The 57,671-nt window shown below is 48.2% G+C and carries 41 protein-coding genes (1 of these 41 running past the window's edge); 24 read left to right on the top strand and 17 right to left on the bottom strand.

Features of this window, described 5'->3' with window-relative positions:
• From B0181_RS05265 to B0181_RS05255, 3 genes are all read right to left on the bottom strand, one after another.
• Window positions 1-581: the 5' portion of an ABC transporter permease gene (locus B0181_RS05265; RefSeq protein ID WP_078276465.1), read on the bottom strand. The gene continues 247 nt to the left of window position 1, outside the view; 581 of the gene's 828 nt are visible here — the first part of the coding sequence; its start codon is at window positions 579-581; its stop codon lies off the left edge, out of view.
• On the bottom strand, window positions 536-1,249 hold the full coding sequence (locus tag B0181_RS05260; RefSeq protein WP_078276464.1) for an ABC transporter ATP-binding protein: 714 nt from the start codon (window positions 1,247-1,249) through the stop codon (window positions 536-538). Before B0181_RS05260 ends, B0181_RS05265 begins: the two co-directional genes overlap by 46 nt.
• 184 nt (window positions 1,250-1,433) lie before the next feature.
• Entirely contained in the window at window positions 1,434-1,871 is a 438-nt protein-coding gene (locus tag B0181_RS05255; protein ID WP_078276463.1) for a hotdog domain-containing protein, read from the bottom strand.
• 197 nt (window positions 1,872-2,068) lie between these two features.
• Between B0181_RS05255 and xthA the strand changes: the two genes are divergently transcribed.
• The 5 genes from xthA (at window position 2,069) to B0181_RS05230 (ending at window position 7,292) form a co-directional block, all read left to right on the top strand.
• Window positions 2,069-2,887: an exodeoxyribonuclease III gene (xthA, locus tag B0181_RS05250; protein ID WP_078276462.1), complete on the top strand. Its 819-nt coding sequence runs from the start codon at window positions 2,069-2,071 to the stop codon at window positions 2,885-2,887.
• A gap of 176 nt (window positions 2,888-3,063) precedes the next feature.
• Complete coding sequence (gene argJ, locus B0181_RS05245; RefSeq protein WP_078276461.1) at window positions 3,064-4,275, top strand: bifunctional glutamate N-acetyltransferase/amino-acid acetyltransferase ArgJ; 1,212 nt, start codon at window positions 3,064-3,066, stop codon at window positions 4,273-4,275.
• 29 nt (window positions 4,276-4,304) lie between these two features.
• Window positions 4,305-4,487, top strand: coding sequence for an NF038104 family lipoprotein (locus tag B0181_RS05240; protein ID WP_078276460.1), 183 nt, complete (start codon window positions 4,305-4,307; stop codon window positions 4,485-4,487).
• A 419-nt stretch (window positions 4,488-4,906) separates the two neighbouring features.
• Window positions 4,907-6,580, top strand: coding sequence for a malate dehydrogenase (quinone) (mqo, locus tag B0181_RS05235; protein WP_078276459.1), 1,674 nt, complete (start codon window positions 4,907-4,909; stop codon window positions 6,578-6,580).
• A gap of 316 nt (window positions 6,581-6,896) precedes the next feature.
• Window positions 6,897-7,292, top strand: coding sequence for a hypothetical protein (locus B0181_RS05230; protein WP_078276458.1), 396 nt, complete (start codon window positions 6,897-6,899; stop codon window positions 7,290-7,292).
• Between the two features lie 6 nt (window positions 7,293-7,298).
• On the opposite strand, the gene B0181_RS05225 is transcribed toward B0181_RS05230, so the two are convergent.
• Window positions 7,299-8,720 carry an L-serine ammonia-lyase gene (locus B0181_RS05225; protein ID WP_078276457.1) on the bottom strand — a complete coding sequence of 474 codons (1,422 nt, stop codon included), beginning with the start codon at window positions 8,718-8,720 and terminating at the stop codon, window positions 7,299-7,301.
• A 397-nt stretch (window positions 8,721-9,117) separates the two neighbouring features.
• Window positions 9,118-10,173 carry a WG repeat-containing protein gene (locus B0181_RS05220; protein WP_078276456.1) on the bottom strand — a complete coding sequence of 352 codons (1,056 nt, stop codon included), beginning with the start codon at window positions 10,171-10,173 and terminating at the stop codon, window positions 9,118-9,120.
• Between the two features lie 371 nt (window positions 10,174-10,544).
• Here B0181_RS05220 and B0181_RS05215 point away from each other — a divergent pair, with 371 nt between their 5' ends.
• The 10 genes from B0181_RS05215 to mfd all read left to right on the top strand — a co-directional run bounded on the left by B0181_RS05215 (window position 10,545) and on the right by mfd (window position 25,418).
• Entirely contained in the window at window positions 10,545-10,748 is a 204-nt protein-coding gene (locus B0181_RS05215) for a (2Fe-2S)-binding protein (protein WP_078276455.1), read from the top strand.
• Window positions 10,749-11,250: 502 nt separating this feature from the next.
• Entirely contained in the window at window positions 11,251-11,745 is a 495-nt protein-coding gene (gene bfr, locus B0181_RS05205) for a bacterioferritin (RefSeq protein WP_078276453.1), read from the top strand.
• Window positions 11,746-11,798: 53 nt separating this feature from the next.
• Window positions 11,799-12,272: a bacterioferritin gene (bfr, locus tag B0181_RS05200; RefSeq protein ID WP_078276452.1), complete on the top strand. Its 474-nt coding sequence runs from the start codon at window positions 11,799-11,801 to the stop codon at window positions 12,270-12,272.
• A gap of 557 nt (window positions 12,273-12,829) precedes the next feature.
• Window positions 12,830-15,571: a pyruvate dehydrogenase (acetyl-transferring), homodimeric type gene (aceE, locus tag B0181_RS05195; protein WP_078276451.1), complete on the top strand. Its 2,742-nt coding sequence runs from the start codon at window positions 12,830-12,832 to the stop codon at window positions 15,569-15,571.
• Between the two features lie 20 nt (window positions 15,572-15,591).
• Complete coding sequence (locus B0181_RS05190) at window positions 15,592-17,538, top strand: 2-oxo acid dehydrogenase subunit E2 (protein WP_078276450.1); 1,947 nt, start codon at window positions 15,592-15,594, stop codon at window positions 17,536-17,538.
• A gap of 181 nt (window positions 17,539-17,719) precedes the next feature.
• Complete coding sequence (locus tag B0181_RS05185) at window positions 17,720-18,235, top strand: hypothetical protein (protein ID WP_078276449.1); 516 nt, start codon at window positions 17,720-17,722, stop codon at window positions 18,233-18,235.
• A 219-nt stretch (window positions 18,236-18,454) separates the two neighbouring features.
• Window positions 18,455-19,258 (top strand): glutathione-dependent disulfide-bond oxidoreductase, encoded by an 804-nt coding sequence (gene yghU / locus B0181_RS05180; RefSeq protein ID WP_078276448.1) that lies wholly within the window; start codon window positions 18,455-18,457, stop codon window positions 19,256-19,258.
• A 228-nt stretch (window positions 19,259-19,486) separates the two neighbouring features.
• Window positions 19,487-20,635, top strand: a complete 1,149-nt coding sequence (locus tag B0181_RS05175) for a D-alanyl-D-alanine carboxypeptidase family protein (RefSeq protein ID WP_242620169.1) — start codon at window positions 19,487-19,489, stop codon at window positions 20,633-20,635.
• A 341-nt stretch (window positions 20,636-20,976) separates the two neighbouring features.
• Window positions 20,977-21,657 (top strand): thiamine phosphate synthase, encoded by a 681-nt coding sequence (locus B0181_RS05170; protein ID WP_078276447.1) that lies wholly within the window; start codon window positions 20,977-20,979, stop codon window positions 21,655-21,657.
• 146 nt (window positions 21,658-21,803) lie between these two features.
• The gene (mfd, locus tag B0181_RS05165; protein WP_078276446.1) at window positions 21,804-25,418 is read left to right on the top strand and encodes a transcription-repair coupling factor; all 3,615 of its coding nucleotides are present in this window, start codon (window positions 21,804-21,806) and stop codon (window positions 25,416-25,418) included.
• A gap of 116 nt (window positions 25,419-25,534) precedes the next feature.
• Here mfd and B0181_RS12370 read toward each other — a convergent pair whose 3' ends face one another.
• The 5 genes from B0181_RS12370 to rluB all read right to left on the bottom strand — a co-directional run bounded on the left by B0181_RS12370 (window position 25,535) and on the right by rluB (window position 29,973).
• Entirely contained in the window at window positions 25,535-26,221 is a 687-nt protein-coding gene (locus tag B0181_RS12370) for a L,D-transpeptidase (protein ID WP_242620170.1), read from the bottom strand.
• Window positions 26,222-26,234: 13 nt separating this feature from the next.
• Complete coding sequence (locus B0181_RS12365; RefSeq protein ID WP_242620171.1) at window positions 26,235-26,675, bottom strand: peptidoglycan-binding domain-containing protein; 441 nt, start codon at window positions 26,673-26,675, stop codon at window positions 26,235-26,237.
• Between the two features lie 206 nt (window positions 26,676-26,881).
• Window positions 26,882-27,568, bottom strand: a complete 687-nt coding sequence (locus tag B0181_RS05155) for an SIMPL domain-containing protein (protein WP_078276445.1) — start codon at window positions 27,566-27,568, stop codon at window positions 26,882-26,884.
• 251 nt (window positions 27,569-27,819) lie between these two features.
• A complete protein-coding gene (argF, locus tag B0181_RS05150) occupies window positions 27,820-28,737 on the bottom strand; it encodes an ornithine carbamoyltransferase (RefSeq protein ID WP_078276444.1) in 918 nt (305 codons plus the stop codon).
• Between the two features lie 270 nt (window positions 28,738-29,007).
• Window positions 29,008-29,973, bottom strand: a complete 966-nt coding sequence (gene rluB, locus B0181_RS05145) for a 23S rRNA pseudouridine(2605) synthase RluB (RefSeq protein WP_078276443.1) — start codon at window positions 29,971-29,973, stop codon at window positions 29,008-29,010.
• 246 nt (window positions 29,974-30,219) lie between these two features.
• Between rluB and B0181_RS05140 the strand changes: the two genes are divergently transcribed.
• Entirely contained in the window at window positions 30,220-30,972 is a 753-nt protein-coding gene (locus B0181_RS05140) for a hypothetical protein (RefSeq protein WP_078276442.1), read from the top strand.
• A gap of 62 nt (window positions 30,973-31,034) precedes the next feature.
• Here the strand turns inward: B0181_RS05140 and scpB are convergent, their stop codons facing one another.
• The 6 genes from scpB to dnaE form a co-directional block, all read right to left on the bottom strand.
• Window positions 31,035-31,601: an SMC-Scp complex subunit ScpB gene (gene scpB, locus B0181_RS05135; RefSeq protein ID WP_242620173.1), complete on the bottom strand. Its 567-nt coding sequence runs from the start codon at window positions 31,599-31,601 to the stop codon at window positions 31,035-31,037.
• 188 nt (window positions 31,602-31,789) lie between these two features.
• Complete coding sequence (locus tag B0181_RS05130) at window positions 31,790-32,725, bottom strand: segregation and condensation protein A (protein ID WP_078276440.1); 936 nt, start codon at window positions 32,723-32,725, stop codon at window positions 31,790-31,792.
• A gap of 5 nt (window positions 32,726-32,730) precedes the next feature.
• Window positions 32,731-33,816, bottom strand: coding sequence for a tryptophan--tRNA ligase (trpS, locus tag B0181_RS05125; protein WP_078276439.1), 1,086 nt, complete (start codon window positions 33,814-33,816; stop codon window positions 32,731-32,733).
• A gap of 91 nt (window positions 33,817-33,907) precedes the next feature.
• Window positions 33,908-34,756: a serine O-acetyltransferase gene (gene cysE / locus B0181_RS05120; RefSeq protein ID WP_115338196.1), complete on the bottom strand. Its 849-nt coding sequence runs from the start codon at window positions 34,754-34,756 to the stop codon at window positions 33,908-33,910.
• Between the two features lie 255 nt (window positions 34,757-35,011).
• Window positions 35,012-35,905: an RNA methyltransferase gene (locus B0181_RS05115; RefSeq protein ID WP_078276437.1), complete on the bottom strand. Its 894-nt coding sequence runs from the start codon at window positions 35,903-35,905 to the stop codon at window positions 35,012-35,014.
• A 45-nt stretch (window positions 35,906-35,950) separates the two neighbouring features.
• Complete coding sequence (gene dnaE / locus B0181_RS05110) at window positions 35,951-39,646, bottom strand: DNA polymerase III subunit alpha (protein ID WP_078276436.1); 3,696 nt, start codon at window positions 39,644-39,646, stop codon at window positions 35,951-35,953.
• A gap of 368 nt (window positions 39,647-40,014) precedes the next feature.
• Between dnaE and B0181_RS05105 the strand changes: the two genes are divergently transcribed.
• From B0181_RS05105 to recD, 3 genes are all read left to right on the top strand, one after another.
• Window positions 40,015-44,457: an exodeoxyribonuclease V subunit gamma gene (locus B0181_RS05105; RefSeq protein ID WP_078276435.1), complete on the top strand. Its 4,443-nt coding sequence runs from the start codon at window positions 40,015-40,017 to the stop codon at window positions 44,455-44,457.
• 81 nt (window positions 44,458-44,538) lie between these two features.
• Window positions 44,539-48,765: a UvrD-helicase domain-containing protein gene (locus tag B0181_RS05100; protein ID WP_078276434.1), complete on the top strand. Its 4,227-nt coding sequence runs from the start codon at window positions 44,539-44,541 to the stop codon at window positions 48,763-48,765.
• Between the two features lie 77 nt (window positions 48,766-48,842).
• Entirely contained in the window at window positions 48,843-50,993 is a 2,151-nt protein-coding gene (recD, locus tag B0181_RS05095; RefSeq protein WP_078276433.1) for an exodeoxyribonuclease V subunit alpha, read from the top strand.
• Between the two features lie 321 nt (window positions 50,994-51,314).
• Here the strand turns inward: recD and B0181_RS05090 are convergent, their stop codons facing one another.
• Window positions 51,315-52,415 carry a sulfate ABC transporter substrate-binding protein gene (locus B0181_RS05090; RefSeq protein WP_078276432.1) on the bottom strand — a complete coding sequence of 367 codons (1,101 nt, stop codon included), beginning with the start codon at window positions 52,413-52,415 and terminating at the stop codon, window positions 51,315-51,317.
• 394 nt (window positions 52,416-52,809) lie between these two features.
• Here B0181_RS05090 and B0181_RS05080 point away from each other — a divergent pair, with 394 nt between their 5' ends.
• From B0181_RS05080 to B0181_RS05060, 5 genes are all read left to right on the top strand, one after another.
• On the top strand, window positions 52,810-53,478 hold the full coding sequence (locus B0181_RS05080) for an alpha/beta hydrolase (protein WP_078276430.1): 669 nt from the start codon (window positions 52,810-52,812) through the stop codon (window positions 53,476-53,478).
• A 121-nt stretch (window positions 53,479-53,599) separates the two neighbouring features.
• Complete coding sequence (zapE, locus tag B0181_RS05075; RefSeq protein WP_078276429.1) at window positions 53,600-54,697, top strand: cell division protein ZapE; 1,098 nt, start codon at window positions 53,600-53,602, stop codon at window positions 54,695-54,697.
• 238 nt (window positions 54,698-54,935) lie between these two features.
• On the top strand, window positions 54,936-55,505 hold the full coding sequence (locus B0181_RS05070; protein WP_078276428.1) for a nitroreductase family protein: 570 nt from the start codon (window positions 54,936-54,938) through the stop codon (window positions 55,503-55,505).
• Window positions 55,506-55,785: 280 nt separating this feature from the next.
• Complete coding sequence (locus tag B0181_RS05065; RefSeq protein WP_078276427.1) at window positions 55,786-57,150, top strand: NAD(P)H-dependent glycerol-3-phosphate dehydrogenase; 1,365 nt, start codon at window positions 55,786-55,788, stop codon at window positions 57,148-57,150.
• 126 nt (window positions 57,151-57,276) lie between these two features.
• A partial coding sequence (locus tag B0181_RS05060; RefSeq protein ID WP_143821569.1) for an IS1595 family transposase occupies window positions 57,277-57,671 on the top strand: 395 nt, incomplete at its 3' end.

The following is a 57,671-nucleotide window of genomic DNA, read 5'->3' as shown; positions in this document are numbered from 1 at the left end:
ACGATGGCGTTTTTGATGAAGGCGTGCGTGGCTTCAAAAGGCGTGGCGGACAGCGACAACTTAGCGATGACGAACGATTTTTTGTCGTGAATGTCGTTGATAAGGTTATTGGTGGTGAGTGAAATTGCCGTCAAAGAATTGCCTAAAATCAAGCCCAAAATAGGAATGATGTACTGCGGACGATACCAAGGCGTGATTTTTAAAATCAGCGTCATGGCAAGCAGCGTAATCACGCCTGTCGCCACCGACAAAGATGCGATGGTGTCAAATAACAAGCCATGATAAGGTCTTTTAACGCGGTGCTTGGCGGCAAAAGCGGCAATCAGCGTCATGATGGATAAAATTGTCAGCACTTGCCAAGCGCTTTCTCTGGCGAACACCCACGCCAAAATCAAGCCAATTAAACTTAACTGAACGATGGTGCGCACGCCTGCAATGATGAGCGTCTTGGCAAGCCCAAGTCTTAATTTTACCGAAATCACAATGGTGATGACAAGCAGCAAGCTCGCCAAAAGCACATCTAAAAACGATAACATCATGCGCCATCTCCCTTCGTCATTTGCCCATCTGCCATCACCCATTCTTGTTCGTTTAGGCGTCCAATTTGCTCAGGCGTATGCGTAATCCAAATGAACGCTGCGCCTTTGTCCGCATTTTGGGTGTGCCAGTCCAGCACCATTTGCGTTAAAACTTCTCGTGTTTGTGGGTCAAGTGCGGCTGTCGGTTCGTCCAGCAGTAAAACGCTGGGGTTAAGCTGTAATGTGCGTAAAAAATTGACGATTTGCTTTTCGCCGCCTGACAGCGTATCGGCAGACGTGTGCAAAAATTCTGGCGACTTGCCAAAACCTGCAAGTTTATCCTTATGCCAATCCATATTCAGTGTGCGTGCCTTATGATGGCGAAAGGTAAAAGGCAGCGCCAAATTATCCAAAACCGTGCCATCAATCATCGCAGGGCTTTGGGTGAGCAGTGCCACTTGCGCACGGTACTTCGCTGGCATAATTTGCTCGATTGGTGTGTCGTTATAAGAAATTTGCCCGCTATCAAGTGCCAACAAATCCGCCAAAGCTGACAGCAGCAGCGACTTGCCAGAACCAGAGCGTCCTGTGAGTGCGATTTTATCATTCGCCAAAAGTTTGCCAGACACGCCTTTTAACAGCAGTTTTTCGTCTGCGGTGAAGCGTAAGTTATTGAAAGTTAAGTGGTTAAATTGATGAAGGCGTGCTTTGTCTGCCTGCCGATCACGCATGATGATACCCTGATTGCTTAAAATTTGCGATAAATGTGATGTTTGAATTTAAAAATTTGGGTTGTTTTAAAAATTTGATTGTTTTAAAAAAAATATGGCGATGTGGTTTTTGTCGTGCGCCTGCCAAGCCGTCAGGTTTAACAAGCTCATCACGAACAATTTTGACAAACCCACCACAAAAACGTTACTCAACAGCCTTTAAAAACGCAGCAGGCAGTCGCTGTGGACGAATGCCAGTTGGTGTATTGCACACGCAAGCCAGCGTAATCACACCCACGCTTGCGACCTTGCCAGCGTGATAATCGGCTTCGTTTTGATAAATGTGCTGCGTTAAAATCAAACTTGCTGATTTTTTCACCATGTTTTCAATGCTCACCACGAGCAAATCGTCTACCAGCAGCGGCAATTTGTACGACAAATCGGCATGACTGACCACAAAATGCACACGTCCGCCATGCGCCGCCGTACCGTCATCGTCAAAAAAGTAGCCATCAAAACCTAAAGACGTCAGCCAATCACGGCGGCAATTTTCAAAAAAGGTGAGATGATTGGCGTGATAGACGATACCGCCTGCGTCCGTGTGGTTGATATAAACTTTATAACGTGTGCTAAAAATTGACATAAGATTTCCCCTAAATTGCTTAATTTGTGCGCTTGGGTTATTGTAGCAAAAAATCAGGTGCAATTTGGCAATAAATTTGTCAAAAAATTTGCCAAAAAAGACGGTAAAATTCCCTAAGCTGGCGTAAAATTTGCTACAATAGGCGGTTTTATCAATCTTTATTCCTATTTAATTTGCAAAATACCTTTGGAAAAATTATGACTACGTTTGTCAGCTTTAACATCAATGGGCTACGCGCTCGTCCACACCAACTCCAAGCCGTCAAAGACATCATCGCACCTAATGTGATGGGCTTACAAGAAACCAAAGTGCATGACGAAGCCTTTCCTTTGCAGATGGTAGAAGAGCTTGGCTATCATGTGGAATTTTTTGGGCAAAAGTCGCATTATGGTGTGGCGTTGCTGTCATTGACTGCGCCGATTTTTGTGCAAAAGGGTTTTCCTGATGATGACGAAGACGCACAAAGACGCTTTATCCATGCGCGCTATGAGTTGGACGGACAAGAAATTGACGTGCTAAACGGCTATTTTCCACAAGGCGAAAACCGCAGCCACGAGACCAAATTTCCCGCCAAGGCGAAGTATTATGCTGATTTGACGGCTTATATTTTAAAGCTCAAAGCTGAAAATCGCAGCCTTGTGCTGATGGGCGATATGAATATTGCGCCTAATGATTTGGACGTGGGGATTGGCGATGTCAATGCCAAGCGCTGGCTTGCCAAGGGGACTTGCTCGTTTTTGCCAGAAGAGCGTGAGTGGTATCAGACGCTGCTTGACACCGAACTTTTGGACACTTATCGTGCCTTGCACCCACAAGGCGATACGCTAAGCTGGTTTGATTATCGTTCGCGTGGTTTTGAAGATTCACCAAAGCGTGGGCTTAGAATTGACCACATTTTATGCACGCCAGATTTGGCAAAAAATGTGCGCTCAGCTGGCGTAAATTATGACATTCGTAGTATGGAAAAGCCGTCTGACCACGCACCGATTTGGGCAAGTTTTGATTTGAAGGCGTGATTTTGGTTTTGGGTTTACCAAGTGTTCACGGTTTGACAAACTCACCGCGAACGGTTTTAGAGTATTTGCCACGAACGGTTTCTGCGAACGGTTTTTAAACAGCGTACCGTTTGAATGCCATTTCTTAAGCCATTTATTTATAGCTTAGCTGATGATTGATAAAAAAGGAGTGAAAAATGCCTGTTGGAAACGTAAACTTAGTGCCGCTTTTGCCCATCGCTGGCGTGAAAATTGGCATTACCGAAGCCTGCGTGCGCTATCAAAACCGCAAAGATTTGACCGTCTTTGCCATTGACGAAGGGGCGAGTACTGCTGTGGTTACGACCCAAAACCAGTTTGCCGCCGCGCCTGTGCAGCTGGTGCGAGAGTTCATTGCCCAAAGTGCGCCACGCTATTTGCTGATTAACACAGGCAACGCCAACGCCGCCACAGGTCAAGACGGCAAAGACAGAGCGTATGCCACTTGTCAGGCGTTGGCACAAAAAACAGGTGCGAACGCCAGCGAAATTTTGCCGTATTCTACAGGTGTGATTGGCGAGACTTTGCCAAGCGAGCGTATCATCGCAGGGCTTGATGACGCACTTGCTAATTTGCAAGCAGATAACTGGCTGGCGGCAGCGCACAGCATCATGACCACCGACACCACGCCAAAAGGCCACAGCGTGCAAGTGGTGCAAGATGGCACGGCTTATACGGTAACAGGCATTTCTAAAGGCGCAGGCATGATTCGCCCAAATATGGCGACGATGCTTGGCTTTGTGGCGACAGATGCGAAAATTGAAAAAACGCTGCTGCAAGAAATCCTAGCTGACATCACCAACCAAACCTTCAACCGCATCACCGTAGATGGCGATACGTCCACCAACGACTGCTGCACGCTCATCGCTACTGGCAAAGTGGGTGATACGCTGACACGCGAGCATCCGCATTTTGCGGCGGTGTATGACGCCATCAAAGAAGTCATGCTAAAAATCGCCCAGCTGATTGTGCGTGATGGCGAAGGGGCGAGCAAATTCATCACCGTAAAAGTAACAGGCGGTAAAACCACAGACGACTGCGCTAAAGTTGCCTATGCCGTGGCGCACTCACCACTTGTCAAAACGGCATTTTTTGCGTCCGACCCAAACTGGGGGCGCATTTTGGCGGCGGTGGGCTATGCTGGCGTGGAAATGGCGCAATCCACCGTCAATGTGTCGCTTGATGAAGTGCAGATTTGCCAAGCGGGCGGACTTGCGGACGGTTATACCGAAGAGCGCGGCGCACAAGTGATGAAAAAAGACGAAATCACGGTGCATATTGATTTGGGGCAAGGGCAAGCCAGCGATACGGTTTATACTTGCGATTTGTCTTATGAGTACGTCAAGATCAACGCAGATTATCGGTCTTGATGAATAATGTTAATTAAATGGGAGTTATTATGAAACATCTTACGCTGATTTTGGCGCTTGTTTTTGGGGCGTCTGCGCTGTCTGGCTGCGTGCATAAAGTGGTAACTGTGCCTGCCAAAGTCGCTTATAAAACTACCAAAGGCGTGGTAAAAGGCACGGCAGCGGTTGCCAAGGCGGTCATTCCGGGCGACAGCAAAAAAGACGACGACTAAAAACCATAATTAAAAACAGCGATTAAAAAGACAGCGATTAAAAATAATGACCGCTGGCTTGGCTTGCAAGACAAATTTCCCAAAACGCTTGCAAGCTTTGCGTTTTTTTATTTTGCTCGATCTAATCTAAGTTTTGTTTAATCTGGATTTAATTTAAAATTCATGCAAAGACATGATTAAATTGTGAGAATTTGTGTCAATGTAGCCTTTTGGTAACGATATTGTTACAATCGGCATAATTGCGCAAACTTGCTTTATAATAGGCGCACTAAAGGACTTGGTTTTGGTTTGGTGAGTGTCATCATGGCAAGCACGAAACGAAAAGCAAGTCTTTTTGTTTTGCAAGTCATTCACGGCGCTGTCCGTTTGGCGTAAAACTTCACCGATTTTATTTTTATTATTTTATCAATGTAACTTTTATGAAAAAATTTCTCATCACGCTGGGCATTTTGCTTGCCATCATTTTGGCAGTGCTGATTGCCTATTTGTATCGTCCAGTTGCCACAAAACCTGTGCAAGCCGATGGTGAGCCTGTGGATATGGTGCTGATTGGCGGTGGTATCATGTCGGCAACGCTTGGCACTTATTTGGCGGAACTTGAGCCGACTTGGAAAATCCAAATGTACGAACGCTTGGATAAAGTTGCCCAAGAAAGCTCGTTCGCCTTTCATAATGCAGGCACGGGGCATTCAGGCTTTATGGAAATGAACTACACTGCTGAGCAGCCAGACGGCAGCATTGCCATTGAGCGTGCCGAACGCACAGCATCGCAATTTGAAGTTTCCAAGCAGTTTTGGTCGCATCAAGTGAAAGTTGGCGCGCTTGGCGATCCGAAAAGTTTTACCAATCCTGTGCCGCACATCGCTTTTGTGTGGGGTGATAGCGTAGATTTTCTAAAACGCCGCCACGCTGCGATGATTACTTCACCGCTGTTTAGCGACATGGTGTACACCGAAGATCAAAGCGAGATTGCCAAGTGGGCGCCTTTGACCATGCAAGGCCGTGATCCAAATCAAAAAGTTGCTGCCACACGCATGGATCTTGGCACGGACATGAACTATGGCGCAATCACCACGCAGCTGGTGGAGCATTTGACCAAGCAGCCGAATTTTGAGCTGGCTTTGCAATCAGAAGTAACGGGCATCAGCCGTAACAAAGATGGCACTTGGACAGTGAGCGTGAAAAATCTTGGTAATGGCATTGAAACACACACCAAAACCAAGCGTGTGTTCATCGGTGCTGGCGGTGCGGCGATTAAACTGCTGCAAATGACAGGCTTGCCAGAGAGTAAATATTACGCAGGCTTCCCTGTGGGCGGGCTGTTTTTGATTACCGATAAGCCAGAAATCGTAGAGCAGCACACCGCCAAAGTGTACGGCCGTGCTGAACTTGGTGCGCCGCCGATGAGCGTGCCGCACATTGACACTCGCTATGTAAACGGTAAAAAATATGTGCTGTTTGGGCCATTTGCCACTTATTCTAATAAGTTTTTGAAAAATGGCTCACAAACCGATTTGTTGGCTTCTGCCACCAAAGACAACGCCTTGCCAATGGCGGCAGTGGGCTTGGAAAACTTGGATTTGGTGAAATATTTGGTGAGCCAAGTGGTGCTGTCTGATGAAGACAAGCTGGCTGAGCTGCGCAAATATTATCCAGATGCCAAGTGGGAAGATTGGACAGAAGACCAAGGCGGTCAGCGTGTGCAAATCATCAAAAAATTGCCAAACGAGCCTGCCAAGTTGCAATTTGGTACTGAAATTTTCGTTTCTGAAGACGCTTCAGTGAGTGCGCTTTTGGGTGCTTCTCCGGGGGCTTCTACATCGCCAAACATGATGCTGGAGCTTTTGAACAAAGCCTTCCCAGAAGAAGTGGCTGGCAAATGGAATGCGCAAATCTTGCAAATCATTCCATCATTTGGTCAGGATTTGAGCAAAGATGCGGCATTGCTTGACCGTGTGCGCACCGAAACCAGCCGTACGCTTGGTTTGGTGTACACACCAAAAAATGGCGCTGCCAATGCACAGCCTGCCAACAAGCAAGAAGCAGCACAAGAAACCGCTGAGCAAGAAGCTGCGCTAAAACCAGCAGCCTAGCGAGATAATGCGAAGGTTTAAAACCAAAAATAAAGGGTGAGTCATCGCCCTTTATTTTTATCTGTCGTTTGTGTAATATTCTGTTTTGAGCCTATAAAACCGTTATGGTTTGATAAGCTTGCCATGAACGGCTTTTGATGGGTTTATCAAGAATGGTTTTGATAAATTTGCCACAAATGGTTTTAATAAACCGAACTTAAATGGTTTTGGTAAACTCGCCAAGAATAGTTTTGATAAGTTTACCAAGAACAGTTTGCTTATTTATCATGTCTTCAAACGTCCGACAAATTTTAAAACTCTAAAAACAAATTGATTTATGAATAATGACAAACACAGCCACAACAAAAACCATCACAGCCAGCGCAGGGCAAGTTTTCATCGTTTGCTAAACTGGCTGCTGATGGCAGTTGCGATTTTATTGGGCGGGTATTTGTGGATTTTTGCGTGGGGCGTGGGCTATTTGCTGGCGGCAGCGATGATTGGCGTGTTGGCGTTGGCTTGGAAATGGCTTGAACGTACAAAACGCACGATAAAAACGAGTACAAACACACCGCACCGTCAAACATCATTCCACCAAACAGTGCGCCAAGCGGTGCTGAGCGTGTTGTTATTGGTTTTGCTGATTGTTGAAGTTATCGCCTTGCAGGATTTGCAAGCGCACAAAGACGCACACGACACAGGCGAAAGCTGGGCGCAATATGGGGCGTTGTAGACTTTATCAGCACTGACTAAAGCCAACCACCACGCCCACGCTGGCGGTCGGAATGCGGTTATCGGCATAAACTGCCAAGCCGCCACGCGCGGTTTCTTTGTATTTATCCATCATGTCTTTGCCAGTTTCTTTCATGGTGAGAATCGCCTTATCCAGCGACACATGATGCGAGCCATCGCCACGCAAAGCAAGACGCGCGGCATTGATGGCTTTTACCGCTGCCATGGCGTTGCGCTCAATGCACGGCACTTGCACAAGTCCTGCAATCGGATCGCAGGTCAAGCCCAAATTATGCTCAAGCCCAATCTCAGCGGCATTTAGGCACTGCGCCACCGAACCGCCCAAAACGTGCGCAAGTCCAGCCGCTGCCATCGCACAAGCCGAGCCAACTTCACCTTGGCAGCCGACTTCCGCACCAGAAATGGACGCATTTTGCTTAATCAATGCGCCCACTGCGCCTGCCACCAGCAAAAATTCACGCACGCCTTGATAGCTAAAACTTGGGATAAAGCCACGATAATAATGCAGCACCGCAGGAATGATGCCTGCTGCGCCATTGGTCGGTGCAGTAACCACTTTACCGCCAGCGGCATTTTCTTCGTTCACTGCCAAGGCGTACAAATCCACCCAATCCATCGCCAAAAGTCCACCATCGGACGATTTGCCGTATTCTTTGGAGAGTGAGTCGTATAAGGCTTTGGCGCGGCGTTTGACGTTCAGCCCACCGGGGAGAATGCCGTCTTTTTTGCAGCCTTCGGCAACGCACGCTTGCATGACGTCCCAAATTTCATTGAGATAATCACGCACTTCATCTTCGCTGCGAATGGCGGTTTCATTGAGCTGCATGATTTCGGCAATGCTCATGGATTTGGCTTCGCACAATGCCGCAAGCTCAGAAGCCAGCGTAAAAGGATAAGGAAAGGGCGAGCTGTTTTCATCTTCGCTCAAAGGATTGCCTGCACGGATTTCTTGGCTGTCCACCACAAAGCCGCCGCCGATGGAATAGTAGGTTTCAGTGATTTTTTCGCCATCATTCATCAGCGCTTGCAGACTCATGCCGTTTGGGTGGTGTGGCAAGGTGATGTCGTCATACCACACGATGTCTCTGTCGTAAATGAACGCAATGCTGTGTGTGCTGCCAAGCGTCAGGCGTTGATTGTCCAGCACGTCCGCCAAATACTGCTCGGTTTTTGTGCTGTCAATGGTGCGCGGCTGATGTCCAAGCAAGCCTAAAATCACCGCGCTATCAGTGGCGTGGCCTTTGCCTGTGGACGATAGCGAGCCGTATAAATCCACGCGCACTTGGCGCACATCAGTCAGACGCTCGCCCAGCAGCGACAAAAAGCGTGCAGCCGCCACCATCGGGCCTACGGTGTGTGAGCTTGATGGGCCAATGCCAATTTTAAATAAATCAAAAACGCTAATCATAGGTATCCTTGTAGGTTTTATTTTTCCTGCCGATGGCTTGGGGTGTCAAATTTGTGCCGAGTAATCTGTCTATACAATTTAATTGTGCGCACACAAGAATTTGCTTGTACGGTTAATGCTTGCACAATTTGAGCGTATTTTAGCACAATTTCATGCTAAGTTTGCCATATTTAAAAGGTTAAAAAATTTTTATGGTGTTGGCGTTGTGCGTTTGGTAAGTTGGGTTTGGCTTGTTAATTTAAGTTGATAAAGTTGGCAAAATCAGTTGGAAAACTTAATAAGCCAACTTTTCTATAAGTTTACTTTTGCAAGTTTATCAGTCAATTTTTACAAAAATCATCTTACTGACATTGAATTTACTTTGTCATTGCATTGTACGGATAAATCAACCCAATCATTAACACGGCACATTTACGCCACGCAAATCCACACAAAGCCTGCCTTGATTAAAATTGCCAATCCATGCCTTGCCATCACGAAAAACCAGTGGCTGCCATGCGCCGCCTTCGCTTGTGTCATCATTGACGACAAAGCCGTCTTTATGAAAACGAAAATCAATCACCACATCGCCAGCTGCATCGATAAATCCCCAGTGATTGTCTAGGCGCACCGCCGCCACGCCTTGTGAATAGGGCTTGACTTCATCAAAAACATACTGAATCATCGGTACGCCCCTGCTATCCACAAAGCCCCATTTGCCGTTTTGCTGATTTGGTAGCAGTGTAAAATTGACGGACGCTTGGCTTGCTGTGTTATAGGCTTGCCAAGCCTGCTGCCAACTGGCGTCTGACGTGGGCGGTGTGTAAGTTGGTTGTGGCGTTGCGGTATTTTGCCAAGTGGGCGTACTTTGTGCGGTTTGTGGCGCAGCTTCAGGTGTCAGCCTGCCTTGTGCGTTGGCATAAAAGGTGCGGCCGTTTTTGATGACGCGCGCCTTGCCACCTTGATAATCGTCAATTTGGCTGATGGTAGGGTCAAACGCCACGATGGTTTTGCCTGCGGTGTCAATCACGCCCCACACGCCACGTCTACGCACGACGATGCGCTTTTCGCTCACGCCACGCGCCCAGCTGCCACCGCCCAAGGTATCATAACGAAAATCAATGACGGTTTTGCCTTTGGTGTTGATGTAGCCAAGTTTGCCGTTTTTGACGACTGGCAATAAACCGCCACGATACTGGCTGCCAAGCGCTTGCTCATAAGCGAATAGGTCGGTGAGTTTGTTGCCAGCACGGTTTAGTAATGCCACAGGCGCACCGCCATCTTTGACCGCCAAAAACGTGCCTGCGGTGGCTGTGCAGCTGACGTTTTTGTAGTGGCTTTTTGGCGGTGTGCAGGCGTGTGCAGGCGTGGCAAATAGGGCGCTTGCCAAAAAGATTGCCAACGACAGCAAGGTAAAATCACGATAAGAAGCAAATTTTTTGTGGGTCAATGCGTCAATCATTAGGCTTATCATAAAAGGTTGAAAACGTAAAAATCATCAGCGTGCATGACGGCAGGCTTTGGCGGATTTGGGCAAATTTTAAAAGTTTTTTGGTTATGATAGTGAATTTTTGTCGGTTTTTCAAATATTGGTTGGGTGTTTGCTGCGATGATGAATAAAGCGGTAGGGTGAAACTGATTTGATGATTGGTTTGCTGAATGATAAAGATTGAAAAAATTTACAAAAACTATTGCAAATAAGAATAATTATTGTTACTATATGCCCATAAATTAGCGAATGATTTGCATTTACGAGCATTTGAGCGAATTTTCAGCAAGTCTGACGCTGTATAAGCCTTTATCAATCTTTGGCAAGAAGCCAATCATAACCAAGCAGGTGAAATCATGTACGTTTGTATTTGCCACGATGTGAAAGACAGCCAAATCAAAACCGCCATGAATCAAGGCGTGGACACCATGGACGCATTGCAGGACGCGCTGCTTGTGGGGACGTGCTGCGGCTGCTGCGTGCCGATGGTGCAAGATTTGCTTGACGAGCATCACGATGGCGTAGGCGAATATCTGGCGGTAGATGCGATGGCAGGCTAGTTTGCTAATATTGCCAAAACTTTGCTGATATTGCTAATTTCTTACAAATTTGAAAGGCGATTGGTTAATCACGCGCCAAAAAGTTGTTATTTTTGACAATTTTTTGGCGTTTTGTTTTATCAATCAATAATCATTTTCAAATCAGTTTTGCCAAATAACAATCATTCGCACCAATGAGTGTAAAGCAGTTGTGCTTGCAGAGAAGTTTATAATAATTTTCTCTTTTAAAATCAATGAGTTGATAAATTGATTGGCGATGCAAGATAAAAGTGCGAAAATTGCCGCTTGGCAAATTCTCGTTTTGCTCAAATTGATAGCGGTTCTTAGTTTGCAAGTCGTTCGCAGTTCGTATTTTATACAATTTTATGGCTTGTGCGGCGAGAAGCTGTGATAAAATAGCCATCAATTAAATAGGGCGTGTCAGTTTCTACACTTGTTTTTTGCACTTGTGAGACTTGCGCAACGACTCTAATCACCACTTAACTTAAAAACGGAGCGTATGATGAAATCATCTCAAAAAGTCATTGATTATCTAAATTTCCTACTGGCAGGCGAGCTTGGTGCGCGCGATCAGTATTTTATCCATTCGCAAATGTACGCCGAGTGGGAGCTTGGCAAGCTGCACGACCGCATTTATCATGAAATGGAAGATGAGACCTTGCACGCGCGCCTAATCATCAATCGCATCATCATGCTGGGCGGCACACCAAATATGCAGGTGGGCGAGCTGAACATCGGTACAGACGTGCCAAGCATGCTAAAATCTGACCTTGATTTGGAATACAGCGTGCAAGAACACCTAAAAGAAGGCATTGCGCTGTGCGAAGCTGAGCGTGATTATGTAACGCGCGATATGCTGGTGCGTCAGCTTGAAGACACCGAGCAAGACCACGCGCATTGGCTAGAAAAACAGCTGCGTTTGATTGAGTTGATGGGTCTAAATAACTACCTACAAAGCCAAACTGCCGAGCCAAACATGGTGGCATCAGCGCACTAAAATTGACGTAAATTTAATTTAGTAACACAATTTGTAACGCAAAGGAGCAACAAATGAAAGGGGATAAAGAAGTCATTCGTGCGCTAAATTCAGTGCTGGCACAGTCTTTGATTGCCATCAATCAGTATTTTTTGCACGCGCGCATTGTCAAAAATTGGGGCGTGGAAGCGCTTAATGACGCATTATACAAGCAATCTATCTGTGAAATGAAATGGTCGGATGAGTTGATTGAGCGCATTTTGCTGCTTGAAGGTTTGCCGAACTTACAAGAGCTTGGCAAACTTCTGATTGGCGAGAGCGTAGAAGAGATTTTGGCGTGCGATTTGCGCTTAGAAAAACGCAAGCATGACGTGCTGGTGGAAGCCATCGCTTTGTGCGAAGCCAAGCGTGATTTTGTGTCGCGTGAGCTTTTGACACGCCTAAAAGATGGCAACGAAGAGCATGAAGATTGGCTTGAAACCCAGCAAGAGCAAATCGAGCGCATGGGCTTGCCAAATTATATTCAGCAGCTGTCGGTGGAAGAGTAGTTGCTGTATAAAGAGTAGCGCTGCATAAAAACAAAACCACTCATCAGTGTGCGCTTAGCGTGTGTTGATGGGTGGTTTTTGTTTGCTTTATGTTTAGGTGGGCTTTTGTGATTGCGCTGAATATTTAAAAACTTAAGATGTTTCAAGGTTTGGCAAAACCTAAAAAATCCTCCAACCTTTAACCCTTTTGGGGGATTGGTATTGGCGGGGATTGTGTTAAACTTGGTGTGCAAATTTGGCGGTTTGTGGGCGCTTGTGGTATGGGCGCACCCTAAAATCTGTGATAATTTATTCTTGATATTGATGATGATTTTTTAAAATATCTTTTTGATTTTAAAAGACTATTTATTAAAAAAATATTCATAATTTTATCATTTTCTAAATCACTAGGTATTTAGCGCCAAAGCGTTTATAATAAGCCCAAAAGTGTATCACAAGAGATTTGTTACATTTTCATCAGATTGCCACAATGTTGGCATATACTGAGCGCACCAGCGTGCATTATGCTGGCAGCGGCAGATTTTGTTCATTCTAACAACGCAAACGTAGGACAACTTATGACGACCTATTATCAAGATCCTGATCACGTCGAGACCCAAGAGTGGCTTGACGCATTTGCTTCGGTCATCAAAAATGCCGACAAAGAGCGCGCGCAATTTTTGCTAAAAGCGCTGTATAACATGGCGGTGCAAGAAGGCTTGCCGTTCAACCGCCTAGACACCGCTTATATCAACACCATTCCTGCTGAAGACGAGCCGACTTATCCGGGCGATTTGCACATGGAGCGCAAAATCCGTGCATTGGTGCGTTATAATGCCATGGCGATGGTTGCGCGTGCCAATGATAATGACGATGAGTTGGGCGGCCACTTGGCGACTTTCGCATCATCAGCAACGCTGTACGAAACGGGCTTTAACCACTTTTGGCGCGCACCAGACGAAAACTTTGGCGGCGACATGATTTATTATCAAGGTCATGGCGCTCCGGGTATGTACGCGCGTTCGTTCCTAGAAGGTCGTTTGTCTGAAGAGCAGCTGACCAATTTCCGCCGTGAGATTGGCGGTAAAGGCTTGTCAAGCTATCCGCACCCATATTTGATGCCAGATTATTGGCAATTCCCAACCGTTTCTATGGGCTTGGGGCCAATCACTTCTATTTACCAAGCGCATATCCAAAAATACCTAACCAACCGCAAACTTATCAAAGACGAAAATCGTAAGATTTGGGCATTCCTAGGCGATGGTGAGACGGACGAGCCAGAAAGCTTGGGTGCAATCAGCTTGGCTGGCCGTGAGAAGCTGGACAATCTGATTTGGGTGATTAACTGTAACTTGCAGCGCTTGGACGGCCCTGTGCGTGGTAACGGCAAAATCATTCAAGAAATGGAATCGGTATTCCGTGGTGCTGGCTGGCGTGTGATTAAGGTGATTTGGGGCGACCATTGGGACAGCCTCCTTGCCAAAGACCACACTGGCGCACTTAAAAAACGTATGGAAGAAGTGGTGGACGGTGAATACCAACTTTACACCGCGCGTGATGGCGCATTCGTGCGTAAAGAATTCTTTGGTAAATATCCTGAACTTGCCGAAATGGTGAAGGATATGTCTGATGAAGAATTGATGCACCTAAACCGTGGCGGCCACGATCCGAAGAAAGTTTATGCTGCTTATGCAGAAGCGATGAAAACCAAAGGTCAGCCAACGGTTATCCTAGTGAAAACCGTGAAAGGCTATGGCTTGTCTAGTCAAATCCAAGCGGTGAACAAAGCGCACCAATTGAAAAAAATGAACGCAGAAGGCTTGCAATACTTCCGTGATCGTTTTGATTTGCCATTGTCTGACGAAGACCTAAAAACTTTGCCATTCTACCGTCCATCAGAAGATTCGGCAGAATACAAGTACCTAATGGGTCGCCGCCAAGCGCTTGGTGGACACTTGCCAGCTCGCCGCAGTGGTCATATTCCACTAAATATTCCTGAGCTGTCAATCTTTGATCAAGTGCTACAAGGCTCAAAAGGCAAAGAGCAATCTACCACAATGGTATTTGTGCGCTTACTGTCAGCACTTTTGAAAAACAAAGACTTGCAAAAATACGTTGTGCCAATCGTTCCTGACGAAGCGCGTACCTTTGGTCTTGAAGGTATGTTCCGCCAGTTGGGCATTTACTCAGCCGCAGGTCAAAACTATGTGGCAGAAGACGCAGAAGCCTTGATGGGCTATAAAGAAGCCACTGACGGTCATATGCTAGAAGAAGGCATCAACGAAGCGGGCGCAATGAGTGCGTGGATTGCTTTGGCAACCAGCTACTCAACCAACGCCTTGCCAATGATTCCGATGTACATCTACTACTCAATGTTCGGCTTCCAGCGCATTGGCGACTTGGCATGGCTTGCTGGCGATATGCAAGCGCAAGGCTTCTTGTTTGGCGCAACCGCAGGCCGCACCACACTAAACGGCGAAGGCTTGCAGCACCAAGACGGCCACAGCCATATCCTATTTGGCACCGTACCAAACTGCGTAACTTATGACCCATGCTTCGGCTATGAATTGGCGGTCATCATGCATGACGGTATGCGCCGTATGTATGGCGAAGGCGAGCGTGTGTACTACTACATCACCTTGATGAACGAAAACTACGACCAACCTGCAATGCCAGCTGGTGTAGAAGAGGGCATCAAGCGCGGTATGTACCTGCTAGAAGACAACGGCTCAAGCCAAGTACAGCTGCTGGGTTCGGGCGTAATCTTGCGTGAAGTACAAAAAGCAGCACGCATTTTGGCAGACGACTACGGCATCAAGGCAAACGTATGGAGTGTAACCAGCTTCAACGAGCTGACTCGTGATGGCATGGCGTGCGACGACTACAACCGCCTACACCCAACAGACGAAGCTAAGACTCCGTGGGTAACCGAGCAGTTGGCAGGTCATGAAGGTATCGTGGTTGCAGCAACTGACTATATGCGCAACTATTCAGAGCAAATCCGTGGCTGGCTACCAGCTGGTCGTGCGTACACTACGCTAGGTACTGATGGCTTTGGTCGCTCAGACACGCGCCAAAACCTACGCAGCTTCTTCCATGTGGACGCAGCGCATATCGTGATTGCTACCTTGAAAAAACTTGCCGACCAAGGCGAAGTGGCACTAAGCGTGGTAGAAGAAGCGATTGGTAAATTGGGCGTGGACGCAAGCCAAGCACCAGCGTGGCAGCCACAACCACACTTTGACCACTTCCCAGATGCACCGCCTGCATCGGTAAGCACCGATCCAAAACCAGTGCCAGAATTGATTGACGAAGACTAACCCAAATTTAGGAGAAAATCATGGAAATTAAAGCCCCAGATTTGGGTGTAGACAGTGCCGAAGTTGCTGAAATTTTGGTGAAAGTTGGCGATACCGTCAGCGAAAACGACAACATCGTGCTGGTAGAGTCAGACAAAGCATCTGTAGAAATTCCTGCTGGCGCAAGTGGCGTGGTGAGCGCGATTTTGGTAAACGTGGGCGATCAAGTCAGTGAAGGCAGTGCGCTAATCAGCATTGACAGCGCCGCACCTGCCGCTGCACCAGCCCAAGAAGAAGTAAAACCTGCCGAAACTGCTGCGCCAGTTGCCCAAGAAGCAAGCCCTGCACCAGCGGTAGCAGCAGGCGCAAGCCAAACCCACGCCTTGCCTGATTTGGGCGTGGACAGCGCAACCGTTGCCGAAATCATGGTAAATGTGGGCGATACGGTAGAAAAAGATCAGCCGCTGCTTTTGGTGGAGTCTGATAAGGCTTCGGTGGAAGTGCCTGCGCCAGTGGCAGGTAAAGTTGAAAAGCTTCTTGTTAATGCTGGCGACAGCGTGGCAAACGGTCAGGACTTTATTGTGATTGCTGGCGATGAATCTGCCGCGCCAGCACCAGCTGCGCCACAATCAGCACCGCAAGCTCAAGCAGAAACTCAGCCACAAGCGCAAGCTGCTGCACCGGCACAAGCAGGCGGTAGCCAAACTTATAACCTGCCTGATTTGGGTGTGGACAGCGCAGAAGTTGCCGAAGTGATGGTAAACGTGGGCGATGAGGTAACTGAAGGTCAGTCGCTACTTTTGGTGGAATCAGACAAAGCGTCTGTAGAAGTGCCAGCACCTGCCACAGGCAAGGTTGAAAAAGTCTTGCTAAAAGCTGGCGACAGCGTGGCAAACGGTCAAGCGTTCATTGTGATTGCTTCTGCATCTGCTGCACCAGCACCACAAGCTGCGCCAAAAGCAGAAACGCCAGCAAGCCCAGCGCCAGCCGCACAGCCAGCTGCCAAGCCTAGCGCACCAGCACCTGCCACTGCTAAACTGCCAGAAGCGGAAGTGAATAAGCGTGCCAAAGACGCTCATGCAGGTCCTGCAGTGCGCAAATTGGCGCGTGAGCTTGGCGTGGACATCAGCCGTGTAACAGGTACTGCAGCGCACGGACGTATCCTAAAAGAAGATTTGTTCGGCTATGTGAAGTCGGTGATGACAAATATTGACAAGCCTGCTGCTGCGCCAATTGCCGCTGCTGCACGCTCTGGTTTGCCGCCGCTGCCTGATATGTCAAACAAAGAAATTTGGGGTGAGATTGAAGTTCAAGACTTGACACGCCTACAAAAAGTGTCAATTCCACAGTTGAACTTGAATACTTATTTGCCACAAGTTACGCAGTTTGATTTGGCAGACATTACCGACACCGAAAATCTGCGTGGCGAGCTAAAAGGCGAGTTTAAGGCGCAGGGCATTGGTCTGACGATTTTAGCATTCATCGTAAAAGCGGTGGCGTATGCCTTGACGCAGCACCCGAAGTTCAACAGCCATCTGTCAGACGACAACACGCAAATCATCGTACGCAAGTCGGTGAATATGGGTATTGCCGTGGCGACTGAAGAAGGCTTGATTGTGCCAGTGATTCGCAATGCGCAAGACAAAGGCATTAAGCAGCTTGCCATTGAAATTGGCGAACTTGCCAAAAAAGCACGCGATAAGAAGCTGGCTGCTAAAGACTTGCAAGGTGCGTCTTTCACCATTTCAAGTCAAGGCAACATGGGCGGCACTTACTTTACGCCGCTGGTCAACCACCCACAAGTGGCGATTTTGGGCATTTCAGAATCTACCTTCCAGCCACGCTGGAACGGCAAAGAATTTGAGCCATGCTTGATGTTGCCATTGTCGTTGTCTTATGACCATCGTGTGATTAACGGTGCGGACGCTGCGGTGTTCACACGTTATATCGCCAAGTTGCTTGCTGACCCACGCAAAATCTTGCTATGATTTAATCGTGAGTTTTTACAACAAAAATAAACAAAAAAGGTGGTGCATGCCGCCTTTTTTGTTGCTATTATGGTTTGGATAACTGTGTGGTTTATTCTAAGGCTTTGTAAGTTTTAAAATCTTTTATATATCAAAAACGAAAGCTCAAGAAAACTCTTAAACATGCTTTTGGAGATAAAATATGCGCAAATTTTTACTGGCTGCCCCTATACTGCTTCTGGCAAATGCCGCTACCGCCAATTACGCTTTTAATAATACTGACGTGGTTGGTTCATGGGAATGCGACAGCACCAAGCGTTATTTGGACAACGGCATCGTCATTGAAGCAAAGGCATTTTACGATCTGACAGCAGATGGCGATACGGCATTTCAAAGCGTGGGCAAGTTCTTCCATAACGGCACTTTGGCGGCCACCCACCAAACTACTGGACATGCTAAATGGCAGCTTGATGATGGTTTTTTGTATTTTCCTATGCCGACCATCACCTCTTATGAAGTATTTAATCACACCATCAATCAAAGTATTAAAGACACCAATGCATTGCTGTCTTATCAGCATTCTTATGCCAACACAATGGCAAATGATAAGCGCGCCATCGTCTTTTTGGATAAAAACCATTTTCGCTACGCCAAGCGTTTGACCACCGACATTAACTCAGACGTTCATGAAAACGAACATCTTTGCACACGTCTTTAAATGAATAAGGTGAGCAAAGCAAAGCTTAACTGGTTAATTTCATTTACAAAAACTTGGGTGGTTTGGATTAAAAATAAAGATTTGTCTGCATAGGTTTTTGTCTTGCCGTCTTTAATGTTTGCCAGCACAGCCGTTTTAAATGCAATTTAATGCAGATAATTTGTTAATGACAAATTGCCATTGAAAATTTAAAAAACACCAAAAATCAAGGGGAATAAAATGAGTTACACGCCACCAGCCGTTTGGAATTATGCCGACATTCAAGCCAAAATGGGCGGCAAATTTGGCAGCACCAATCGCCCAACGGCAGGCGCACGCCACGAGCAAACCTTGCCAAAAGGCGATAAACCATACCAACTTTACAGCCTAAATACACCAAACGGTGTCAAGGTGAACATCATTCTTGAAGAGCTTAGAGCGCTTGGTTTACTTGACTTTGATGCGTTTAAAATTGACATCTTAGCAGGCGATCAGTTCGGCTCTGATTTTGTGGCAATCAATCCCAACTCAAAAATCCCTGCGCTTGTGGATTATAGTAATGATACGCCTGTATCAGTTTTTGAAAGTGGGGCGATTTTGCTGTATTTGGCGCAAAAATACGGCAAATTCATGCCAAGCGCGCCAGCCGAGCAAGCGAGCGTGTATTCGTGGCTGATGTGGCAGATGGGTTCTGTGCCGTTTTTGGGCGGTGGTTTTGGGCATTTTTATGCCTATGCGCCAGAGCCGATTGAATACGCCATCAACCGCTATGCCATGGAAACCAAACGCCAGCTGGACGTGCTAAATCAGCATTTGGCAACGCATGAATACATGGCGGGCGAGTATGGCGTGGCGGACATGGCGATTTACCCTTGGTATGGCTGGCTGGTGCTTGGCAAGCTGTATGTGAGCGAAAACTATAACGCCGCTCAATTTCTAAGCGTGCAAGATTACCCAAACGTGATTCGCTGGGCGCAGCAAATCGCCAAGCGTGAAGCGGTGCAAGCGGCTGAAAAATTGCAATTACAGGTAATTAACGGCTAAAATCCATCGTTTATCAGTGATTTATCGCAGCTTTTGTGCTATAATATACTCACTTGGTGAAGCAAAAGTCATCAAAACATCATTATAAATTTATCCATAAAACAGCCCGTGTATTTTAAGTTTCGCTTGCCAATCTGAGCGAGATGACAGGGTTGTCTTGGGTAAAGCAAATAAATCGATGCTTTTGCAAACTTATGACTGGTGGCACAGCCGCCTTCGGAGATTTTTATGAAACAAACCAAATTGACTCAGCGCGTATCTTTGTGCGCAGCGATGGCTGCAACTTTGATGAGCACGTCTGCGCACGCATTTATGGTGGATAAAAGCCAGCAAAGAACCATTACCGTGCGCCAAGCACCGCAGCCAGCACCACAAGTGCAGCCAGCTGTCGTGCATGTGCAGCAGACCACTCAGCAATTTGGTGCGTATGCGCCACAATCAGAGCCTTTTCAGCCTGTATCTTACGAAGCGCCAACGCCACCTGCCAGCACCACAATCACTCAAACTAAGAGCATTGTTCCCGCCAGCCAAGTAAACACAACCACAACCACCACTCCATCAAATTTCGCCACGCAAAGTGCGTATGTGCGCAATGCCAACGAGTTTGATCGCTTGGCGGTAACCACCAATTCATCAGCGGTGGCAGTGGTGGATTTGCAAACGGGCAATCTGATTTACGAAAAAAACATTGACGCACAGCGCTCCATCGCTTCGGTGAGTAAAGTGATGACGGCAATGGTCATCATGGATGCTGAGCTTGATATGCGTGAAGAAATCACCATCATTCCATCGGATTTGGTGGGCGCAAAACGTGCCAGCACCAATTTGCGCGCTGGCGACCGCTTGAGCCGCTCTGAATTTACGCTGATGATGCTGATGAAATCAGAAAACCCTGCGGCTAAGGCGTTGGCGCGTACTTATCCGGGTGGCTATGATGCTTTCATTGCTGCCATGAATGAAAAAGCACGCAGCCTAGGCATGTACCAAACGTCTTTTGCAGATTCATCAGGACTTGACCCGCGCAACGTCTCATCTGCCAGCGATTTGATTAAGATGATGCGTGCGGTAAACAGCAATCCACGCTATCAAACCGTGCGTAATTTCTCAACTGCGCCGAGCTACGATTTTTACGTTACCAATTACAACACAGGCGATCGCACCTTGAAAATGGCAAACACCAGCCGTTTGGTGCGTGCAGGCGGTCATCCGATTGGCGTGTCAAAAACAGGCTACATCCGAGAAGCAGGCTACTGCGTGGTGATGGAAACGCACGTCAATAACCGTCCTGCCATCGTGGTACTGCTGGGTGCAAGCGCATCAAACAACCGTTGGGCAGACGCTGAAAATATCCTAACTCAGCTGGCTTATCGCAACTGATAACCGATATGAAAGCTGTAAACGCAAAAACCGCCTATTTTATTGGGCGGTTTTGTTTTTGGCGGCGACTTTTACTTTTAATGACAGCTTTGGTGATGGCTGATGGTAGATTTGGGTAAAAATTTCAGTCGTGATTGAGTGGTTTATTTGGGCAAGGCGGCATGGGTTGGCATTTTGGCAGATTGGCGATATAATGCAAGCTGTGTTTGGCTTGGCTAAACTTGACTTGGTTGAGCTTGGAGCGATTAAACTTCGCTCAATCAATCATCAAGCCTAATCAAGCAATCAAACCGTCAATCAAGCAACACTTAAATCCCTAAGCCAAAACCAGCAAAACCGCCATGACAAACCCAACCACCAAAACCACCGCAGCAAAAATCAGCGCACCAAAATTATACCTGCTTACCAATGACGATGAAATCAGCACTTTGCTGGATAAATTGGAGCGTGCGCTGGATACGGGCGTGGTGTCAGTGCTGCAAATTCGCCGTAAAAGTACCTTGCAGCAGTACGATTTGGCGACAGTATACCAAGAAGCTGAACTGCTTGTCAGTCTTGCCAGTGAATACGGCGTGGACGTGGTGATGAACGATGATTTGGAGCTGGCGTCGCATTTTAGCACAGGGCTGCATTTGGGACAGCGTGATGGCAGCGTGCGTGTGGCGCGCGAGATTTTGGGCGACGACGTCATCATTGGGCGTACTTGCCACTCTGATATGGCGCTGTTTAAAGAAGCCAAGCGTGAAGGCGCAACTTATGGCGCGATGGGGACGATGTTTGCGTCCATCACCAAACCCAAAGCCACCATCGTACCGACCGCCACCATCAAAAAGACGATTGATGTGAATTTTCCGCTGTGTTTGATTGGTGGTATCACGCTGGATAATGTCGGTTATATTCGTGATGAGCTGGCGGACGTGCCGATTGAATACATTGCCGTAACTGCCGACATCATGAGCCACAGCAGCGATACCATTGCCGCCAAATGCCGTGCGTGGCGCAGTAAATTGTCAGCGTGGTAACTATAACAATTTGCCAGCTTGCTGATTTGTCGGTTTATAGATTTTAACAAATACCACTTGATGATTTCTCACAATTTTTCGTACTTATTTTGTAAATACATTGTCATTTTAAAATACATACAAATAATAAATACCAAACATACCGCATGAACATTTCTATCACTGCACCAAAACAAAAACCCAACCACATCACCACCTTTGCACCTGTGCATGGACTTGGCAAATCCTTTTGGCTTGCCAATTATGCCAAGCAAAATCCTGATACGCTCTTGCTTGTCATCACCGCCGATCAAAATGAGCTGAATCAGCTGGACACTGAGCTTGATTTTTTTGGTGTGTCGGCGCGCGTGTTTGCCGATTATGAAACGCTGGTGTATGACAAGCTGTCGGTACATCAAGACATCATTTCTGAGCGCATTAGCTTGCTGAGCGATATGCCAAACAGCGGCGTGCTTTTGGTGAGTGTGCAGACGCTGATGCAGCGTGTGGTGCCGCCTGCGTTTTTGCTGGGGCGGCATTTTGATTTGGCGGTGGGCGCAACTTTTGACATTGAAGCCACACGCCAACGACTGACCAAAGCAGGCTATAAATCTGCCGAAAACGTCTTTGAGCCGGGTGAATTTGCCGTGCGTGGCAGCGTGGTGGATATTTTTGCGATGGGGCAGGCGTTGCCGTTTCGTATTGATTTGTTTGACGATGAGATTGAAAGCATTAAGTTTTTCAATCCAGAAACGCAGCGCACGCTTGCTGATGAAGACTTGGACACGCTAAAAAAAGACGCTTTGGCTGGCAAAAATACTTTGCTGCTAAGCCAACTGCCAAAGAAAGCAAAGGTGAGCAAATTTAGTATTTTGCCCGCCCAAGAATTTGCGCTGGACGAAGCTAAAGAGCTGTTTCGCCAAAATTTTGCAAGGCTGTTTCCCAATGCGTCTGCACGCAAATTTGAGCTGTACAACGATGTGATGTCAGGTATTGTGCCAGCAGGGATAGAGTATTATACGCCGCTGTTTTTTGAGTTTGATGAATGGCTTGCGACTGGTTCTTTGTTCGCATATTTGCCGACAAATACGCTGGTGGTTTGTGATGATAAGTTGGCAGAATTTCACCAAGAATTTTGGTCGCAAGTGGTGGCACGCTTTGACAATCGTAATCACGACAAAGATTCGCCCATCGTACCGCCTGATTATTTGTACTTGCCAAGCAACGAATTTTTTCAGCAGCTAAAACCGTATCCGCGCGCAAGTTTTATCAAGCAAGATGGTGCGGCTTGCGATGAGCTAGCCAAAACAGAGCAAGCCAAAACATTGCCTGCACTCAATGCCAAAAGCCACACACCGCCTGCGCTACCCATCAATCATAACAAGCCAGAGCCGCTGGAAGCATTGCTTAATTTTATCCAAAAAAGTGGCGCACCTGTGCTTTTGGTGGCGGAGACGGCAGGGCGGCGCGAGATTATACTTGAGCTGCTCAAGGGTAAAATTGACGTGGCGCTGGTGGCAAATTTTGCTGAATTTTATGAACAATCATCAGAATTCACACAAGATAAAATCGCCCTAACCATCGCACCAATTGAGCGTGGTTTGCACTTGACGAGCGATGATGGGCAAAATCTGTGCGTGATTAGCGAAACGCAAATTTTTGGCAGACAAGTCTTACAAACACGTCGCCGCCGACAATCCAGCGTGTCGCAGACGTTTTTGGTCAAATCTGTAACCGAGCTGACCGAAGGCAGTCTAGTGGTGCATATTGAGCATGGCATTGGGCGTTATTGCGGGCTGGTGGTGCTGGACGTGGGCGATGGCGAGCAGGAATTTATCCATCTGACTTATGCCGATGACGCCAGCATTTATGTACCGATTACCAATCTTGCGCTGATTGGGCGCTACAGCGGTACGGACAGCGAAGCGGTGCAGCTGTCTAAAATCGGCAGCGGCAAGTGGGATAAAGCCAAGCAAAAAACGCTGACGCAGATTTATGATGTGGCGGCAGAATTGCTCAACGTGCAAGCCAGACGTAACGCCAAGCAGGGCATCAGCTTTACGGTGGAGACGGCAAATTATGAACTGTTCGCCAGTCAGTTTGCCTTTGAAGAAACCATCGACCAAGCGCTTGCCATTGAAAGCGTGCTGAATGATATGAAGCAAAATAAACCGATGGATCGGCTGATTTGTGGCGATGTGGGCTTTGGCAAGACCGAAGTCGCCATGCGTGCGGCTTTTGTGGCGGTGCAAGCAGGCTATCAAGTGGCGGTGCTGGTGCCGACCACGCTGCTGGCTGGGCAGCACGAAGATAGCTTTAGAAGCCGTTTTGCTGATTGGCCGGTGCGCATTGAGAGCTTGTCAAGATTTGCCAGTAAAAAGGCGCAAGATGGCGTGCTGGCGGATTTGGCGGACGGCAAGGTGGACATCGTCATCGGTACGCATAAATTACTACAAAATGACGTGAAATTTAAGCAGCTGGGGCTGATGATTATTGACGAAGAGCACCGCTTTGGCGTGCGCCACAAAGAAAAAATCAAAGCCATGCAATCAGATGTGGACAGCTTATCCATGACCGCCACGCCTATTCCACGCACGCTGAATATGGCGCTGTCTGGTATGCAGGACATTTCTATCATTGCCACGCCGCCAGCACGCCGCCTTGCGATTAAAACCTTTGTTGCGCCAAAGTCGGACGAAATCATCAAAGAAGCGATTTTGCGTGAGATTTTGCGTGGTGGACAGGTGTACTTTTTGCACAATGACGTGGCAAGCATTGAAGCGATGGCGCAAACCTTGCAAGAGCTGGTGGTAGAAGCGCGCGTGGGCGTGGCGCATGGGCAAATGCACGAGCGTGAGCTGTCGGCGGTGATGAGTGATTTTTACCACAAAAAAACCAACGTACTGATTGCCAGCACCATCATTGAGACAGGCATTGACGTGCCAAATGCCAACACCATCATCATCAATCGTGCGGATAAATTCGGCCTAGCGCAGCTGCATCAGTTGCGTGGGCGAGTGGGGCGCAGCCATCATCAGGCGTACTGTTATCTTTTGGTGCCGTCCATCAAGGGCTTGACGGCAGACGCCAAAAAACGCCTTGACGCCATCACCCGTGCCAACACTCTAGGCGCAGGATTTATGCTTGCCAGCGAAGATTTGGAAATTCGTGGTGCAGGCGAAATCTTGGGCAAGGAACAGTCAGGCAATATGCAGACCATCGGTTTTGGGCTGTATATGGATATGCTGACGCGTGCGACCAAAGCGATTAAGGCGGGTAAAACGCCAAGTCTTACCACGCCACTTGATTTGGTGAGCGACATCAATATCCATGCGTCTGCCTTGATTCCCAATGACTATCTGGGCGATGTGGCGGAGCGTTTGCTGTTTTATAAGCGCATCAGCACCGCAGAAGATGTGCCAGAATTAAACGACATTCGCACTGAGATGATTGACCGCTTTGGTGCGCTGCCAGCCGCCACGCAAAACCTATTTAGCGTGCATCGCCTGCGTATCAAGGCGCACACACTTGGCATTACCAAGATTGACGCAGCGGCGCACGGCATCAGCTTTGAATTTAAACCAGACACGCCTGTGGACGGCATGGCAATCATTCGCCTGATTCAAAGCGGCGATGACAAGCACGGCAGTTATCGCATGAATGGCGCAACAGGGCTAAAATTCATCAGCAAGGCAGAGATGGACGTGCAAGCGCGCCTTGATAAGTGCAGTGAATTGCTGCATTATTTTGGTAATAGCGTTAATAACACAAAAGCGGAGTGATGGGTTATCACCGCTTTGTTAAGCAATAAAACATTTCAAAAAAACACCCCAAAAGCTAAGCCTTTGGGGTGTTTTATCAATCACAATCGTGAAATGCCAATCAGCGGATTTTCCACTCAGCGAATTTCTACGGTTGCGCCATTTTTGATGTTAGCGTGAACTTCCAGAACGTCCCAGTTGGTCAGGCGAATACAGCCAAGCGACTGCTGACGACTGATGCCTTCAGGCACAGGCGAGCCGTGAATGCCGTAGCTTGGCTTGTTTAGCCCAATCCACACCACGCCCACAGGGCTGTTTGGGCCGGGTGGTAAGAAATAATGTTTTTGATTTTCTTCGCCACGGTTCACCGTAGCTTTATAAGTCGGCATTTTTACGTTATTGATGACTTTAAATTTACCGCTTGGCGTGGCGGTGGCAATGCTGCCGATGGTGGTTGGGTAGGTTGCCACCAGCTTATCGCCATTATAAGCGTATAAGATTTTGTCGTTTTTATCGGCAATCACACGCGTGATTTGCTCTTTGAGCGGCTCGCCAGTGTTAATCACCGTGATGGTTTCGCCTGCGACAAAGCGTTTATTTGGATTAAGTTTTTTGATGTACGCCACACTCATATGAAAGCGCTCGCCCAGCATTTCTTCCACGCTTTCATAGCTGAGTGCTTTTAATTTGGAGCGTTCTGCCGCGCCACTTGGCAACGCCTTAAATGGGCCTTTGACATCGTCTTGGGTCAGCGTATAAGACACCAGCACAGGCTGATTGGCAGGGATATTTTTGATAAGCTCCGCCCAAGTGGCTTCGTTCATTTTACCTGTTTCTTCAAGCCCACGAATGCGCTGGAAATTGATGAGTGCTTTGGAAATTGATGAGTGCTTTTTTGCTGTTCATGCCCCAGCCGCCATCAATCGGGCCGGGCGATGCGTGATTCCAATCCAAAAGTGCTTGCAATTTCACCGTCATGGCGGTATTGACTTTCATATTTGGCGACCACTGCGCTTCATTGACGGCTTTGGCGTACTCCGATAAATTCAGCGTGGTGTGGCGTTTGCCGTCTTTTTCAATGCTGTTGATTGCGCTGGTGTCGGCGGCTGTCTCTGGCACAACCACTTCACCGCCCACAATATCGCCATCGGTTTGCAAAACGTCTTGCGCCGCGTCTGCGATGTCGTCTTGGGCGGCGGCTGGCACGGCAAAAATCGCCAGCAAGGCAGCAGCAAGTGCGGTTTTACGAGTTTTGGTGATTAGGTGAAAAGCGTTCATAAAACTACCGTTTATCATTGTCTAATTCTAAAATCTAATTTTAAAAATTATTGATTTTATCAAGTGAATCAATCTAAGCGCTCACTTTACCGCCAAAACACCGATTTGTCAAAACTTATTCACACGATGTACGTTTGACTTGCAGTGCGTTTGACTTGCAGTGCGTTTGACGGCAAATTGACGGTAATAAGCAGTCAGTAGGGCAATCAGCGCACCAATTCAATCGTGCCGTTGGCAGAATAGCTCAGCTTGCTGCTGCCTGCTTCCATGTTTTGCGCTTCAATGCCGCCACTTGCATCACGCAGCTTGGCAGAGTACATCATCGGCGCAACGCTGTAGCGGTTGCTGTTTAGCTGCACATTGACGATTTTGTAGTTTTGTGCGCCAAAAGAGTGGCTAATGGCAAGCGCATCGCTTTGAAAACGTTTGGCGGCTTCATGCGCCAGCTGTTTTTGGGCGGTGGCACGCGTGGCTTCAGACACGCCAAAGTTTAGGTTTTCTGTAACCATCAAGGCTTGCAAATCCGCCATCAGCTGACTGGCAGCGCTGAAATCTTGGCTTTTTAACTCAAGCGATGCACTGCCTGTAAAGCCAACAATTTTCGTGCTGCTGTTATCCGCATAGCGTAGATAAGTGCTTTGGCGGCCTGTGCTGACTTGCACATCTGGGTATTTTTTGGCGATTTTTAGCGCTTCGTTGATGGTGCGATTGAGAATTTTAGCGATGTCTTGGGCGTTGTCCGCTTGGGCGGTTTTCACCAAAGTGGCGCGCATTTCATCATTGGCAACTTCTTGGCTCACTTCGCTTTCAAAGCTGATACGGTCATATTCGGCAAAGGCAGGCGTGGCAAGGCTTAGGGCGGCAGCGGCTGCTAGGGCGTGTTTGATGTTCATAATTTTTCCTTTTTAATGATTTGTTATGTGTTGTCGTGGCGGTGCGCTGTATTTGCCGTGCTTGACAACATGGCGCATATTGCCATTCGCACTTATTATAAAACATTCATTTGTGAATGTGTGTATCGGCTTTGTAAGACGTTGCTTGCGCTTTGGTGTGGCAAGTTTTAAAGTGATACAGTCATAAAAACAGCCCAAAAAACAGCCCAATCAAGCGTCATGCCAGATTGGGCTGCATTTGAAAATGTGGATTACAGTTTGATTTTGTCTTTTAATAAAAACTCCATCAAAGCCTTTTGGGCGTGCAAGCGGTTTTCGGCTTCGTCCCACACCACCGAACGTGGGTCGTCCAGCAAATCTTCGCTGATTTCTTCGCCGCGGTGCGCAGGCAAGCAGTGCATGAACAGCACGTCTTCTTGCGCCAAATCCAAAAGCTCGGCATTCACTTGATAATCGGCAAAGTCTTTTTCACGCTTGGCTTGCTCGGCTTCTTGCCCCATGCTTGCCCACACGTCCGTTACCACCAAATGCGCGCCTTTTACCGCTTGTTTTGGGTCATCAACTAAGCGTGTGCAATGGGCGTATTTTGCCAAAAGCTCGGCATTTGGCTTATAGCCATCAGGCGCAGCAACCACCAAATTAAAGCCAAACTGGTGCGCAGCAATCATGTACGAATGGCACATATTATTGCCATCGCCCACCCATACCACAGTTTTGCCTTCGATGCTGCCACGATGCTCATAAAAGGTCTGCATATCCGCCAAAAGCTGGCAAGGGTGAAAGTCGTCCGTCAAAGCATTGATGACTGGCACGCTGGAATATTTGGCAAAAGTCTCCACTTTGGCGTGCGAAAAGGTGCGAATCATCACGATGTCGGTCATGCTGCTGATGACACGCGCGCTGTCTTCAATCGGCTCGCCACGTCCAAGCTGTGTATCGTTTGGCGACAAAAACAGCGCTTGACCGCCGAACTGTCCCATGCCCGTTTCAAAAGACACACGGGTGCGAGTGCTGGATTTTTCAAAAATCATGGCAAGCGTGCGCCCCACAAATGGACGGTAAATTTCGCCACGTCGCTGCATGGCTTTTAGTTCGCAAGCACGGCGAATCAAAGACTGCAATTCGTCTTTGCTTAAATCCATCAGAGTAAGAAAGTGGCGTACGCTCATAATTTAATCCAAAAAATAGGTTTTAATGCTGGTTGGGCTAAATTTATCTGGCGGTTTCGTCAGAAAAACCTTGATTATAGCACCGCTTTTGTCTCTTGCCTAGTGAATAAACGGGCTTTATTGCAAAAATGCTTGAAAGTTTGTTGAAATTGTCAATTAGCAACCGATGAAGCCGTCAATCGTGAGTACATGGCGAATTTAAAAAACCAAACCACAGCACGCCAGTTTGACGCACTGTGGATAGTATCAGCAATTCATACAGGGCAAAAATTATACAGGATAAAACTTCGCTGTTTTTAGCTTATTAGACTTAGCGTGGCTGCGTTTGTCGTTGCGTTCGTTTGTGCCTTTTCCAGCTCGGCTTTGGCGTGCGGCTTTTAGCGGCTTTTTATGAATGCGAGATTGCTTTTCTTTGGCGGCATTGGTAAGCCCTGTACCGACACGCTGACGCAAGCCCACGCTTTCAACGAGCTTGCCGATGTCTTTGGCATCCAGCTCAATAAAGCGGCCAGTGCGCAGCTCTTTTGGCAAAATCACCGTGCCATAGCGTGTGCGAATCAGACGTGAGACTTTGAGTTCTTGGGATTCAAACATACGGCGCACTTCACGCTTGCGGCCTTCTTTGATGGTAACGTGATACCATTTATTCACGCCTGCACCGCCACCTTCTTTGATGTCGTCAAACTTGGCAGTGCCGTCTTCTAACTCAACGCCTGTGGTCAGATTTTGGGCGATTTCTGGGGTAACTTCGCCAAGCACACGCACGGCATATTCACGCACCACTTCGCTTGATGGGTGCATCAGACGGTGCGCAAGCTCGCCATCGTTGGTGAATAGCAGCAGCCCAGATGAGTTGATGTCTAAGCGGCCAACCATCACCCAGCGATCGCCCGTCAGCTTCGGCAAGCGGTCAAACACCGTAGGGCGACCTTCAGGGTCAGAAGCTGAGCAGATTTCGCCTTCTGGTTTATAATAGCACAGCACACGGCGGCGCGTATCACGCTCGGCTTTTAGGCGTACCAAGCGTCCGTCAATGCGGATTTCATCACGGTGATTGGCACGGTCGCCAAGGCTTGCGATGGCACCATTGATGGAGACACGTCCTGCTTTAATGACTTCTTCAAGCTGGCGGCGTGAGCCAAGTCCTGCTCTGGCAAGCAGTTTTTGTAGTTTATCGCCTTCTGGCTGGCTTGATGGGGCGGATTGTTCGGTCAAATCGGTGAGATGTTCGGTCATGATAAGTCCTGTCTGCTGGGAAATTGACATTTCACAATGTTAAAAACCGATAATTATAGCACACAATGCAGCACAAAGCGATAAAAAAGTGTGGGGTGTTTAAGGGGTTTTGGTTTGGTGGTTTATTGCTAATTAGAAAAAACGCAAAACTATTGAATATCGCTGGGCTTTTTTGTAGAATGATTGTTGTTTTATTGTAACTTTATTTAACCAAATAAGATTTAACTAAATAAACAGGTGACGAAAATGAAAAAATTATGTTTGGCGGCGATGGCATCGTCTTTATTGGTGGCAGGCTGTGCCAGTATGGAGCAAATGGGCAAGGAATTTTCGCAAGTTGTCAAACAAGAAATCGCCAAGGGTCTACAGACTTATACTTATTCAACCAATCAAAACACCAGCGATGCGGTGGATTTTACAGAATATGTTAATTGCTATGTGATAGACACCAAGGAGTGTGATTATGACTATAATCCTAATGATTCTTACAGAACAAACATGCTGAAGCTCATGACACCAGCGCAAAGGGCAAGTATTGTGAGAGTGGAAGAACGGCAAGAGGACGACCCTTCAGAGACTGACGGTGGCTTTCACATGTTGACTCTTCATCTAAAAAATGCCACCGCTTATGGCGTGCCAATTGAAATGATTGAATTTGTTGATCAGCAAGTGTCCTACGGTGAGATCATCTTCTCTCGCGAAGCGGATATGTACAAGGTAAGCCGTCAATTTCCTTCAGTGATTAAGGACTTTACTGAAGAAGATCCTTCTTATGACCGTGATATTAGGTTGGTTGTTGATGATGAGTGTGATGATGGGTATTACTACTCACTTGACGCTTACACAGCCCCTACAGACTGTCGCAAGGCTGTGGAAAGAGAACCGCTGCGTGACCGAGCAGGCAAAAAACTACCAGCCCTCAATTCTCTCAATTCGCTTTTTCACGTAATTATTTTTAACCTAGACAAGAAGTCTTTGACGAGAACAGCTACTATCTAATAGCTCGCACACTCCTCTGCGCTTCACATTTAAAACCCTTGCTTTGGCTTAATCGCTAAATTTCACCCCAACGGCTTAAGCTGCTCAAGGTCGGGCAGCTCAGGCAGTTCTTCTAAGCTGGATAAGCCAAACGCGTCCAAAAATGCAGGCGTGGTATGCAGCAGCGCAGGCTTGCCGATGGTGTCTTTATGACCTTTTTCCATAATCCAGCCCTTATCAAACAGCTGGCGCAAGATATTGCTAGACACCGTTACGCCGCGCACTTGCTCGATGTCTGCGCGCGTTACAGGCTGCTTATAAGCAATCACGCTGAGCGTCTCAAGCAGGGCTTGGCTTAGGCTTTCTAGGCGTTCAGGGAAAATTTGCTGAATCAGCCGTGAGTAGCTGTCTTTGATTTGCAGGCGGTAGCCGCTGGCGGTCTTGCCAAGGGTCAGCACGCTACTGCTTAGGCGTTCTTGCAGGATAATCAGCGCCATTTGCAGCTCATCACTGCTCATAGAAAGGTGCTTTTTTAGGTCTTGGTCGGTCAGTGGTGTTTCGCTGGCGTGCAGCAGCACTTCAATGTAGCGGCTCAAGGCTTCTGCCGTGGCGTGCGAATCCAGCAGGGCTTGACGCTCATCTTCGCTGATGGTGAGCGTGCTTTCGCTGATGTTTGCGCCAAGCGTTTCATTGTCAGCACTGCCGATGGTTTTGCTGGCGATGTGGCTTACGGTTTCGTTGATAGTTTCATTACTGGTTTGATTGCTAGAGTTGTTAGCAGCTTCGTGGGTTGTTGCCATGATGGTTTTTGTCGGTTGGGTTGTGCGGTTTGGTAAATTTAGTGCAGCCAGTGTAATTTTTGGCTTGCCATGTCATAGCCTGCGTGATTGGTGGTGGGCAGCTGGTTTTTGTTGTGCGTGCGATTTGGGTTTTGTAAGGCGTAATGCTCGCTGCTTTCATCGTCAAAATCCGCACTTGGATCGTCATCAAATCCCACCAAGCCACGCTTGATCAGCTCCAGCACTGCCACAAAACTCACCACCACGCCAAGTTTGCCTTGCGATTTATCCAAAAGCTCGGCAAAAGTCGCCACGCCTTTTTGGGAAAGCTCACGGCTGATTTTGGCAATGCGCTCAGGCAGCGGCACATGGTCAATGTTCACCGTGTGCATTTGATAATCTGGCTTGATTTGCATGGTAACTAGGCTGTTCACCAAAATTTCTGGCGAGTATTTGGGTAGCTCAGCACGCATGGCTTCCACGCTTGGCAAGCTGGTAAACGCCAAAAACACATCACGCTCAAGGCGAATCAGCTTGTCGAGTCTATGGGCAGCTTCTTTGATTTGGGCGTACTCTTCCAGCCTGCGAATCAGCTTGGCTTTTGGGCTGATTTCTTCATTATCCAGCGGTGAATGTGGCAACAGCAGCTCACTTTTAATGGCAATCAAAGTGCTTGCCATCAGCAAATAATCGCCCGCCAGCTCAAAGTACGCTTCGTCCAAATCGCCAATGTAGCGCAAATATTGCTCGGTGATGGGTAAAATTGCCGTCTCGGTCAAATCAAAATTATTCTTTTTTACCAAATACAGCAAAAAATCCAGCGGCCCTGCAAATTGCTCCAGCCAAATGGCAAAAGCCTGCGGCGGAATGTATAAGTCATCAGGCAGGCTTTCGACAGGCGTATCAAAAATGCGCACGCCTGTATCAGACGCAGGCGAAAAAGCGGCTGCGTCTGTGGTTGGTGCGTCTGATGGTTTAGTGGCGGTATTTGGCATACAGATTATTTTAGCTTGGCAAGCGGCTTAATACCCACAGCGCGGCGCACTTTATCCAACTGCTTGGCGGCAGTGCGGCGTGCTTTATTTGCGCCAAATTGCAAGATTTCTTCTAGCTCTTTTGAGTTATTCATCAGCTCAAAATAGCGTGCGCGCATTGGGGCGATTTCACGGTTGATTTGCTCAAATAAAATCTCTTTGGCTTCACCCCAGCCGATGCCTGCACGATAACGCTCGGCAAGGGCAGTGATTTCTTCAGGCGTAGCAAAGGCTTTATAAATCTCAAAAATCGTGCAATCGTCAGGGTTTTTCGGCTCTTCTGGCGCTTGGCTGTTGGTAACGATTTGCATGATGGCTTTGCGCAGAGCTTTTTCAGGGTCCACGCGCGGATTGCCATCGCCAAACAGCGGAATGGTGTTGCCGTAGCTTTTGCTCATTTTACGGCCGTCAAGCCCTGTCAAAAGCGGCATATTTTCATCAACCACCGCATTTGGCGTGGCAAATAGTGGCTTGTATTTAAAATTGAACGTGCCTGCGATGTCGCGTGCCATCTCAATGTGCTGCACTTGGTCTTTACCCACAGGGACGTGCGTGGCGTTAAACATCAAAATGTCTGCCGCCATTAGCACAGGATAGCTGAACAATCCCATGCTGATGCCGTGGTCTGGGTCGGTGTCTTCTTTGGCAGTGTTCAAATCCACCGCTGCTTTATAGGCGTGGGCGCGGTTCATCAGACCCTTGGCGCACGAGCAGCTGAGCACCCATGATAATTCTGGAATTTCGCTGATGTCTGATTGACGATAAAAAGTTACCGCTTGTGGGTCAAGTCCGCACGCCAGCCAAGTGGCGGCAATCGCACGCGTGGAGCGGTGTACTTCGTCAGGGTCAAAGCATTTAATCAACGCATGAAAATCCGCCAAAAAGAAAAACGCATCGCCAGTGCCTGCTTGAATAGCAGCATTGGCGGCGGCGATGGCAGGGCGAATTGAGCCAACATAATTGCCCAAATGCGGAATGCCTGTGGTGGTAATACCTGTCAAAATGCGTTGTTTTTCAGCGGCTTGCGCTTGTGTGGTTTGAGTGTCGGTCATGGCTGGGTTTTTTCCGTAAAAATGGTTTAAATTTGATGAGTAAACTAATTATTGATGAATGAAAGCTAAAAACTTGAGTAAACTTGCGCAATTAAGATTTTAGCAAATCCAAATCGTCCTTACATAAAGGCGGCAGTTCTTTTTTACAAAAATCTGGGTCAAGTTTGCAAATCGCCGCTTGCAAGGTGTCAATGCGCTCATCTTGTTTTTGAATGTGCGCAAGCAGGGCGGCAATGCTGGTCGCCACTGGGTCTTGGCTGTTTGGGTTTAGTCCGTAGGCGTTAAAACTTGTGTCATTGGGCGAATCTAGGCGAATGCTGCTGTCAGGCTCGCTGGCTTTGACGGGCGTTTCGCGCAAGTTTTCGCCAGCTTTGTCGTCTGTTTCGGTGTTTTTTGATTTTTTGTCAATCATGCGTGCAGCGCTGCCCACCATGGTGGCATGATCTGGCACAGGCTTGACCACCACAGCGTTTGAGCCGACTTTGGCATAATCGCCCACTGTAAAGCCGCCCAAGATTTTCGCGCCTGCGCCAATCACCACGCCATCGCCTAAGGTTGGGTGGCGTTTTGCACCTTTTTCCCAAGACACGCCGCCTAAGGTTACGCCGTGATACAAAGTAACATCATCGCCAATTTCCGCCGTCTCGCCAATCACCACGCCCATACCGTGATCAATGAACAGACGCTTGCCGATTTTGGCGGCAGGGTGAATTTCAATGCCTGTCGCCACACGGCTGACGTGCGATAAAGCGCGCGCTAAAAATTTTTGGTCGGCATTCCACAGACGGTGCGCCCCGCGGTGCAAAATGCGTGCATGAACGCCCGGGTAGGCAATCAGCACTTCAGCCTTGGAGCGGGCGGCAGGGTCGCGCTCTAGCACCGCATCAAGGTCGTCATTGATGGCGGCGGCAAGGTTTTTAAGCGTGGCGATGACAGACATAATGCTATCCTTAAAGGTCTTTGCTGTTGGGTTGTGGGTTTGCTGATTATTTTGGTTGATTAAGTTTATAAGTTTTTAATCATCAGTAAAGTAAGTTAGCTTGGCGCAGTACTGAGCCGCTCAAGCTGCAGATTGACAAAAATCAACCCATAAATCGCCTATTGTACCACACCGTGATGAATTTGGCTTGCTTTGCGTGTGTGATTTGGCGGTTTGTGCGTGCGTTGTAAGTTAAACGTAAATACATTGTAATGATTAGTCCAAACGCTGACTCACCTTGGCAAGCACCGAACGCAGCAGCGCAAATTCACGCTGATCAAGCTGCACACGGTCGGCAAGGCGTGCCAAACGCTCAGGCAAATAACGCAATTCACCATCGTGCGCCAAGCCCAATTTCACCATCGCATCAATCCACGCCTGCTCAAGGCTTCTTTGCTGGGCTTTGGTGATGGCAGGGCTGTCCCACTGGCTGCGTGTGATAAGCGCAATGCTATGCTCGTCCGCTGGCTCGGTATTTGGCAGGGCTTTGTGGGCGCACTCGTCAAATTTGGCATAGATGGCGGAGGCGATGACTTGCACGGCAGCAGCGACGTTTAGCACAGGATAGGTGGGATTGGCTGGGATTTGGATGTGATGGCTTGCCAATGCCAACTCTTCGTTGGTTAATCCACGGTCTTCTCGCCCAAATAAAATGGCAATGCGTGGCGGCTTGTTTGGCGTTTCATTGTTTAATGTTGCGCTCAATGTTGCGTCATCTGGCGTTTCGCTGCTTTCGCTGTTTTTACGACTGTCATGCGATTTTAAAAACTGCGCCATCATGGCGGCAGCAGCGTTTTGGCTGATGACAGGTTTTGGCAGATGGCGGCTGCGTGCGCTGGCGGCAAACACAAGCGCACAATCGCCAATCGCTTCATCAATGCTATCCACAATGCGCAAATTATTAAGCACGTTTGTACCGCCTGCAGCATTGGCGGTGGCGGTGTCGTCCACTGGCAAGCGTGGCGATACCACCACCAAATCACTAAGTCCCATGGTGTGCATGGCGCGTGCCGCTGAGCCGATGTTGGCAGGCAAGGTGGTATTGACCATCACAATGCGAATGCGTGATAGCCATGCGGTTAGGGTGTGATTTGATAAAGCGTGTGTCATTTTTTTGGGTTTGTTTTAAAAGTTACACTTAATTTAAAATGCGAATTATTTAAAATTCAAATTTTCTGCTGGCACAAGGCTTTTGAGTTTGCGCACCACGTCATTGCTGGGGTATGCACGAAAACGCTCATTGACACGCAGCCGCGCAATGCCGCATTCATCGTACACATACAGTGCCACAGGCAGGCAGCCGTCTTGGATTTTGGCAGGCGTGGGCGCAGCGATTTCACTGTCATAATCGGCATAAAATCCTTCGGCTTCCAACTCTGCGTCATCGTCAGCGCTTAGATTGACTTCATTGGGGTCAGGCGGCATTTGCTCTTTTAATAGCGCCATCAGCTCTGGCAAAATGGCGGTGTCGGCGGCGTGAATTTTTAGATTGATGGCGGATAAGTGCTTGAGGCGCGCTTGCACAAGGCTTGTCGCGTCTTGTAATCTGGCAAAAATTCGCCCATCGTTTTCACGCACCGACAGCTTGGCGACGATGATGGTGTCTTTGTTTTTGTCCATTTTTACCACGTTTTGTAGGCGTGCGAATTTATCGCCAAAGCAGCTGACTTCTAGGCGGCGCGTGCCATCGTCCAGAGTGATGGCGATGCGGTTGCCAAAGTTTGCGATGTCAATAATCAGCCCTGCAACTTTGGCGTATTTATTAAACCCTGTGTCTGATAAATCCGCAAGCGTGGCAACGTTTGTGTACTTTTTGAGCTCGTCTCGGTATTCGTCAATGGGGTGTCCAGTCAGATACAGTCCCAGCGTTTCTTTTTCGCCACGCAGCCGCTCTTCATCGCTCCAGATGATGTTTGGCAAAGGCGGCGCAACCGACAAGCCATCGTCCACTTCGCCAAATAAATCAAACGTACCAGCCAGCGCATTTTGGCGGTTTTGCTCGGCAGCTTGCATGGCGCTTGGGAATTGCTCCCACAAGCCGCCACGGATTTGATGGCTAAGATTGGCTTCTTCAGTGATGAGCGCAGGCTGCAGCTCTTCTGCCAAAATATCAAAGCAGCCAGCACGAATCAAGGCTTCCAGCGCACGCTTGCCGACTTTTTTGATGTCTACACGGTTGCAAAAATCGTACAAATCCTTAAAGCGGCCGTCTTTTCTGGCATTGACGATGCTTGCCACCGCTTCTTCGCCCACGCCTTTGACCGCGCCAAGTCCGTACACGACAGTGGTGCTGTCTTTGACGACAAAATGCCATTTGCTGTGGTTAATACTTGGCGGAATGACGGTCAAACCAAAGTTATTTTCGCAGTCAGCAATCAAACCTACGATGGTGTCGGTGTCGTCCATCTCCGAAGTCAGTACCGCTGCCATAAATTCAGCAGGGTAGTAATGCTTTAAATAAGCGGTCTGATAAGCCAGCACGCCATAAGCTGCCGAGTGCGATTTGTTAAAGCCATAGCCTGCAAACTTTTCCATCAAATCAAACACGCCTGTGGCAATGTCTGGGTCAATGTTCAAGCCCTTTGCGCCTTCAGCGAAAATGGAGCGCTGCTTTGCCATTTCTTCAGGTTTTTTCTTACCCATGGCACGGCGCAGCATATCGGCACCGCCAAGACTATAGCCTGCCATGGATTGACTGATTTGCATGACTTGCTCTTGGTAGACAATCACGCCATAAGTATTTTCCAAAATCGGCTCAAGATAAGGGTGGTCGTACACCACTTCTTGAATGCCGTGCTTACGGTCAATGTAGTCTGTTACCATGCCCGTCTCTAAAGGGCCGGGGCGATACAGCGCGCACATCGCAATCACGTCTTCAATGTTTGACGGCTTAAGCTGCTTTAGGTATTTTTTCATGCCTGAGCTTTCTAGCTGGAATACAGCAGTGGTATTTCCTGCTTGTAGCACGGCTTGATAGACGTTCATGTCATCAAGCGGCAAGGCTTCAAGGTCAATCGGCTCTTGCCCAAGGCGGCTGCGTGTTTCGTTGATGTTGTTAATCGCCGCTTGAATGACGGTTAGGTTTCGAAGACCCAAAAAGTCAAATTTCACCAAGCCAACCGCTTCCACGTCATCTTTATCAAACTGGCTGACAGGGTGTCCTTCGTCATCACAGTACACTGCACTAAAATCGCTGATGCGATTTGGCGCAATCAACACGCCACCTGCGTGCTTACCCACGTTACGCGTGATGCCTTCTAGCTTTTCTGCCATTTCCCAAATTTCCACCGCCGCATCGTGGTCAAAGGCGTTTTCATCGGTGAGTAGGGTTTTTAGTTGTGGCTCTTCTTCCACCGCTTCTGCCAGCGAAATGCCGGGGGTTTTTGGAATCAGCTTGGAAATTTTATCCGCCAAGCCGTAAGATTTGCCTTGTACACGCGCCACGTCTCGCACCACCGCACGCGCCGCCATCGTACCAAAGGTGATGATTTGCGATACCGCCTTGCGTCCGTAAGTTTGCGCCACATAATCAATGACACGGTCTCGCCCATCAATACAAAAGTCAATATCAAAGTCAGGCATGGACACACGCTCTGGATTCAAAAAGCGCTCAAACAGTAAATCATAATGCAAAGGGTCAAGGTCGGTGATGTTTAGCGCATACGCCACAAGCGAACCTGCGCCTGAGCCACGCCCCGGCCCCACAGGCACGCCATTGGCTTTTGCCCAGCGGATAAAGTCCATCACGATAAGAAAATAACCCGGAAAACCCATTTTTAGGATAATGCCCAGCTCGTATTCTAAGCGCTCATCATAAGGCTTACGAACCTTGGCCCAATCATCGCCACGCTCAGCAGCAGGGTAGAGTTTATCAAGGCGGCGGTTTAAGCCTTCAGCGGCGGTGCGGCGAAAGAAACTTTCAATGGTGTCGCCTTCTGGAATGGGAAAATCAGGCAAAACGTTAATGCCAAGCGTGAGCGTAACATTACAGCGTGAAGCCAAAAGATTTGTATTTTCAATGACTTGAGGAATGTCGGCAAACAGCTCGCTCATCTCATCTTGGGATTTGAAATATTGCGATTCGCTGTACAGACGTGGGCGATCTGGGTCGGCAAGCACATAACCGCCAGCAATGCACACGCGTGCTTCATGCGCATCAAAATCGCTGCTTGAATCGTCCACGTCCTTGCCGCCAGTGTCAGAAAGCTCTGGCACAGGATTCATAAAACGCACGTCATTATGCGCCACCACAGGCACGCCCGCTTTACTGCCTTGAATGACGGCTTGGGTGTTAAAATCGTTGTCCGCGTCTTTGGTGCGGCGAATGGCTAGGTATAGGCGGTCGCCAAAGACGGCTTTCCACGCTGCCAAAATCGGCTGCGCTTGCTCTGGGTGGTTGCCTTGTAGACTTTCTGCAACTTCTGAGCGGTGGGTTAAAATCGCAATCAAGCCGTCATTGCGCTCTTTTAAAGCAGCCTTCGTAATAATGGGCGTATGCACCAGCACCGAGCCGTTTTCACCCATCGGGCGGTCGGTATAAGCGTCCGACAGCAGGCGCAAAAGGTTTTTGTAGCCGTCATTATTCATGGCGTACAAAATCACCGTATGCCCATTATCTTCAGCATCACGGTCAATGGCTTCCCCAATGGTTACTTCCGAGCCCAAGATCGGCTTAATGCCTGCGCCCACGCACGCTTTATAAAACTTGACCGCGCCAAACATATTGTTCAAATCCGCCAGCCCAAGCGCCGTCTGCCCGTCAGCCGCTGCCGCCTTGACAAGCTCTTTAATGCGTACGATGGAATCAACGATGGCGTATTCACTGCGTACGCCAAGATGGGTAAATGCCATGATGTTGGTTTTCTTTGTTTAAAGGTTGCTTAAAATTAAAAAAGTTGCTGAAATTTAATGTTTTGGCGTTTTAAAAAAGCAAGTCAATGCTTGGCTAATGCTTGCTTAAACTTAATACTTAACTTAAAACAAGCCATTTATCAAGCGCAAACCGCCACACACCGCCAAATAAATGGGCAAATTATACCACAAATACACCTTAAAATAACCAGAAAAAACCACGCAAACGGTTGCAAAAACTTAGCCAAAATTGTACAGTACAGCAAAATCCAGCGCACTTTAAACGCACCGCCCAGCCGTTCGTCATTTGAGCGTTTTATTGACAAATCTTTACCCAAGCCAAGAAGTTTAACTTAAGAATTGCCGCCATGTTCCATATCATTCAATCTAATAATACCGATGTTTTGGTTGAGCGTCTGCTCGCTTTTTATCGCAAGGATTGGGCGCACGATGGCGAGCAAAATACAGGCTTTGCCAATATTTTTTCGCCTTTTGTGGTGATTGTGCCGTCTATGGTTTTGGGCGATTGGCTGACAAAAACGGTCGCCAGCAAAGAAAAAATCAGCACGCTGTTCACATCGCAATTTTGGGGGCAGTATCAGTGGCAAATGATTAAAAAAGTGCTGGATTTGGATGCACAATTTCACGCCAATTCGCCCAAATACGACCCCGCACACGCCCCTGATGGCACGCTGGAAGTGCCAGAAGTTGCCATGCTGTCTGCGTCTGTCATGCGCTGGCGAATTTTTGGGCATTTGGCGCAAGTGCTGTCATTGGGCGCAAACGCCAATTTTGAAGCAAGTAAGCAAGCGCTGGCGGAAATTTTGGCGGACGACACGCACAAGCTGCACTTGCTGATTAAGCCACTGTACGACAAAGCCAGCGACAGCGTACCAGAACATCGGCTGTGGCAGGCGTGCGATGAGCTGGCGCGCGTGTATGTGCGCTATCTCACCCAAAGACCCGAGTGGCTGCAAGCGTGGACGACTGGCGCGCCACTGCCTATGAGCGTGGAGGCGATGATTGCCCAAAAGGATAAATTCACCGATGATTTTGCGCCCAGCGATGAACACGCCACGCCTGAATGGCTGGTGGGGCATTATGTGGCGTTAGAAACGCTGCTGCGCCACCTTTGGCAGACGCTGTTTGCCGATGCTTATGAATACCGTGAAGCGCTTGAGCATAGATTTTGGCAAGTGCTGGAAGGTGGGCGTGGTAAAGACTTGCAACACGCTGCGCTGCAAGCCCTACCAAAGAGCATTCATCTTTTTACCGTGCAGCAAATTCCCACGGTGGAGCTGATGTTTTTAAAGCGGCTGTCTTTACAGCTGGACGTGCATTTGTACCATTTTAATCCATCAAAGCTGTTTTGGGCGGATATCGTGGATAAACGCTGGCTGATGACGCAGCAAATCATTCGCCCTGAAAGCGTGTATTTAAAAGACGCTGGGCATACGCTGCTGTCTCGCTTGGGTAAAGAATCCAGAGAGACGTTCGCCATGCTGGCTGATATGTCTGGCGGTGCGTATTATTATGAAGAAGAGCTTAACAATTCTGAGCAGGAAGATTCTTTGCAAAATGGTTCTGCGCAGAGCAACTCTACGCAAAATACTGACGCCATTGCTGATTTAATCACCAAATGGCAGGTAGAGTGGCAAGACCATTTCATCAAGCACAATACGCACACCAATCATTCGCTCTTACAGCAAATCAAAGACGACATTTTAATGCTGCAAGAAGGCAGAGCAAGTGCTACCATCAATGCTCAGATTTTTGATGAGTTAAAGCACAAAACTCGCCCAAAAACGCCTTTGTCGTTGGACACCAATCGCACACGCTTGCCAAGTCTTGCCATTCATGCTTGCCACAGCCTAAAACGCCAGCTGGAATTGGCAAGGCGTATGATTGCACGCTACTTAAACGAAACGCCTGAGCGTCATTTATCAGACGTAGTGGTGCTACTGCCTGACGTGGCAGCCGCCCAAGAAGTGATTCGTGCGGTGTTTCCTGAAGGACGCGGCATGGACGGGCTGTATTTGCCCGCCAAAATCACAGGCACTAGCGATAAAAGCATTGATGAGCTGATGGCAGCAATCACAGGATTTTATCAGCTTTTAGGTGCGCCTTTGGCTCGCTTTGGTTGCGATGAGTTTTTTGAATGGCTGATGATTCCTGCGCTGCACGAAAGTTTTGGGCTGAGCTTTGATGACGTCATGCGTGCCAAAGATTTGCTGGACAAGGCAGGATTTAAGCGTGGCTTTGACGAAGCGCATTTGGCGAAATCTTTGCACGCAAAAGACACCGATTATCGCTACACTTTTAGCTATGCGCTGGATCGGCTGGTGCTGGGGCTGCTCACGCCATGCGATGGCGCGCCCAATGATTTGCTGTATCCTTTGACGTGGCAAGGCGGTGAATTTGCCGAAGCGAGTTTGCCGCTTGATGACGTAACGCCTGCCGACAGCGCCATCATCGCAGCTTTGAGTAAAATTCACGCAGGGCTGAGTGATTTGCAAAACGATTTTACCAAGACCGACAGGGCGCAGACGTGGCTTGACAAGATTGAACAAGACGTCATCAATCGCTATTTTTCACCGCTCAAAGACACCACCGCCATGCGTGCGATTTTTGAAGCCAAAAACGCCATGATGGCAAATTTGCGTGCCAACCAAAATTATCAACGCACAAAACACGAGCAAAATCAAGTACTTGATATAAATTCATCACATCGTACGGACGACATTTGGCTAAGTTTGCAATTTGTGCTAGAGAGTTTGGCGCAGGCGGTCAGTCAGCAAGCCATCAGTGCCGAGCCATCTGGTGTGATTACCTTTGCCAGATTTGGGGCGGTGCGCAGCATTCCGTTTGGGCTGGTTATCATGCTTGAGATGAATTTGGCGGCATTTCCACGCCAAGACAAAAGCGTGCGTCTAGATTTGATGCGCGCAGGACTTAAAAGACGTGGCGATCGCTACAACGAAGATGATGATAATGGTGCGTTTTTGGACGCTTTATTGTGTGCCAAAGAGCATTGTTTGATTTTTTATCAAGGCGTGGCAAATGATGGCATAACACGGCTTTTGCCTGCATCGCCTGTGGGAGAATTATTAGAATTTCTTAAAAATGATGGCGATTGGCACACGGCAGATACGGCTGTGCAAGCCGATGATTTGATTGAGCAGCACGCCATACACCGTGCAATCAGCGACATCATGCCCACGCTGATTGAGCGCTATTTGGTGAGCGAGCATACTGCCAGCGATTTTGAGCGAGCGGCTTTTTATGAAACGAATGCTTATCAGAATGATGGTGTGCAAGCAGCAGACGACTTGCCAGACAATAAATTGCAAACGGATAACTTGCAAAAATCGCTTGATTTGCAAGAGCTAAAAACAGCAGCACAGACACGAATGTTGCAAGCGGTGGCACAATACCAAGCACGCCAACGCCAAAACTTGCCGCCTGCACCGCTTTGGCAGCAGGTGCGCGCCTTATTAGATAGCCCAAGCGATACGCCTGTCAAGCCAGTCATTGCCTTGCCAGATGAGCAAACCATTCATCAAATCGCTCATACACTGCAAGCGGCAGCAAGCGCACAGCATTCAGTGCATGATTTACAAAAAATGCTGGACACACTTGAAATGACACTGCCTACACATTGCGAGATTGACGACATTGTGCGTGCGGTCAAGTCGCTTGCGGTGCAGTTTTTGCGTGGCAAATTACGCCTGCCTAAGCAAGCAGATACGGCAGAAAATGAACAAAACGAGCCGTTGTCGCTTGACGGGCTGGCACATTGGCAGCTCAATGACGCTTTATTGCAAGCAGTGGCGATGGGTGCGCTTGATGATTTGCCGCTTGCAAATACGCAAATTGCAAGCCAAGAAAATGCAAGCGATACTGCTAGCGAAACCACAGGTAAAATTGCAAGTACTAAAAATAGCATTGCAAGCGATAACGCAAAAAATTCTGCAAGCAAAAATGCAAGTTTGCAAGCATTTGCTTTTGGCAACTTGCTGCCAGCTGGCGTGATGCGCCATAAAGCACTGGCAATGGCGGTAGACGAACTGACGAGCGACTTGCAAAATTTCGCCACACGACTAAATGCGCTTGACGGCACTGCCAAAATTGCAAGTGTAGCGCACGACAAATTTTCATCACTCATCAGTCCAACCCAAGAAACACGCCTGCGCCTACTGGTGGGTGATACGCCTGTGTCTGTAATGGGGCGTGTGCCTGCAAGCATGGACAGCACCAAACACAGCGCAAAACTTTGGCTGTCGCTGTCGCCCAGCAGTACGCGCGCCGAGCATTTGCTGCGCTTTTGGCTGATGCATTTGTACTGGCAGGCGGTGCGCCAAACGAGCCAAACTGACGTGGAAACAGGCGCAGGCACGAGCATTTGGCAGTTTAAAAAAGATGGCGGCAGCGTGGCGGAGCTTACAAATACCGTACGATTTGCGCCTGTGGAATATGAGCGAGCGAATGCCGAGCTTGCCATGTGGCTGATTTTTGCGCAGATTTGCAAGCAGGTGCCGATTGCGCTCACGCCACAAACCGCCTTGCAAATTGCTCAGCATGATGGCGGTGAAAATTTTGATTATCAAAGCGATGCCCAGATTAAAAAATGGGCGAACGTAAGTTTTGGTATGCCTGTGTTTGATAACTGCGCCCATCACCCCACATGGCAGACGCTGCTTGGCGACACCGACCCGATTGTCGCCTTGCAAGCGGTATCGCCATTGGCGAAAATCTTATATCAATCGCTGCTTGATTGCATTTCATCGCTGGACGATGACTTGGCAGAATAACAGAAACTTAGATTGTAAAACTTAAATAAAATCAATAAACTACGCAAAATTTAACCACCATTTATACAGTCAATCAATAACATGACAACATCACCAAACACACAAATTGCTCAAAACTTGCCGCCAGCTTTGGCGTGTTCGCTTAAGGGCGGCTATTTGATAGAAGCGTCCGCTGGCACAGGTAAGACATGGACGCTGACAGGGATTTTGCTGCGCTTATTGATAGAAGAAAAGTATGCGCCAGAGCAAATCATCGCCACCACGTTTACCAAGGCGGCGGCGGCAGAAATGCAAGAACGCATTCACGCACGCCTTGCCAATTTTTACCGCTATGTGTCGTGGCTGGTGCTGATGCGTGGCGAAAATCCTGAGTGGTTTTTATTAGAAAAACTTAACAATGATGACGACAAGCAAGCCAAACTTGACGCCATTTTGGACGAAATTTGCCAAGCTGCCAAAACCGCAGGCATTGCTGACAGCGATGACCCCATCAATCGGCATTTGCTGGGCGTGCTGCTCACCAGTGCTGAGCCGCGTGCGCCAGAGCTTGCCAAATCACGCGCGCAGCTTTTACTTGCCACGCTGGACAAGCTGTTCATTGGTACGCTTGATAGCCTAGCGCAAAAGTGGCTGCGAGAATTTGCCGCTGAAATCGGGCATAAAAGCGAAACCGAAATCACCAATCAAACGCGCGATGTAGTGCGTGCCATTTTACATGATGAGCTGCGTGCCGAGCATTCACGCCTGCTCAGCCAGCCGAATTTATATGCGCTGTTAAAGGACGATTTAAAAGTCTTGCAAGACGTAGACGCTGCCGAAAGCGCCATCAGCTTGCCGCTGCAGTTTTTTGGCGTGCCGATTGACGACATCAGCGTGCCAAACGATGAAGACGTACTGCAGGCGCAGGCGGCTTTTGGCGATGTGGCGAAGGCGGATTTATCCAGCGTGGCGGATTTTTTTGATATTGAAAGCCTAAAAACTTTGGGTGTTGCCCAGCGTGCCACATGGCAAAAATCCTTGCACGAGCTGCCTGCGGTGTTGTCGCTCATGGGCGAGCATGGCGCGGCATTCACCAATCACACCAACGAAGCGCAGAACAAATGGCTTGCCAATCTTATCAAGACCTATAATGAAGGAAAACTTAACAGTGAAACCGCCTTTAAAAAGGGTGCAAAAGACGCTGATAAGGCACGGTTTGAAACGGTGATGGATGTGCTTGTGCGCTTGGTGAACGCTTGCCAATCATTGACGCACATTCGCACAGCTTATCAGCAGTCTTTATATCAAAAACTTGCTGTGCTGGTACAACAAAAACTTGGCGCAGTGCTAGAAACGCTTGGCAAAACCACATTCAGCCTGCAAATAGATAGGCTAAATCAAGCACTAAAAACCAACCCAAACATCGCACGCCACATACGCCATCAATATCCTGTCGCCTTGATTGATGAAGCGCAGGACGTCAATGGTGCGCAGGTTACGCTCATTCAAGAAGTGTATTTGAACGCCTTAAAAATGGACGCCAAAAACGGCAAAACGCGTGGATTTTTATTGTTGGTTGGCGACCCAAAACAAGCAATTTACCGCTTTCGTGGTGGCGATGTAACCAATTATAACGCCATGAAAGCGCTCGGCAGCACCAAGCAAACAGTGCGTGATGATGGCGATTTTGGCAATGATAGGGATGGCGGTTTTGGTGAAAATCTGACCGAAAATTCTGGGAATATTATTAAGAAAAACTTAATCAATCAAGACTTAACTTTGACGGTCAATCGCCGCTCAAATGCTGCGCTGATTCATGCGCTGAATGAATGGTTTGCCAACAGTGGTGCGTCAGAGCATCATAATCACGCCTATCTTGGCACGAACATTTTTTATCAGCCAATCACCGCGCACAACACCGACAAAAGGCTGTCTTGGCAAACAGGCGAGACCACAGGCGCAGCGCTTGGCACATCACCTTTGGCAGTGCTAAACATCAAGTACGACAAGCAGGCAGAGTACAGCGAACACGAGCTGATTGCCATGCACATGAACAGCTTGCTGCAAGACGGACACCGCATTCAAGATGGCGCAAACGCGCGGCAAATTTTACCGCAGGATTTGGCGTTTTTGGCACGCTCACGCACGGATTTGGCGCAGATGAAAGACGCGCTGGATTGGCTGAACATTCCGTCTGCCGCCGCCAAAGAAAGCAGCGTTTTTCATACGCCAGCTGCCGATGACGTGCGCACGCTTTTATTGGCGTGCCTTGATGGTGCAGCTGATACGGTGAGCAGCCTTTTGACTTCTGGCTTGTTTGGTTTGACGCTTGATGATGTGGCGGCAATGCAGCTTGCCCAAGATGAAAAAACGCCAAAATCGCAGACGGACGAGCAAAATTCAAACGCACATTCAAGCGCAAATTTAAATTCAAGCATAAATCCAGACGCTTGGGTGCAAGTGCTAAGCTATTTGCAAAAAGTGCGTGAACGCTGGCAACGCTTTGGTGTGGCAAATGCGCTTAATTTCGCCTTGATGACAAATCCTTTGCGTCAAACGCCCACAAACGCTGCACCAGAAGAGCAAGAAAGCCTGTGGCTGACGACTGCTACGCATGGCGAGCGTTATGTGGCGGATTTATGGCAACTCACCGAAATCATCAGTGCGCAGTCCATGCCAAGCGAAGTGCGGCTTTTGGCTTGGTTTGACGAGCAAATCGCTCAAGCGGCGTCCGATACGCCAGAGCAATATTTGCGTCGCCCCCTGCCAAGCGAGCTGGGCGTGAATTTGATGACCATTCATGGCTCAAAAGGCTTAGAATTTCCCATCGTGTACGTTTTTGGTTTGGATAAAAAACCCATGCTTAATCGGGAAAATTTTTATCCTTATAGCGATGAAAATTTCACCAGACGCATTTCGCCAACGCCTGATAAAATCGACAATAACCAGCAGATTGTTAAGGATTTCTACAAAAATCTCAACGATGCCGAAAGCGTGGACGAAGAGCGCAGATTAGGCTATGTGGCACTCACCAGAGCCAGTGAGCAGACCTTTGTGGTGGGCTGTGATGCCGCCAAAAATGAGAGCCTTGATAAGCGTGCGCTGTTTTTATGGCTGGAAAGTGCGCAAAAAGAGCTGGCTTTGCCTGAGCGTTTGGCGGACGTAATGGACTGGATTGTGCTTGACGATGATACGCCACTGTGCAAGGCGGCTTATCAGCAAACCAGCTTAAACGCCTTGCCCATCGCCTATGCCGACTGGGCGCAGGTTTTGCCTGTACAGTCGTTTTATGGCGCACAAAAAACAAGTTTCACCGCACTCAATGCGCACCACGCACACGCCCAAAACACCAGCCAAAACAGCGCCGTGCATTTGGCGAGCACGCCTGATTATGATGACATCGCAGCACTTGGCGAGCAAGATTTGCCTGCGCCTGTGCCAACTGATGACATTCGTTATCGCTTGCCGCGCGGGGCAAACATCGGCACGTTTTTACACCAAGTGCTAGAATCGGCAGACTTTGGCGATGAAAAACACGTCAGCCAAACCATTGACAGAACGGTGCGCACGCTGAATTTGCCAGTAGAATTGCTCAGCCAAAAAGCCCAAGCGCAAACCTTGATGGGCAAGGGCAGTGCGCCTGATTTTGGCGTTGATGATTCTATGCACAAAGCACTGATTGCTTGGATTATGGCGACAGCTTGGGGTGAATTTGCCGCTTCTGGGGCGGTGCTTGCCAAGCTAAACGCCCAAAACAGTGCGCGTGAGATGAAATTTTTATTAGGACTTGGCAAAAATTTCAGCATTGCTGGGCTAAACGCCGCCTTTGAAGCGCATAGCGATCGCCCTGTGCGCCTTGATGATGTGGACGCTGGCACGCCTGCGTGGTATCGTCATTTAAGTGGGGAGATTGACTTGCTGTACGAGTGCGCAGGCAAGTTTTATGTGGTGGATTATAAGTCCAATTTTTTGGGCAGCACGCCGCAAGATTATCAGCAAGATGCGCTGACAGAAGCGATGGACAAGGCGGGCTATTGGCTGCAAGCGGCAATTTATCAAGTGGCGCTGCACCGCTTGTTGCGCCTGCGTATCAAGGATTATGTGGGCAATGAAGCACGCTATTTGGGCGCGGTGGAATATGTGTTTTTGCGTGGCTTAGATAGTGGTTTGGGTAGTGGTTTGGATAACGGCTTGAATAACGACAATCTGAATAACAACAGCGCAGAACTCAAAAAATCGCCTGAAACCAAAACGCAATCGCAGTTTGGGCGGCTGGTATGGCAAGTGCCACTGCCGCTGGTTTTGGCGTTGGACGAGTTATTTGATTAACTTTGGCAATCAAGCCTGTGCAAAATCACCAGCGCAAGCCATTAAATTATTAAGAAAAACTTAAAAAAGATACGTTTATGAACACTCACGCCATCAGTCAATATTTGATAAGACGCATGAACACTCATGCCGATTGGTATCAAGCGGTTGCCACTGCGCACAAACCCCAAAAAGCGCAAATTCAGCTGTTTTATGCCGTACAGTTCGCCTGCACGCAAGCCCTTGGTGAAGGGCATACGTTGTTTAGCTTATCGGCAAACGATAAGACTGTTTTGCAAGCAAAGCCTACTCACGATGACAAACCCGCGCCAAACACTGACACCAACTGGCAACTGACAGGCTGGCGCGCGGCTTTGCTGTTGCCGATTTTTACTTATTTTGGTGAGCGTTTTTTTGGCAGTGCGCTTGGCGAGCATGACTTTTATGCTCAGATTTTGGCAGGCATGGATAGTTGTGCGCCGCAGGATTTGGAGCGTTATACCAAGCAGGCGTGCGCACGATTTCGCTTATTCGCCCAAAATCTAGGTACGGCTGACAAGGCTGTTCAGCTTGATGATGACGAAGCACTGCTTTTGTTATTACTGCGTACTTACTATTTTTTGCGCCATAAAATCCCTACCGTTGGTGCGCACGATGGCTTTGATGAGTTTTGCGCTTTGCTTGTGGATAATCCGTTTTTTGGCACGGCAGATTTTGGTGGGGCGGATAGCCGTGAAATTGACGATACAGCAAATTTGGCAAATTTTGGCACGATAAAACGCACCGCACCGCTTAAATATCAGCGTTTGGGCGATGTGCTGCATTTTTGGGAAGCGCGCACTTGGCAAGCCGAAAGACAGCTTTTGGCGCACGTTTGGCGCATTAAGCAGGCGCAGGTTGGCGAGTTTGATGCGCAGAATTTACCGTCTGTACTTAATGCCGAGCAACGTGCTGCCGTGCGCATGGTGGCAAAGCAGGCGTTTAGTATCATCACAGGCGGTCCCGGTACGGGCAAGACTTTTACGGTGGCGCAAATTGTGCTGGCACTGCACCAAAGCAATCCTGATTTGTCGTTGGCACTTGCTGCACCCACAGGCAAGGCGGCTCAGCGCATGAGTGAATCTTTGCAAGCTGCCTTACCCACAGCAGAATTTGATTTGCCAGAGCCGAAAACCATTCATCGCCTTTTGGGCATTGGCAAGCACGGTAAGCCACGCTATGACGAGCGTGCGCCGCTTGGCTATGATGTGGTGATTATTGATGAAGTTTCCATGCTGGGTGTGGCGCTTGCCGAGCAGCTGTTTGCCGCCATCAAGACAGGCGCGCGGCTGATTTTGCTTGGCGATGCCAATCAGCTGGCAGCGGTGGAAGCAGGCGCGGTGCTGGCGGATTTATGCCAACTGGACGCACTGACTGACAACCGCACCAATCTTATCCAGTCAAGACGCTTTGATGATGGCTCTGGCGTGGGTAAGTTGGCACGTCTTATCAATGACAAAGGTGATGGCGAGCAAAAATTCGTCCAAGCGCTTGAGTTGTTGGCAAGTGAGCCTGAGCTGCATTTTACGTCCTTTGCGCACACGCCGCTGGATGCTGCCAGTAAAGATAAATTTTACAAGCAGCTGAGCGAGTCTTATACCGATTATTTTAAACAAACGGGCAAGCTGTTGGCGCAATTTCGCCATTTATCGCAAGATGAGCAATACGAAGCGGTGCGCGCGCTTACCGATACGCTCAATCAGCACCGCATTTTGACGGCGGCGCACGGCACAGATTTTGGTGATGAGCTGATTAACGCTTATTTGGCGCGCTGCCATCGTGAATTTTTAAACACTCGCCCAAGCACTTCGCCTTGGTATCATGGGCGCGTGGTGATGGTGCAAACCAACCGCTACGATTTAGGCTTATATAATGGCGATGTGGGGATTTGTCTGTACGATGGGCGTGGGCTGGGCGTGTATTTTGTGGGCGATGACGTGCTGTGCGTACGCAGTGCGCTCTTATCTGGCGACACCGTCAAGACCGCTTATGCCATCACCACGCACAAATCGCAAGGCTCAGAATTTGGTACGGTGGCGATTGTTTTTGATGATACCAATGCACGCCTGCTGTCGCAAGAACTGCTTTACACCGCCGTAACACGCGCCAAAACGGGCGTGCGCATTTACAGCACCGACAGCGCCTTACGCCAGTCTTTAAGCCAACCAACCGTACGCCTGACAGGACTTGCGCTGCCAAGGGTGGGGTGATGTTGCCAAGCCAATTAAAGCATGCAGGTATCCAAATAGAACAACTTGAAGAAGTTGCCAAATGCGAATTGCAACACAATAATGATTTGCAGCTTATTAGGTTTAAGAAATCCCAAACCATGAAATCGCCCATTAGTACATAGACTGAACCAAACTTACAAAACCCAGCATTTGCAATGGAAATTTGCATTTTGAAATATTGGGCTGTGCTGTCGCTGGTCTAACTTACAAACCCACAAACCACCCAAAAACACACCAACTCTAACCGCCGTCCAACAAAAAAGAGCGAATTGCTCCGCTCTTTTCTTTTAGGCTGTGTGCTTATTTATTTGCTGTGGCTTCTACCGCCAATTTGTCATAAATACCGCCTTCGCTGAAGTAGGTTTTCATGATGGAAGCCCAGTCGCCAAAGACGTCATTAGGAAAGAAAGTCGCCATTTCAGGGAACTTCTCACGATTTGCCGCCAAAATTTCGGCATTGCTTGGGCGCAAATAATACTGCACCGCCAAGTTTTGTCCAGCATCACTGTACAGATAATTTAGGTATTCTTTGGCGATGTCGGTCGTGCCTTTTTTATCGCTCACCGCATTCACCACCGCCACAGGGTTTTCGGCATTGACGGTGTAGCTTGGGTAGATGATTTCTACGTTGCCAAATTTATTTTTGATGACGTTGGCTTCGTTTTCAAAGGTGATCAGCACATCGCCAATGCCACGCTGCGCAAAGGTTGTCGTGGCGGCGCGCCCACCGTTTTCAAAGACGACCACGTTTTTTAGCAAAGATTTGGTGAATTCTTGGGCTTTGGCTTCGTCATTATTAAAACTGTGCAGCGCATAGCCGTACGCACCCAAAAAGGCGTAGCGGCCGTTGCCTGTGGTTTTTGGGTTGGCGATGACGATTTCTTTGCCTTGCGTTGCCAAATCTGTCCAGTCTTTCACGCCTTTTGGATTGCCATCACGCACCAAAAACACCACCGTGCTGGTAAAAGGAATGGCGTTATTAGCAAAAGCGCTGCGCCAGTTGCTGTCCACCAGCTGAGCGTCCGCCAGCAGCTCCACGTCAGAGCCTTGATTCATAGTAACTACGTCTGCCGCCAAGCCATTTTTCACCGACAAAGCCTGCTTGCTTGAGCCGCCGTGCGACTGCTTAATGGTGATGTTTGCGTCAGGATTGACGGTCTTATAATGCTCGATGAACAAAGGATTGTAGTCTTTATAATAATCGCGCGCCACGTCATAAGACACGTTGAGCAGCTCCACGTTGCCGCTTGTTCCAGCATTTGCCCCAGTGTTTGCTTGGTTTTGTGCGTCATTGCCAGCGTTATTGCTGCACGCGCTTAGCGTCAATGCGCCTGCCAATACCACACCAAATAAGGCGGTAGGGCGACTGAATTTAGAGCCGAATTTAGCAAAAGTTGTCATGGCAACTCCCAATATTTTTACTATCAATTTTAAAATGCTGCTTTTGCAGGTCAATTTGTAAAGCGTAAAACCGCTGTCGCTTGATTGCTGCGGTTATCGTGGTTGCTACTTTAAAAGATACACGCGCAAAAAACCAACGCCAAAAACGTATTTAGATGTGCGATTTTGGAATATCGCAGGCGTTTGATGGGCAAGTTTCGTGATTTTTGGGATTTGCGCTGTACCGACAAATGGCGCAAGATGTGCTATAATGCCAAGAATTGCTTGTTTTGGCGCGCCTGTTTTGGGTGAAAGGTTGTCCATTTTGGTGAATTTCACTCATTACCGTCATGCCAAGCACGCCAATAAATTTACAAAATTAAAACACGCTTAAAAATTAAAATTTCCCAAATTTATGAAAAACGACATCGTACTTATTGACGCACCTGCGGGCAAATTGGAAGTGGAATTTATCTTACAAGATGGCGAGCGTACGCAGGCTGATTCACTTGCGCTGATTTGCCACCCAAACCCAGCAGGCGGCACGATGAATAATAAAGTCGTCAGCACCATGTTTCGCTACTGCCGAGACGCAGGCATGGACGTGGCACGCTTTAATTTTCGGGGCGTGGGCAATTCCACAGGCGTATCTGAATATGGTGATGGCGAATTTATTGACGCGCGCACGGTGCTGGCGTGGCTTACCACTCAGACGCAGGCAAGACAGCTTTGGTTGGGCGGTTTTTCTTTTGGTGGCTTTGTGGCGTGCCGAGTGGCGGATTGGCTTAACGCTGCCAAAAACGCCAGCAATGATGGCGGCATGCAAGGCTTGACACTGCAGCATTTGGCATTGGTTGCGCCGTCCGTTGAACGCAACGACACAAGCACGCTTGACATCACATCGCCAAACACCTTTATGATTTATGGCGATCAAGACGAGCTGGTTCGCCCAAGCGTGATGGCGGATTTTGCCAAAGCGCGCCAGATTGCCACGACCGTCATGCCAGATGTGGGGCATTTTTTTCATGGCAAATTGACCGAACTTAAGCAAGCCTTGATGGCGCACACCGAAAAGCCGCTTTGATGGTGCGATTGTGGTAAAATTTTGCGATATATTTTTACGAGAAATTCGTACGACAAATTTTACGATAAATAACAGCAACTTACGCAAACTTTAAAATTAACAACACTTAAAAGGACGACCCATGAGCATACAAACCCCACTTGAGCGTTATCGTGCCGCCTTGGCGACAGGTGATTTTAGCGAAGATTCTGTGCAGCTGGCTGCGGTAACTTATCTGGACAATTTGCACCACGAAATCATCAAGCAAGATGGCGGCAAAAAAGGCTGGCTGGCTGGATTGTTTGGTGCAAAAAGCAGCATGCCAAAGGGTTTGTACATGTGGGGCGGCGTGGGGCGCGGCAAGACGTGGCTGATGGATATGTTTTATGACAGCTTGCCTATCAAGCGCAAAATGCGTATGCACTTTCATCATTTTATGCAGCGTGTGCATAGCGAGCTTGTCAAGCTACAAGGGCAGACCGATCCGCTAGAAAAAGTGGCGGACATCATTCATGCCGAAGCCAATGTGATTTGCTTCGATGAATTTTTTGTGTCCAATGTGTCAGATGCGATGATTTTGGGCGATTTGTTTACCATGCTGTTTGCGCGCGACATTACGCTGGTTGCCACATCAAACATTGAGCCAGCGGGCTTGTACAAAAACGGCATTCATCGCAATCGCTTTTTGCCTGCCATCGCCCAAGTGGAAGCAAATACCACTGTGATGAATATTGACGCTGGTATTGATTATCGTTTGCGTTTATTAAAACAAGCCAAGCTGTATTCTTATCCATTAAGCAGCGAAACGGACAGCTGGCTGGCGGAGCGTTTTGCGACTTTGGCAGGCGCGCAGACGGTGAGCCATGAGCCGATTGACGTGGCAGGGCGTGCGATTGACATCATCAGCCGCACCGAAACCATGCTGTATGCCGATTTTCGTGCGCTGTGTATGCAGCCGCGTGCCGCCAGTGATTTTATCGCCATCGCCAATGATTTTAGCACGGTGATGGTGGATAATGTGCCAGCGCTCAACGACACTTTGATGGATCCAACGCGCCGTTTTATTTATCTGGTGGACGAATTTTATGACCGCCGTGTCAAGCTGCTGGTGCGTGCTGAGCAATCTATTTTGGAGTTGTATCAGGGCGAAAAATTGGCGTTTGAGATTGAGCGCACCCGTTCACGCCTGCTAGAAATGCAGTCGGAAGATTATTTGGCGCAAGAACATCGCTTGGATTGATGTGTTTTGAATAGTTGTTAAACAACCGCCAAACAACTGTTACCGAAAATTACAAACTTTTGTGCTTGCTTTGGTATAATAGCAAACCTAAATTTCAGATGACGTTTGGCGATGCGCTAGGGCGCGCCCAGTTTGGTGGTGGTTTACGCCATTGCCAATAAGCCAGTATCATCTGACAACAAATTAAACAGATTGACAAACCAGCAAAAATTCTGGTTTTTATTGCTAAGGAAAACGTATGAACGCCGTTTTAGAAACCATTCAAAACCGCCGCAGCTTTGGCAAATTGATTACGCCAGCACCAAAAGACGCAGAAGTCAAAGCCGCTCTACAAGCCGCGTTGGCAGCGCCAGACCACAAGCAGCTTAAGCCTTGGCAATTTTCAATCCTAAAAGGCAAAACACTAAAAGATTTTGGCAAGGTGCTGGAAAATGCCGCCAAAGCGCAAGCTGAGCAAAAGGGCGAAAAACTGGACGCCGCCACCAACAAAAAGAACCGTGAAATGCCACTGCGCGCACCGATGATTATCACCGTTGCCACCAAATTCACGCCACACGAAAAAGTGCCGCCATTTGAGCAACTGCTTAGCGCAGGCGCAGCAGCACAAAACTTGATTTTGGCGCTAGAATCTATGGGCTATCACACCATCTGGCGCACAGGCCCATTGGCAAACACGCCTGAAGTAAGAAAGTTTTTGAACGTGGGTAATGACGATGCGGTGTGCGGCTTTATTTATGTCGGCTCAAGCAAAGTTGAAATGCCAGAACGTGAAGCGGTAAAAGTGGACGACTTTATTTATAAAGTGTGATTGAGCCACTTTTGACAACTTTTTGTCATTTGCCACGGTTTGAGCGTTAAATTTATCAAGTGAATTTAACAGCACAAATTTAGCAGGGCAAATTTGCTGATTTTAAAGCGTATTCATGCTATTTTAAGCGTGGGTGCGCTTTTATTTTTTGGCGCACGATTTTTCAGGTGCGTTTTAGCTTGTCTTTCTGGCTTGTTTTTGTGCTATAATGGCATTTTATTTGTATTGTTTTTAACCATACAATCAAGCCCAGCAAAGCGCAACAACCGAGCAATGACGCATGAAATTTTCCAAGCCAACAAATCCCAAGATTCAAAAAATCGTAGAAGCCGCCACGCACAGCATTGATGATGCGGCACGCGCCATCAAAGATTCTGGGATTGAAAACACGTCGCTGATTGGCAGCTTGGCGCAGTTGGCAGGCTTTAAGCGCAAAAAAGCCAGTCTTGACGAACTCACCAAAACCACACAAAACGACAAACCTGCCGAAACGCCGCTACGTTTGGTGTTTTTGGGCGGTGGCAGCTTTGGCACTGCCATGGCAAATCTAGCCGCCAGAAACGGCTGCGATGCGACATTGTGGGTGCGCGACAAACGCACGGTCAAAGCCATGCAAAAAAGCCGCGTCAATAAAAAATACCTACCAAATTACAAACTGGACGAACGCCTAAAATTCAGCCACGACTTACAAAGCGCAGTCAGCGATAAAGACGTGATTTTTGTGGCGGTGCCAAGCTCGGCATTTCGTGAAATGCTGGCACAAATCAAGCCTTTCATCACTCATCAAGCGGTGGTATCGCTCACCAAAGGCATGGAAAAAGACACCTTTGCACTGATGAGCGACATCATCAAAGACGAACTGCCTGAAGTCAATTATGGCGTGATGAGCGGCCCAAATTTGGCGGTGGAAATCATGGACGGCATGCCATCGGCAAGTGTCATCGCTTCGCCATCGCCACTTTTGCGCACAGCGGTACAAGAAGCCTTGCACGGTGCGTTTTTCCGTGTTTTTGCATCCGATGACGTCAAGGGCGTGGAGCTGGGCGGTGCACTCAAAAACATCTACGCCATCGCCATGGGCATGGCAGCCGCTTATAATGTGGGCGATAATACCAAAGCCATGCTGCTCACGCGCGCCTTGGCGGAGATGAGCCGTTTTGGCGTGGCGGTGGGCGCAAATCCTTTGACTTTCTTAGGCTTGTCTGGCGTGGGCGATTTGTACGCCACCTGTAATTCGGTGCTAAGCCGCAATTACCGCATTGGCAATATGCTGGGCAAGGGCATGGCACTAGAAACCGCCATCAAAAAACTTGGACAAACCGCCGAAGGGGTGAACACCATCTTGCAAGTGCATGAAAAAGCCACCGCGCTTGGTATTTATATGCCCATCACGCACGCCTTGCACGCGGTGCTGTACGAAGATAAGGCGGCACTTGGCGTGGCGTTAAACTTGATGGAAACAGGGTTTCGCAGCGATGTAGAATTTGTCATGCCGCACGATAAAAGCAACGAAAAACTCAGCCAAGAATTTAGTGCTGTTTTAAAATCCAGTGCTGACGCCAAGCCAAAAGACGCTGACGATACCGATAAATCAAACGATGACGTTGCATCAAGCGATGGCATTAAATCAAAGAATGACGCTTAAACAGTAAACCAGTGGTATTTATCAAGTTAAATTTACCCTTTGGCGGACGGCAAATCACCCGTCAGCAATTTATTTTAGATAATTTATGGGGCTGTACTAGAATAACAACCATGTTATACTAGTTTTATGAAGATAACCCATTGTAAACTAAGTAAAAAAGTTCAAAAAAGACTGCTTGAATTTTTTGTACTCGAAGTTACTGCTAGAAGTGCAGCTGATTTACTGGGTATTCACCCTAATTCAGCAGCCCTTTTTTACCACAAAATCCGCCTTGTGATAGAATACCACTTAGCTCTTGAAGCCAACAATCTCTTTGATGGTGAAGTTGAACTTGATGAAAGTTATTTTGGTGGTATTCGTAAAGGTAAGCGTGGTCGTGGTGCAGCTGGTAAAACTGCTGTATTTGGTTTATTAAAACGCAATGATAAAGTTTACACTGTTGTTGTTAAAGATACTAAGACAAATACACTAATGCCAATTATCACAAGTAAAATCAAGCCTGATAGCATTGTCTACACAGA

The organism is Moraxella caviae, assembly GCF_002014985.1.
GTDB lineage: Bacteria > Pseudomonadota > Gammaproteobacteria > Pseudomonadales > Moraxellaceae > Moraxella > Moraxella caviae.
Note: the sequence above shows the minus strand (reverse complement) of the source record. Positions and strands in the feature narration are given on the sequence as shown.

Bases quoted from the DNA above. Each gene is read 5' to 3' on its own strand.
- cysE (WP_115338196.1), bottom strand. From the start codon at position 34,756: ATGTCTGTCATCGCCACGCTTAAAAACCTTGCCGCCGCCATCAATGAC.
- B0181_RS05240 (WP_078276460.1), top strand. From the start codon at position 4,305: ATGAAACATCTTACGCTGATTTTGGCGCTTGTTTTTGGGGCGTCTGCG.
- rluB (WP_078276443.1), bottom strand. From the start codon at position 29,973: ATGACCGAACATCTCACCGATTTGACCGAACAATCCGCCCCATCAAGC.
- B0181_RS05230 (WP_078276458.1), top strand. From the start codon at position 6,897: ATGAATAATGACAAACACAGCCACAACAAAAACCATCACAGCCAGCGC.
- B0181_RS05170 (WP_078276447.1), top strand. From the start codon at position 20,977: ATGACAAACCCAACCACCAAAACCACCGCAGCAAAAATCAGCGCACCA.
- B0181_RS05090 (WP_078276432.1), bottom strand. From the start codon at position 52,415: ATGACAACTTTTGCTAAATTCGGCTCTAAATTCAGTCGCCCTACCGCC.
- B0181_RS05185 (WP_078276449.1), top strand. From the start codon at position 17,720: ATGCGCAAATTTTTACTGGCTGCCCCTATACTGCTTCTGGCAAATGCC.
- B0181_RS05215 (WP_078276455.1), top strand. From the start codon at position 10,545: ATGTACGTTTGTATTTGCCACGATGTGAAAGACAGCCAAATCAAAACC.
- zapE (WP_078276429.1), top strand. From the start codon at position 53,600: ATGAGCATACAAACCCCACTTGAGCGTTATCGTGCCGCCTTGGCGACA.
- mqo (WP_078276459.1), top strand. From the start codon at position 4,907: ATGAAAAAATTTCTCATCACGCTGGGCATTTTGCTTGCCATCATTTTG.
- dnaE (WP_078276436.1), bottom strand. From the start codon at position 39,646: ATGGCATTTACCCATCTTGGCGTACGCAGTGAATACGCCATCGTTGAT.
- B0181_RS05130 (WP_078276440.1), bottom strand. From the start codon at position 32,725: ATGCCAAATACCGCCACTAAACCATCAGACGCACCAACCACAGACGCA.
- B0181_RS05260 (WP_078276464.1), bottom strand. From the start codon at position 1,249: ATGCGTGATCGGCAGGCAGACAAAGCACGCCTTCATCAATTTAACCAC.
- B0181_RS05140 (WP_078276442.1), top strand. From the start codon at position 30,220: ATGAAAAAATTATGTTTGGCGGCGATGGCATCGTCTTTATTGGTGGCA.
- B0181_RS05070 (WP_078276428.1), top strand. From the start codon at position 54,936: ATGAACGCCGTTTTAGAAACCATTCAAAACCGCCGCAGCTTTGGCAAA.
- B0181_RS05115 (WP_078276437.1), bottom strand. From the start codon at position 35,905: ATGACACACGCTTTATCAAATCACACCCTAACCGCATGGCTATCACGC.
- argF (WP_078276444.1), bottom strand. From the start codon at position 28,737: ATGAGCGTACGCCACTTTCTTACTCTGATGGATTTAAGCAAAGACGAA.
- B0181_RS05255 (WP_078276463.1), bottom strand. From the start codon at position 1,871: ATGTCAATTTTTAGCACACGTTATAAAGTTTATATCAACCACACGGAC.
- trpS (WP_078276439.1), bottom strand. From the start codon at position 33,816: ATGACCGACACTCAAACCACACAAGCGCAAGCCGCTGAAAAACAACGC.
- B0181_RS05100 (WP_078276434.1), top strand. From the start codon at position 44,539: ATGACAACATCACCAAACACACAAATTGCTCAAAACTTGCCGCCAGCT.
- xthA (WP_078276462.1), top strand. From the start codon at position 2,069: ATGACTACGTTTGTCAGCTTTAACATCAATGGGCTACGCGCTCGTCCA.
- bfr (WP_078276452.1), top strand. From the start codon at position 11,799: ATGAAAGGGGATAAAGAAGTCATTCGTGCGCTAAATTCAGTGCTGGCA.
- bfr (WP_078276453.1), top strand. From the start codon at position 11,251: ATGAAATCATCTCAAAAAGTCATTGATTATCTAAATTTCCTACTGGCA.
- B0181_RS05225 (WP_078276457.1), bottom strand. From the start codon at position 8,720: ATGATTAGCGTTTTTGATTTATTTAAAATTGGCATTGGCCCATCAAGC.
- B0181_RS05065 (WP_078276427.1), top strand. From the start codon at position 55,786: ATGAAATTTTCCAAGCCAACAAATCCCAAGATTCAAAAAATCGTAGAA.
- B0181_RS05105 (WP_078276435.1), top strand. From the start codon at position 40,015: ATGTTCCATATCATTCAATCTAATAATACCGATGTTTTGGTTGAGCGT.
- recD (WP_078276433.1), top strand. From the start codon at position 48,843: ATGAACACTCACGCCATCAGTCAATATTTGATAAGACGCATGAACACT.
- aceE (WP_078276451.1), top strand. From the start codon at position 12,830: ATGACGACCTATTATCAAGATCCTGATCACGTCGAGACCCAAGAGTGG.
- mfd (WP_078276446.1), top strand. From the start codon at position 21,804: ATGAACATTTCTATCACTGCACCAAAACAAAAACCCAACCACATCACC.
- B0181_RS05175 (WP_242620169.1), top strand. From the start codon at position 19,487: ATGAAACAAACCAAATTGACTCAGCGCGTATCTTTGTGCGCAGCGATG.
- B0181_RS12370 (WP_242620170.1), bottom strand. From the start codon at position 26,221: ATGAACGAAGCCACTTGGGCGGAGCTTATCAAAAATATCCCTGCCAAT.
- B0181_RS05080 (WP_078276430.1), top strand. From the start codon at position 52,810: ATGAAAAACGACATCGTACTTATTGACGCACCTGCGGGCAAATTGGAA.
- B0181_RS05190 (WP_078276450.1), top strand. From the start codon at position 15,592: ATGGAAATTAAAGCCCCAGATTTGGGTGTAGACAGTGCCGAAGTTGCT.
- B0181_RS12365 (WP_242620171.1), bottom strand. From the start codon at position 26,675: ATGAACGCTTTTCACCTAATCACCAAAACTCGTAAAACCGCACTTGCT.
- B0181_RS05155 (WP_078276445.1), bottom strand. From the start codon at position 27,568: ATGAACATCAAACACGCCCTAGCAGCCGCTGCCGCCCTAAGCCTTGCC.
- yghU (WP_078276448.1), top strand. From the start codon at position 18,455: ATGAGTTACACGCCACCAGCCGTTTGGAATTATGCCGACATTCAAGCC.
- B0181_RS05220 (WP_078276456.1), bottom strand. From the start codon at position 10,173: ATGATAAGCCTAATGATTGACGCATTGACCCACAAAAAATTTGCTTCT.
- argJ (WP_078276461.1), top strand. From the start codon at position 3,064: ATGCCTGTTGGAAACGTAAACTTAGTGCCGCTTTTGCCCATCGCTGGC.